Source organism: Fulvivirga ligni (assembly GCF_021389935.1).
GTDB lineage: Bacteria > Bacteroidota > Bacteroidia > Cytophagales > Cyclobacteriaceae > Fulvivirga > Fulvivirga ligni.
The window spans coordinates 5,026,385-5,084,055 of sequence record NZ_CP089979.1; the positions used below are offsets into that span (position 1 = coordinate 5,026,385).

Here is a 57,671-nt window from a genome sequence, read left to right on the forward strand (position 1 = left end):
TTCGGGGTGTTATCACCTATGTATACAATCTTTCCATTCTTAATCTGCACATTGGTTTTCTTACCATGAAAAGGTGAACCCTCATTGATAATTTGTGCTGATTTAATAAGTATGTTTTTCATTCTTTAAAATCTATAATGAGCTTATGGCATGAATCTCACCAATAAAACCTCTATAAAAAGGAAAATCAAGGCCAATATTACGGCATATTTCCATAATGGCTGTCCTATATATTTACTTTCTAGTTCCGCCCTGAACTGATCTTTATTACTCACATCCAGGATGGCACTATTCCCACCAAAAACACTGGTTAAATTAGCGGCATCAAACTGTCTGAGATCTGATTCCGATGGACTGTTATTAAAAGCCAAAGTCCCCATTTTTTCACCTCTATAGGTGAGATCGTAGAAGCCAGAGCTCAAAACAAATTTTGGCACATCCATATAAACATTGTTTCCGCTAATTCTTTGCAAAGGTATAATTTCTTCGTCGTCTCTTACCAGTTTAAACACATCATCAAGGTTATTAAGCGTATCGGCTTTGAAAATAATGGAAGGTTCATCTATAAAATGATACAATTGATTCTCTGTAGATGCACTGGATACAGCTATTCTGTACATAACTGGCACAAACAAGGCATGAGCCTGAAACGAAGAATAAGCATCTGACAGCGGTGAGGCAAATACATAAACACCACCCTGACTTCCAAATTTTGATAAAAACGGCTGCCCGTTTCTAAACTGTAATAATGCAGTACGATCAGCACCCCATTTCAAAACCGGGCTGGCTTCGGGCATAGCAAAGTTGGGGTTCTTCTCTTCAAACACATTTTCGTAAAACGGGTCCGCAAAATTAGGGGCGGCCAATGTCATTTTAGCTAATGAATCTGACTTAGTTACCCTGTTCATATTGAGCAGCTGGCGGTAATCATCTACATTTCCTGAAGAGGAAGGGATAAAGACCACATTACCATAATTATTTAAAAACTGGTTAAGCGCACCAATCAATGAGGCATCTATTTGATCTAAGCCATTTACCACCACCAAATCAGATTCTGGTATAAGGTTATAATCAAGGTTAGCGTAGCTCGAGCTTTTAAAATTGAATATCGTTTCATTCCCGAAAACCCTTTGGATACGACTCACCTTTTGATCAGCCTTGATTTCCAGAATATTTATTTTCTGGCTTCCGTTTATGGTGAAATAAAAGTCATTATCAAAAGTTACCGGAAAATCTTCAAAGCTGATTCTGCATTTGTTTTCTCCTTCTAAGTTAAACGCAAGATCAAAAGTGGCGGTCTCCTTTCCATTTGGAGATAGGTTAACGCTGGCTGTAGCTGCTTGCACGTCATCCACAAACACCTTAACAATTAAATCATTGGCCTCTTTTGTACCTATATTTCTTAGCACCACATTGAGCTTCAGCTTTTCATCTCCAATCAGAAAAGGATTATCTAAATAGAGGGAGTCTACATATACGTTACTTATAGATTGAAACTGAAGAGGGATCAGATTGATATTGAAGTTACTATCCAACTGTTGAAGCGCCTCTGTGCCGGCAGTTGAGCTTTGGAAATCTGATAACCAGAATACTTCATAGTCCTTTCCTTTCTCAGTATCTATTTTTAATCGGTTAGCTACTTCCTCAATGGTTCGAGTAATACCATTCATTTTTACCTCGGTGGTGAAGTCATCAATATCTGTTTTGCTCTTAAATCCACTTGAATTAGCATTGAAATCATTAGTCAGCACCTTATACTCATGAGTAGCAGGGTAAATATCCGTGAGTGTATTTACATAAGACAAAGCTTCCTCAAATGCGGATATATTCTCAGTGATTTCATTACTCATACTCAGAGAGTTATCTAAATAAATGAGTGTTTGAGAAGAAGCACTGACCTCATCATCTGAAGGCACAAAAGGTTGTGCAAAGGCGATAACCAAAAAGAAAATAAAGAATAAACGACTGGCCAGAATCAGGTAATGCTTCAGTTTTCGCTTGGCACTGCTGGCATCCTTTACTTTTTTCAGAAACTGAGTATTGGAGAAATATACCTTTTTAGTTCTTCTAAAATTGAATAAATGAATGATTATAGGAATGGCCAATGCAAAAAGGCCGTAGAGGAACTGTGGGTATAAAAAATTCATCAGTTGCAAAAGTAGAAAAAAATAAGGAATGAATAAGCCATTTCCGGCTGTGACTTTAATTCTTTAAACGATTATAACTATAAAAAAAGTTATAATATGAAATAAGCTTTCACTTTATACCTTGTTAACTATAGCATCCGGAAAGGAATAAAGGACATCGCCAATTTCATATTACAGTTAAAAAACAAATTTTACTGATATGAAATCTATGATCCATAAAACAACTAATGCTCCTAACGCGGGGTCTATGGCAGACATTGCCTTCTTACTACTTATCTTTTTCATGATTACTACTACCATAGTGAGTGACAAAGGACTAATGATACAACTGCCACAGCACACTGATGAGTCGACAACCTTTCATTTAAATGAACGAAACATTTTCAAAATTCTGGTTAACTCTAAAGATGAACTGATGGTGGAAGGAAAGCAACGTGAAGGTGCCCAAGATTTAAGAACAGAGATAAAGGCCTTTGTTTTAAACCATGGTAAAGACAATACCAGTAGTGACTCACCAAAAGATGCTGTGGTTTCTATAAAAACAGCCCGAGGCACCAGTCAGGCATCTTTTATACAAGTACTGGATGAAGCTAAAGCTGCTTACTATGAAATTTATGCAGAACGCGCAGGCATCACCACCGATGAATATAGAAAGCTTGGTAATTCTCCTGCTGATTTAAAGATTATTAGAAAAGCCAGCGAAGAAATACCCATGAATATTTCCATAGCTGAACCTGATTAATCGTTAAGAGAGGCAGTAACATGTAGTTGATGCTACTGCCTCTTAAACCTTATCATTTCTTGTTTTTTAACATTAAAATTTCGTTGACATTGATCTCCGTCACGTACTTTTTCTCGCCTTTAGCATTTTCATAAGATCGGTGGATAAGTTTCCCTTCGATAGCTACTTCGTTTCCTTTCTTTAGAAATTGAGAAGCGATGTCAGCAGTTTTACCCCATGCCACCAGGTTATGCCATTGTGTTTCTTCTACCCGCTCACCTGCAGCATTCTTATAACTATCAGTAGTGGCTAGTGAAAATGTGGCTAAAGATGAACCACTTGCCAAACTTCTCATTTCAGGATCTTTACCTAATCTACCAATAAGCTGAACACTGTTTCTTAAATTTTTCATAATAAAATATTTTAGTAAAATGACTATATCCGATCTCATATCGAATTTGATGAAGGCAAAGTAAGTATGAGATTAAGGGAGTATTCGTATGATAAATGTTTGCATTCGCTTAACTTACATTTATAAGCGTTTACAAACGTTTATAAACGGATATAATACTCATAACCAAACACTTATAATATGGAAGAAAAAGAATGTTTGGAATGCGGCACCAAGATATTTGGCCGCGCAGATAAGAAATTCTGTTCAGATTTATGTAGAAATGCCTACAACAATAAGCTTAACAGCGATAGTAATAATTACATTCGCTCAGTTAATGCTACACTGAAAAAGAACAGGAAAATTCTTAATCAACTAAACCCTAATGGAAAGAGTAAAACTCATCGGGATCGATTAGTAGAAAAAGGCTTTGATTTTAATTACTACACTAATACCTACACTACTAAGGCAGGTGCCATCTATTACTTTTGTTATGAATACGGCTACCTTCCTTTAGACAATAATTTCTTCGCTTTGGTAAAAAGAGATTCATAAGAAAAGAGCCATTTAAAATTTTAAATGGCTCTTTTTGATGTATATAGTTTTAACTATTATTTCTTTAACACGGTGAACTCAACCCTACGATTGACTGCTCTGCCCTCGTCAGTATCATTAGTTTCCAGCGGCACTGTTTCACCATAACCTTTAGCCACCAGCCTGAAATCATCTATTCCCTGCTCTACTAAATATGCTACTACAGCCTCTGCCCTACCTTGAGAAAGTGTAAGGTTATAATCATCAGATCCTTTACTATCCGTATGACCCGCAATTTCGATTTCAACTGAAGAGTTGTTGTTTAAAAACTCCACCACCTTATTAAGCTCTACAAAAGATTCAGACTTCAATGTAGTTTTATCAAAGTCAAAGAAAATATTCTTCAGACGTACTGTAGCTCCTACTTCGATAGGTAGAAGGTATAGATCTTTGGTTAACAAGCTTCCTGATTCATTTAGATTTTGAATACTGTCACTGGCATTTAAAAAACCTTCAGCTGAGGCGGTAAGCATATACCAACCTTTGTCTTTCAGCTCTTTCTCAAAATATCCATCCGGCAACTCTTTGTTAACCCAATCTGACTTAGCCTTTTTCATTCTAACAGTAAGGTTAGACTTGATCGGCTCATTAGTCTTGGCATTATAAACATTTACCGTAAGCATAGGATTCTGTTTCACAGGTTTCAATGCAAAGTCTTTAATCACAGTGGTATCTCGGAACACATCTTTGATTTCTAAGCTTCCTTTTGCTGGATGATATCCTTCAGCAGTTATGGAGAAATTATAACTACCTTCTCCTTTTAGCTTGGTTTTGTATCCATTTAGATTATCTACGCTAACAGTATCTTTTTCTCCCTCATGACTGATAATAAGCTGAGCATTGATACCATTTTTAGCCTTCTCATCTAGCACCATCCCTTTTAATGAAATATTGATTTCCTTTTCAATCAGTTGAAAAATATCGAGATTACCTCCGTCAATAGTTCTACCAGATTGAGCGGTAAATACATGACCTGAAGCATCTATAGACATATAAGAATCAAAGGCGGCGGTATTTAAAGGTCGGCCAACGTTTACAGGGTCTGACCATTTAGTCCAGCTATTATCCAGACGTACTGTTTTATAGATATCAGCACTTCCAATACCCATATCCTTTCTATTGCTAGAAAAGTACATGGTTTTATCATCGGGAGCCATGTATGGTGCAAACTCATCCCTTGCTGTATTCAGGTTATTTGGCAATTTCACGGGTCTTGACCATTTTCCATCAGCTAAAACCTTGCTCATATAAAGGTCACTAAAAGTACTGTTCTCCTTTTCACTTAAATATAGAATCATGAATTTGCCATCAGAAGACATGGTAGCTCCATAGAATTTCCCATTATTCATATTCTTGAAATCTTCTACATCTATCTCATCAGGCTTAGACCATTCACTTCCGACTTTTCTAGTAAAAGAAAAACCCTTTGAGTTCTTAGAATCACCTCCTCTAATAAAAAGAGTGCCGTCTGGCAAAACCGTAAACACCTGATTAGAATGATGCTCATTGAGTGGTTTAGACATGTGTTTTGCCTCTCCCCACGTACCGTCAGATTGAAGTTCAGTAAACCAAATATCCTGGCTCCCCTCCTTCCCGTAGGTATTTTCAGGTGAATTATGAACGAAGAAATATAATGTTTTACCATCAAGAGAAATTACAGGTGCTCCTTCATGGTAGGCTTTATTCACCTTTCTCCCAAGGTTCTTTAATTCATAGCGTTCATTATACTCTTGGGAAAAACCAATAATACTATAGACAAAAAATAAGGTTAGTGTGAAGGTTTTTTTCATTAAAAAATTGCTTTAGCCGGTTGAAATATAAAAAAATATAGCTGTTGTTTAGAACGTTTATACCAGAAGTAGCCATAATGTAATAATTAATGTATCTTTTTATTTATATTCACGTTATATGAACATGCCTAAAACACTCTTTACCGCACTTATATTAACGTTTTTTGGAGTTGCAGCTTTTGCTCAGGAAGCTGAAATAGAAATTACAGGACGAATTATAGATTCTGAAACCAACGAACCTGTGCCTTATGTGCATGTCATTAATAAAACAGTAAACAAGGGAGTAGTAAGTAATACAGAAGGTAGATTTTGGGTTACTATGGATAAATCTGACACTTTGGTGTTTTCATCCATTGGATTTGAGTCATATGCTTACACTATAAAGGAGGATGTAGCTACCGACAAAATAGATATTACCATTGCACTCAATATGTCTACTATGGAGCTTCAGCCTGTAAAAGTATTTGCTTTCAGGGATGAAAAAGCATTAAAACAGGCTATACTCAACATGCAGGTGCCAATTGGAGCCGGAGATGATAAAGAGCCTGTAATTGCCACTGGTTTTGTGAGACCAAAATGGACAAGCGCTGAGGGAGGTATTTCAATGGGAGGACCTTTTTCTGCCATCTACAACAAGGTGAGTAAAGAAGCAAAAGAAAAGAAAAAATTACAGCAGTTTCAGCGAAGCTATGATAGGCAGCTTTTAGCCAAGTCAAAATACAATGAAAAGGTAGTGATAGAACTTACCGGATTACCTGAAGATAAGGTGGAAGACTTTATGCAATATTGTAAGCTGGAAGAAAGCTTTATTATGAACTCTACGGAATACGAAATAGCCGTAGCTGTAAACCAGTGCCTTACTAAATTTATAAAATTAGAGGAAGACGACACTGATCAATAGCCCTTGCAGAAATCCACGTATTTAAAAGACAATAAAAAAACAGCCACCTTTTTAGATGGCTGTTTTTGCAAGCAAAGAGGTTAAACATTTTTTAGTTACATCAATAAAGATAATCGGAATTTGCTAAAAATCCATTCTAGTTGATGACTAATTTTCATAAAAAGTACAATCAATTTTAAAAACTTTAGTGAAACGGAAAAGCTCATAATAAGCACCCATAATATGATAGCTTTTCGTATTTTCGCGGCTTTAATGAAAGCTCTTAAGAAAATAGCATCTATACTTTATCGCATTTGGGTAATACTGATCTTCTCAGTATTCATGATCATACTGTTGCCTCTTATTGTTTTACCCATTCTTCTAGGCCCTAAATATGGTAGCCTTACCTATTTCGGTTTGCGCCTTTGGTCGTTGATATTTAGCTTTTTTACATTCATCAGATATTCGGTGGTAGATAAGCAGAAAGTAGATAAAAGCAAATCATACATTTATGCTTGTAATCACACTTCCTTTTTAGATCTCCCTGGCCTGGTGCAAGGTGTGCCCACTCAGTTTAGACCCTTGGCAAAAAAGGAATTGTTGAAGATTCCGGTATTTGGTTTAATTGTGCGGGTTGTAACCATTATTGTAGATCGTTCTAGTGCGGAAAGCAGAAGAGACAGCATTTTAAAGCTAAAGAGAGTATTGGAAGAAGGTATTTCTATCTTGATATTTCCTGAAGGAACACAAAACAGAACGGAACTACCACTTCAACCCTTTTATGATGGTGCTTTTAGAATAGCCATTGAGACTAAGGCCACCATTATGCCTACAGTAATTACTAATGCAGGCAGACTTATGCCTCCTAGTACTTTGAACCTGAAGCCAGGAAGAGTGAAAGTAATTTTCGGTGATGAGATAGATGCCTCTGAATACAGCTTGAAGGAATTGCCTTTCCTAAAAGAGAAGGTATTTAATCATATGATAGATATTATAAAAAAGCATGATATAAAAAGCTAAGGCTCAGATAGAACCTTAGCTTATAATTATCATTAGCCTCTGCTACTCATAGGTACTTCTATTAGAAGTATATCTGCATTTTCAGTGGCCTTTATATCTAGTTTATCTATTTCATAAATACCCAGACCGTCTCGCTTGCCCAACTGCTCACCTGCTACTTCAACACTGCCTGATAAGGTAAAAACATACACTCCATGATTAGGTGATTTCAAATCATAGGTTAGATCTGTACCTGCCTCTAAATTACCAAGGCTGAAGTAAGCATCCTGATTAATCCATAATGCCTCACCTTCTTTATCTGGGCTAACTACGGTTTGTATCTGGTTTACCCTACCTGCAGGATCAAATGTTTTCTGTCCATACCTAGGCTCAATATTTCTTTCTTTAGGAAAAACCCAGATCTGAAGAAAATTAACCGCTTCGTTATGGTTAGGGTTAAACTCTGAATGCATGATTCCAGTGCCCGCTGACATAATTTGTACGTCATCAGTTTTAATTACTGAAGCATTTCCCATACTATCCTCATGCTTTAAACTGCCTGACAATGGTATGGACACAATCTCCATATTATCATGCGGGTGCTTTCCAAAACCTGCTCCACCGGTAACGATGTCGTCGTTAAGTACTCTAAGCATTCCAAAGTTAGTTCTGGTAGGATCATAATAACTTCCAAAACTAAATGTGTGATGCGTATTTAACCAGCCATGGTCTGCATGGCCTCTTGTATTAGCTCTGTGAATTATCTTTTTCATCTTTGTTTGGTGTTTTATCAAGTTATGAATCCTGCAATTAAGTCAACGATTCATGACTCAAATATAATCAATGTTTAAACATTAATACGAAGACAAGTTGAATAATGTTTCCAATATTCAACTTAAAATTTATTCGAACTCTACTACCAGATCGTCTTGCTCCAGCATTTCTCCTGCTGCTAAGTGTACCTTCTTCACCTTTCCACTTACTGGAGAATTTATGGTAGACTCCATTTTCATAGCTTCTATAGAGAATAATGGCGCATTTTCTTTCACCTCATCACCTTCTTTCACTTTCACTTCAGCTAATTTACCTTGCAGTGGAGAGCCTACGTGTTTGTCGGTGGTTGCTTTTAGATGTGATGCTTTCTCAGCCTTTACATTTTCATCCTTCACTTCCATGATCCTGGTTTGGCCATTCATTTCGAAGTAAACTCTGCAAATGCCTTTCTCATCCGGAGCTGATTTGTATAGCTTTTTAATGATAATGGCTTTACCATGACCTATTTCAACAAATATTTCCTGGTTATCTTTAAGACCGTAAAGGAAAGCCTGTGTTGGGAGCCTCCAAACTTCACCATATTCCTGCCAGTGATCATAAAAGTCTTTGAACACCTTGGGATATAACTTGTAAGAGAGAAAGTCGAGCTCATCGCAATATTCATCGAATTCGGTTTGAAAATCTTTGAATTCGGCCTCAAAGTCAACAGGTTCCAGGTGTGCATTAGGTCTGTCTGTAAACGGCTTCTCCCCTTTCAATATAATCTTGGAAAGATCTTCAGGGAAGCCACCATATGGCTGGCCCAGCTCTCCTTTGAAGAGGCTTACCACTGATTCTGGAAATGATAAGGTGTGTCCTCTCTCATAGATATCTTCGGGTGTCAGGTCGTTAGAAGTCATGAATAAGGCCATATCCCCTACCACCTTAGAGGATGGTGTAACCTTCACTAACTCACCAAACATTTTATTGACCACTGCATAATTCTCTTTCACTTTGGCGAACTTATCCTCCAAGCCCAAGCCTCTGGCCTGCGGCCTTAAATTAGAATACTGACCTCCAGGGATCTCATGCTCGTACACCTCAGCTGTGCCTGCTTTCAACTCAGATTCGAATGGATAATAATATTCCCTCACATCTTCCCAATAGTTGGAATATTTATTCAATGAATGGATATCAAACTTATTCTCCCTTTCATGACCCTCAAGCGCAGCCAGCATAGAATTAAAGTTTGGCTGGGAAGTAAGCCCAGACATGGAACTTATGGCAACATCTACCACGTCTACTCCGGCATTAATGGCCTTCCAGTAAGTAGTACTTTGTATGCTGGAAGTATCGTGCGTATGCAAATGAATAGGTAGATCAACTGCCTTTTTCAATTCAGTAATCAACACCTCAGCACTTTTTGGTTTTAATAATCCTGCCATGTCTTTGATAGCCAGGATATGAGCGCCTTCATCTTCCAGCTTTCTGGCCAAATCCAGATAATACTGCAAGTCATACTTGGTATTTTCTTTAAAAATATCGCCGGTATAGCATAAACAAGCCTCGGCCAGCGAATCTGTTCTTTCTCTGACAGTTTTTATACTCACTTTCATAGCTTCCACCCAGTTTAAAGAATCGAATATTCTGAAAACATCAATACCTGTTTCTGCCGATTTCTCTATAAATTTTTCTATTAAATTATCTGGATAGGCCTTGTAACCTACTCCATTAGAGCCTCTTAGCAACATTTGAAGTAAAATATTGGGCATAGCTTCTCTGAAAAGGCTTAACCTGTCCCACGGATTTTCATTTAAAAATCTCATGCAGACATCAAAAGTAGCTCCGCCCCAAACCTCCATAGAAAAAGTATTAGGATGATTCTTGGCGTATCCTTCGGCCACCTTGAGCATGTCAATAGTCCGTACTCTGGTGGCTAGCAATGACTGATGTGCATCTCTAAAAGTAGTGTCAGTAAATTGTATTTGTTTCTCATCCTTTAGCCATTTCACAAACCCTTCGCGCCCTAATTGCTTTAGTTTATCTTTAGTACCCTCAGGGTAGCCTCCTAAACGATCAAATTCAGGTACTTTAGGATCTCTGAAAACTTTGGTGGTATCTATTTTCTTTACATTCGGATTTCCATTTACCGATAAATTGGCCAGATAATTTAAAAATTTAGTTCCTCTATTGAGCCTTCTTGGCATATCAAAAAGCTCCGGGTGGTCTTGTATGAAGTTTACGGTGGCTTCACCTTTATAGAAAACCGGGTTGGTGATTACATTAGCCAGAAAACCGATATTGGTTTCTACTCCTCTTATCCTAAATTCGCTTAGGGCACGCTCTAACCTTTCTGCAGCTCCTTTTAATGTTCTTCCCCAGCTCGATACCTTCACCAAAAGAGAATCAAAGAAGGGCGATATATTAACGCCTGCATAGCAATTACCAGCATCTAGTCTAATACCAAAGCCACTAGCGCTGCGATAGGCTATGATGGTTCCATAATCTGGCTGGAAGTTATTGGCGGGATCTTCGGTGGTAATTCTACACTGGATAGCGTATCCGTTACATTTTACATCGGCCTGTTCCTTAATAAATATCCTTCTATCTGCCAGATCAAACCCTCTCGCTATAAGTATTTGAGACCTCACAATATCGATCCCTGTAACCTCTTCTGTAATGGTGTGTTCTACCTGAACTCTGGGGTTTACTTCAATGAAATATATGTCCTCATCTCTATCAACCAGAAACTCTACTGTACCTACATTATTATAGTTTACCTGCTTAGCGATAGATAAGGCATAATGATATAATTTATCTTTAGTTTCCTGTGAGATGGTCATACAAGGAGCCACTTCCACTACTTTTTGAAACCTACGCTGTACTGAGCAGTCTCTTTCAAACAGGTGAACAATGTTACCATAGTTATCACCCATGATTTGCACCTCTATATGCTTGGGCTGATCTATGAATTTCTCCAGAAAGATAGTATCATCACCAAAAGCATTTCCCGCCTCCTTCTTTGCATCTACAAAAGCGGATTTTAGCTGGTTATCATCTCTCACCACCCTCATACCTCTACCTCCACCACCAGCAGCGGCCTTCACCATAATCGGGTAGCCTATTCTAGAAGCTTCCTTAAGCGCTACCTCCTCAGAAGTGAGGCTTTCATTGCTATCTTCAATAACTGGGACATTAGCTTTAACAGCTATTTTCTTAGCCTCCACTTTATCGCCCAATTGGTCCATCACCTCAGGCTCTGGTCCAATGAAAATAAGCCCCTCTTCTCTACAGCGTCTTGCAAAATTTACGTTTTCAGACAGAAAACCATAACCAGGATGAATGGCATCAACTCCGTTTCTTTTGGCTACAGCAATGATCTCTTCAATATCCAAATAAGGCTTTAAAGGATCATCATCAGCACCAATCTGATAGGCTTCATCTGCCTTATATCTATGAAGAGAATACCGGTCTTCATATGTGTAAATGGTTACTGATCTGATCTTTAACTCGCTTGTGGCTCTAAGAATTCTAATGGCAATTTCACCTCGGTTAGCCACCATTAGCTTTTTGATTTCCCTCAATTGAATATTCATGGATTAGGTATAATAGGTTATAGTTAGATGATTTAGTATTGAAAAGTTAAAACATTCACGTCGGTTTGGCAAAGACTGATGTTTTCTGTTTATTAATTTTTATATTCACAACATTGATAATTGTAATCTTTCTACAAATGTTTAAGTATATCATCCTAGTACTCGTTGCAGCGTTCATCATCATTCAGTTTTTCAGAATTGATAAAACCAACCCTACTTACAATGAATCTGAAGACTTCATAACTATCACTAAGCCATCAGATGAGGTTAAAAACATTCTCGTTACAGCTTGTTATGATTGTCATTCTTATAAGACAGAGTATCCGTGGTATTCTAATGTAGCTCCTGCCAGCTGGTTTCTTGCAGAACATATTGAAGATGGAAGAAGACATTTGAATTTCTCTATCTGGGGAACATACCCTGCCGATAAAGCAGCTCATAAGCTGGAAGAGGTAGCGGATGAAGTGGAAGAGGGCGAAATGCCGCTTTCAAGTTATACTATCATGCATGGTGATGCCAAGCTCACTGACGCTCAAAAAGAAGCTTTAGTATCATGGGTGAAAAGCCTTTAATAATCAGGTAATAACTCCCTTTTAGCAAAAGCTTTCCAGATGCAGAATAACGAACCGTATATAGAAATACCCAGCATTTTTCATTCTTATGATTCCAAGCAACCTTTTGAAAGGTGTATTGATTGTGATAAGTATCTTCTTGAGGATGATAGTGAGTATTTCATAGAAAAGGCCATTAAAAATTATAAAGGCTATAAAGCTCAGGATGTGATCTTTGAATATGCTATCTGTGCCTCATGTGCAGAAAAGATGCGCAAGAAGATCTCAAAAGAATCTATGGAGCATATAGAAGAGTTTTTTGCGCACCATGTAGATATTAGTAAGCGCATGGAAGTAATGCAAAATAACCCTGGCAATCCTGTAGCCTGGATGGAGCAATGCCTGATTAATGGATCCATGAAAAATGAATTGGATGAGTTTCAGCTATATGCACATTGCAAAGGCAAGCGATTGGAACTTAGCAACATGCCATACATGATCAGTGGTACAGCGCTAGATGAAATTGCTCACATTCTAAGTGACCAGACTAAAGATGAACTTGATAATTTCCTGAATCAACATTTTGGTCCTCCGCCAGAGCTGGAAGAACTACTACCAGGAAAAAGACGATTTATGCTGGTTTAGAGATCGTGATCGAAGAGGTCATAATCTCTCCTCTCCAGTTTCTCTTTAATGTCTTTGATTACATCATCCAGGTGAGTGGTAGCATCATGCAGAAAATTAACAATTTTCTCTTCATCTTCTCGCAGCTCACAGTTTTTCAGAAGGTTTACCAGGCCTAAGACCGTGGCTACAGGAGCCCTAAGTTCATGAGCATTGATGTATGCATATTCAGCTAGCACTTTATTCTGTTCCTTTAAAAGGCTGGTTCTTTCTCTAATTTTCTCCTCCAGGGTGCCATTGAGATTTTCAAGGTTCTGATTAAGATATTTCATCTTTTCAGATTGAGCATGCAGCTCTTCCGATTGTAACTGTATCTGATCATTCTTTTCTTTTAAAAGATTGATCACATTTTTCTGAGCTAAGCGTTGCTTATACATAATATATGCAATGGCCACTACCGCCAAAAGAAGAATTACTATGATGGTGATTATAGCATTTCTTTGCTTCAATTCCAGCAGTGCATTTTCATTCTCTTGCTTTAATAACTCCGTTTGATGAGAGTTTTGAATACTCGCAATCTGGCGGCTCTTCTGCTCACTAAAAATGCTATCTTTTAGTAGCGCATAAGCAGTATAGTCTTCTAAAGCCTTTTCGAAATCATTTTTACCCTTGAAGAGCTTCGACCTGTTATCATAAATCTCCATCCGTAAATCCCGAGCGCCGGAGATGTGAGAATAAGTTAAAGCACTATCATAATATTGTTCTGCCAGATCGTAATGCTCAAGACGGGTGTGAATATTGCCCAGCTTATTATAAGAATTTGAGATGCTCCTTATTTCATTTATTTCCTTTCTGATGGCCAGGGCACGTTCATTAAAGTATATGGCAGATTCATATTCTCTGGTAGCATTGGCCACATTGGCCAGACCATTGTAGGCATAAGCCTTTTCACGCTCAGTGATGGAAGAATTATTCAATCCCTCCATAAAATAAAAGGTTGCGGAATCGTAATCTGACTTCGCTTCGAAGACCTCACCGATGTTTACCGAAATAAGGGCTCTTTTTTCTCCATACTCTTCAATATTAAGCTCTTGAGCCATGAATAGATATTGGAGACCTTTATCTCCTTCTCCTATCTTTTTATAGAGCTCCGCTATATTATTATAGGTAACGAGAACACCTGTTTTATCCTTGAGCTTCTTGAACAGCTCTAATGCCTTGAAATAGTTCTTTAATGATTCTGTATAGTCACTCTGGCTCCAGGCTATGGTTCCAGTTACGTTATAGGCATTGGCTAGCCCCCTATCGTAGTTGATTTTTTGAGATAATTCAAAGGCCACTTTAACATCATCCTTTGCCACCTCCACATTAGTGTAATATAAACTATAGGCCTGATCATTAAGTGCATCGATACTTTTCTTTATAGAATCCGTTGACGAGTATGCCACAGTATCTTGTGCCTGGCTCATTTCCACACAGCCGCTGTTCAACAATATTCCTATAAAGAAGTGATAAATCGATTTCCTCATATTACCGCACGATATTCTCTTTGCAAAGCAACCAAATACTCAATGATGAAATAGCCAATTGAGTAAATAATTACTCAATTTATCAAAAATTCTACAATTATTCATCACTTCAGAAAATTAATTATTTATATAAAACATTGATAATCAGCATTTTATAAATTTTATTGATTTTGGCCAAATTATTTCATTACACATATCAAAACCAAAAAATTTTCAATTATGCTTAAATGGACAGTAATATTTTTGATAGTAGCACTAGTAGCAGCCCTTTTCGGATTCGGAGGTATAGCAGCAGGTGCAGCAGGAATCGCTAAGATTTTATTCTTTGTATTCTTAGTGTTATTTGTGATCTCATTGATTTCAGGTGCAGTCAGACGCTGATACTGAAATAAGATATAACTTTAAAACCCAAAGAGGATCTTAACATCAAAGTTAAGGTCCTTTTTTTATGCTCTAGATTTCTGGCTATCCCGAAATGTGTATAAAAAAAGAAAGGCCTCACTGAAAGTGAGACCTTTTCCCAAAACTTACTTACATTAACATGTTATCAACCTTGCTAAACTAGTTGCAAGGACTATGCCAAACTAGTTTGAGATAGCGGCCAATAAATCATGTTGAGTAATAATATGCACTTCATCTGCAGCATCTCTTACTAATACTGCTTTGTTATCTTTATTAATCATGGAAGACAGTACATCCAAGGTATTGTTCATGGCTACGAATGGCATAGGGTCATCCATAATCTCAGAAACAGGCTTCTCACGAAGGTTTGGATCTTCTATAAGCTTTTCTAATAATTTGGTTGTGGAAACGCTACCCACAAACTCATTGTTCTCAACCACAGGCACTTGGTCAATGCCTTCCTTATTTAAGACCTGCATTACCTCACCTACCGAACGACTCTTATCAATAGTATAAAGCTTACCTGAACCATTCTTTTTCGTTACAATATCTTTAGCCGTGGCAAACTCTCTAGCCTCTAAGAATCCATGGTTTTTCATCCAATTGTCATTATACACCTTGGCCAGGTATCTTGTACCATGATCTGGTAGTATAATCACCATAGTATCACCTTCTTGTAGGTTTTCTTTGGCATATTCCAGAGCACCATGAACAGCAGATCCACAAGACCAGCCTACGAATAGACCTTCTTCTCTGGCTAATCTTCTAGTCATGATAGCACCGTCTTTATCGGTTACTTTCACGAAGTGGTCAATGAGACTAAAATCCACATTTTTGGGTAAAATGTCCTCACCTATACCCTCGGTCATGTAAGGGTAGATTTCGTTCTTATCGAACTCTCCAGTCTCTTTATATTTTTTGAATACTGATCCATAACTGTCTATACCAACAGATATAACATCCGCATTTTGCTCTTTCAAATATTTAGAAGTACCACACATTGATCCACCAGTTCCTACACCTGCAGCATAGTGCGTTATTTTCCCCTCAGTTTGTTCCCATATCTCAGGTCCGGTTGTCTCATAGTGCGCTGCCGCATTTGAAACGTTATCGTACTGGTTAGGGTAAAATGAGTTAGGGATATCTTTATTTAGCTTTTTAGCCACAGAATAGTAAGATCTGGGATCTTCCGGCTCTACGTTAGTAGGACATACTATAACTTCAGCACCCATAGCACGAAGAATATCTATTTTCTCCTGAGACTGCTTATCAGAAAGCGTGAAGATACACTTGTAGCCTTTAGCTATGGCTACCAGGGCTAGTCCCATACCAGTATTACCAGATGTACCTTCTATGATAGTGCCTCCAGGCTTTAGAATACCCTCTTTTTCAGCATCTTCTATCATTTTTAAGGCCATTCTATCCTTCATAGAATTACCCGGATTAAAATACTCTACCTTAGCCAGGACAGTTCCTTTAATACCTTTACTAACGCTGTTCAGCTTCACCAATGGTGTATTTCCTATGGCTTCAATAATGGAATTATAGTACATATTTTTTTCAATTTTACTCAAAACTACCAAGATCTATAATGAAATAATAAGAATGACTTTCTTATTTAACACAGATAGAAACAACTTAGTGTCTACTCCGTTTATTTCTCTGAAGAAACCTGGCAATCATGCAATTAATAAGACTATATTTTTTACCCTTCCTCATCACCGTTTTATTTTCCAACCTTAGCTATTCTCAAGAAAAACTTAAAGTAACTGTGGTGAATGCTGAAGACCTTACCCCAGTACCTTTCGCTACCATTTCATTTCCTGAACTTAAATATGGTTTTAGTGCCAATGGCAATGGTCAGTTTATACTTCCTTTAGATAAGACCTATGAGAATCAAATGCTGGCTGTAACTAATATAGGATTTGAAACCTTCCAGAAGCGAACCAAAGATCTTATAAATACTGATACCATCTTTCTTCAACCCAAAGTGACAGTACTAAGCGAGATTGTGGTAAGAGCTAAGAAAGAAAACCCTGAAGATTTAGTAAAAAATGTGGAGAAGGAATTAGGCAACTTCCTACGCAAAGATTCTTACTATCTCTATGGCTTCTATACCGAAACCATTCAAAAAAATGAGAAATATGAAGGATATACTGAAGCCTACGGCGTATTCAACATATCAGGCTACCAACCAGGCTATAATAGAAAAAATCCGCTTTTTAGCTATGATATTGCGCAATGGAAAAACATGCGCAGATCTAACTACTCGCTTAGTTCAGAGTGCGACACCCAACGCCAGAGAACTCTGGAGATAGACAAATTATCAAAGGCCAAAAGTGAGTATTTATACAATGGCCCTTTTAATAAAATCAATAAAAACGAATTTCGATATACGATAGACAGCCTCACCACCTATGACAGCACTGATGTCTTCGTGATAGGCTTTACTTCACTGGACACCAAAGAGCATGACTACAGCGGAAGAGCTTACATAAAAGCAGATGACTATGCCCTATTGGAAATGGAGATCTATGATGAAAACGCCAATGAGGTACTCTATGATGATTGTAAAATATCGAAAATAAAACTTCGCTTTGATCTATCGTTTACCAAAATAGCAGACAAGTATTATCTAAGAAAGGCAGATCTCACAACAGAATATTTTATTAACACTGATGCCCTAACAGAACGCATTACGTTAATAGGTGGTGAGTTTAAAGACAATTCGGTGGCAGACCTTAATTATGACCAGCGAATGATCATGTATAATGAAATGATCAATCCTGTAATATTCTACACACCAGATTTCTGGGAACAACAGAACCGACCGATCGATGAAAGCATTGCTGAGGATTTAAATGATGAAAAAACTCTTTACGAGCAATTCAAATTTAATAATGGAAAAAGAGTAATCCCTCTGCCTGATGAATACTCTAATTATGAGCAGATGTACAAAGAGAGGGATATCTTCAGAATGTTTCTCAATGCGAACTACTAATGGAGAAATTGACTTTACCGACTCCAGAATTACCTGTTCGAGCATCAAAGGCATAAACGGTAATTTCGTATGATCCATCTTCAGCAAATTTATAGTCAGCAAGGAAGGTATTGTTCTTTTCTTTTACCTGCAGCTCCACTGTGTCTATCATTTTACCGTCTTTCTTAACGATGGCTTTTACTTCCATTTTCTCAGCATCCCAAAGGCCACCATTTGATAGTGGGCAGCCGCACATCATCACAACATTAGCTGTTATAGTGGCCTTAGCTGACTGCACTGACTCATGGGTTTGAGGGCTTAACACATTGATAATGAAGCCCGGAATTTCGAGCACCACGCCATCACCATCAATATCTTTTCCAGGGATTAACCACACTTGCGTAGATGCATGCACAGCAGATTGAGGCTGGTTGAAGGGGGCAATCACCTCCACGGTAAGGAACACAGGTTCATCTATATTGATAGTGGCTTCAAACTTAGCGGTTTCAGCATCAGAAATATTTTTATAGCGTTCATGCGGTTCCTTCATAATGAGAGAAGTGTTACCTGTACTACCAGCGGTCTTTCCGCTAGCCATGATCTCAGCCGTAGCAGCATTTCTTATGATCACTTGTGCCCCACCGATGGAGCTGCCGATAAACTTAGCATCCTTAGCTTTAGCACGTACCAGAATTTTGGTAGGTGTGGCATATGAAGCGAAGAAAATGATAGAGAATAGTATGGTTAGTATGTTTTTCATATTTATAGATTAAAGGGTACAAATTTGAAATTGCTCTTTGAATTCCTGTAAATCTACTTGAATAAGATTTTTTACCCCTAATAATTCCAAATCTACTAACGCAAATCATTACATCTTATTAAATTATATAGAAGGGGCTGCCCTAAAATTAATTGCATTTTGCAACTAAATATAGTTACTTTGAGTTATGTCTAAGAAACAAAAACTTATAGATAGATTTCTAGGCATGCCATCTGATTTTCATTATGATGAGATGGTTCAGCTACTAAGCTATTTCGGATATAGCGAGGTTAAGAAAGGAAAAACCTCAGGATCTCGAGTTAAGTTTAGAAATGATGCTGGCATCAACATATTACTTCATAAACCACACCCAAGTGGAATCATGAAAAAATATCAGATGAAACAAATAAAGGAAACATTAGGAATATGAAATACCTGAAATATAAAGGCTACACAGGAAGTATTGAATATAGCCCTGAAGACAATTTAATGTATGGAAAAGTACTAGGAATAAAAGGTCTCATATCTTATGAGGGTCAAACTGGGAAGCAGCTCGAAGAAGATTTTAAAGAGGCTGTAGATACTTATCTTGAGGATTGCAAAGAGGAAAATTCAAAGCCTGAGAAACCCTTTAAAGGAAGTTTTAATGTGCGGATTCCTTCAAGCCTCCATCAGCAGGCAGCTCTTTTGGCTATGGAAACCCAAACTTCGCTGAACAGTTTAGTCACAGAAGCCATCCGATTTCGTATTTCAAAAGAGGTTTAGCCTTAACCTACCCCCTGGCACAAATATTATTATAGGCACAGAATTTACACTTTTGTTCATCATCAGTTTGGTCAAACGGCACTTCTTTATCAAATAGCTCCACCAAAAGTTTCTTAAGTTCTTCGGTGTATTCAGGCAGATAAAACTCAGCGTTTCTTACGCTACCAAATTTTCTATGTGAGAGCAGTACATCTTCTCCCAGGAAGAGTGCGTCTTTATTAAATACAGCAGGAACCATGGTTTCTTCTGGCATCTTTTCTCTCTCATAGAGCAAAGCATAATACATGGTCTGAAAGGCCACCTTATTCTTCTTTTTTCTATCAAAAAGACTTTCTATGTCTTCGAAATTGTGCTTATCCTGACCAGTTTTGTAATCAATCAGGCGGACGTTATTATCCTTTCTGTCTAGTCTATCGATGGTGCCTCTAAGGCCTACAACCTTCTCAGAATCAGCCAACTCCACAGGGATATTGAGCTCATACTTTTTCTCCAGGCCTATGATATCAAAGGGAGCATACTGCTCATCCAGCTTTAATATGCTGTTCATGAAATCCTTTATAATCTCCTTAGCAATAATGTTTTTACCCTCAAAATAGAAAACACGATCCTCGCTTACTGAAAACTGTTCCCGAAAAGCTTTGACTGCCGCCCTTTCAAGCCTTAAACGGATGCTCTTAAAATCCTCTTTTCTAATGGTTACACCTGAGTTTCGTTCATCGAGATAATCTTTATAAAGCACCTCCATGGCGTAGTGAAGCACATTACCTAAAGAACGAGCATCCACATCTTCATCTATATCATCCTTTTCATAAAGATCGGCCACGTATCTATAGTAGAATCTAAGTCTACAATCTAAATAAGTGCTTAACGCAGATGGAGACAGCCTTTTATAACTATGCTCACCTCCTACCAAATACCTTTCTAAACTTTTCAGAACAGCTTCATCCTTCGGCACTGAGATCACTCTGCTTTCCTCCAGTTCGGCGTAGTTAGCTAACACTTTTTGTTGTATTGCAAAGCCTGATTCATGGATCAATTGCTGCAAAAATCGGCTCATTTCTTCACCTCCAAGGTCATTACCTTCAGTATTATAGTACATCTCTATATTACTGGCCCGCTGCAATAGCCTGTAAAAAAGATAAGCATAGATGGCATCTTGCTGATCAAAATTGGGCAGACCGTAAGCCTTTCGTAGATTATATGGTATAAAAGAATGCTTACCACCTTGCGATGGAAAGAAATCTTCATTCATTGAAAGGACAAATACATGCTCAAAATCCAGATTTCTGGTTTCCAGCACCCCCATGATTTGAAGTCCCTTGAGTGGTTCTCCTGAAAATGGAAGACGCTCAGTGCGAATGAGCTGCTTGAACAATCTACTGAAAGAAGCCAGATCAGTCTTTCTATCTGAGGTGGCAAGTACCTCAGCATATCGGTTAAGAATCTGATAAAAATGATGGATATACTCCACCTCAATGCCAGAGGCCTCTGATCCATTGTGTAAGGAAAGTAAAATATCAGAAATATAGGTCACAAGATCATCCTGAGCAGGCCTGAAAATGGTTTTTATCAGAGGCAGGTCAACCAAATCTCCCTCCATAAGAAACACCTTGTTATCCTTTTCAATAGATTCTGCCAGCGCTTCAATATTCTCCAGGTCAAAAGGTAACACCAACGGATGTCTTAAAATGGCCAATACCGGTTTGAAACTGTAAAGCACATTGTCATCAGGATCTTTACGGATAGTACGTTGTAAATCCAGAATATGCTCAATAAGGCTATTAATCGGTGCATACGCCAGAGGAAAACCCATGGTTACATTTATGGCACCTATGCCATCAGGCAATGAATGGAGCAATGGAAACAATAAAGCCTCATCGGCCAGTACCACTGCAATTTTTCTCAGATCCAGATCAGGATCAGCTTCCAGAAGCTCTCCCAAACGCTGACCTACCACCTTAGCCTGCCCCACATACTGCGGCACACCTATGATCTCAATATTTTTTTCTTCTTTAAAAAACTGAGGATTCTCCGCAGGGAAGGAGGACGCGAATATATTTTTGCCTTTGTATTCCCTAAGAAAATTACCTGCTTCCTGATTTTTATCTTCTACATAATAAGCATCAAGATCCCAGATAATTTCGGCATTCTTATTTTCTATGAAGTAGCTGATTATCCTTTCCTCGGCCAGATTCAAAGCATTGAACCCACCGAAAATCACCGGACCATCGGCTTTCTTAAATTGTATACGACTCAGATTATCAGCCACATAGCGATATTGCATTCCTTCATAGGCCAAATTCTGATCTTTAAGCGTCTTCTGAAAGGTAGTGTAAACTTTAAACAACCTGTCCCACACAAACTCAAAACGCTCCTTTTGCTCAGATTTAGTTTGATCAAAGCCCTGCCAGAATTTCTGGATGATCTCCTTCTGCTCGGGCATTAGAAAATCAAAGGTGAGATCGAGCTGCTTTTGTTTGCTTAGGTTAGTATACAAATTCTCGGTGTTCACCAGATATTTATCTACATCATCAAAGTCTTTAAGCAACATTTGCCCCCAATAATAAAATCTGTCAAACCCTTCTCCTGTTTTCATCACCTTGGAGTAAACTTCAAAAAGCTGATGGGTAAGAAAAAGCTTGTCTGCCGTTTGAGTTGGAGATTGTAGCGATATAAAATCCTGAAAAGAAAGCACATTCGGAGACCATGTAGGTTTGGTTACGGCTTCGCGAAGACTCTCCCTCAAAAACAATCCGGCCCTACGGTTAGGAAATATTACAGTGACATCAGCGAGGTGATCACCATGCTCCTGGAGAATTTTCTCCGCTATTTCCTGAATAAATTTTTTCATTGGTCTCTTAATCTTTTCTCAGCGGCTCATTTGGCTATGACAACTCAAGTTTACAACCATTTTCATATAAAAGAAAAGATGTCTTAAGAAGCTTTGAATCAAGTACTTTAAGACATCTTCTAAATGCTGTAACTGGTTATTACTGCAAATGTACCAAGCAATATGGAGGTAACTAACTTTTACGGCAGTGAATGAAATGATTCACGCTAATCCATGTTGGTTTTATTTAATGATCTATTGATAGCGTAAGCAGCACTGATAAGCCCCAAGTGCGTAAATGCCTGTGGGAAATTACCCAACTGCTCTCCTCGAAGGCCTATTTGCTCTGCGTAAAGCCCAAGGTGATTACCATAAGAAAGCATTTTTTCAAAAAATAAACGTGCTTTTTCAAGTTCACCACCACGACATAGACATTCCACATACCAGAAAGAACACACTGAGAAAGTTCCCTCCTCAGACTCCAGTCCATCCACGTTATCACTAGTATCGTATCTGTAAACCAAAGAATCTGTAGCCAGCTTTTCTTCTATGGCCTTCATCGTAGATTGCCACTTAGGATCATAAGGACTGATGAATCTTACCAATGGCATTAAAAGCGCAGATGCATCCAGCACCTCGGCTCCTTTGTACTGAACGAAGGCCTGCATGTCTTCATTCCAGAATTCTTCGTATACATTTTCAAAAATCTCGTCACGGATTTTTCTCCATCTCTCAAATGGATATGGGAATGAGCGTTTTTCGGCTAACCTTACACCTCTATCTAACGCCACCCAGCACATTACTCTAGAATAAAGAAATTCCTTTTCTTCAGATCTAATTTCCCAAATACCATGATCAGCCTTGTTCCAGTTATCACACACATATTCAATCTGCTTGGAGAGTGACTTCCAAAAATCATAGGTAACAGGCTCTCCGTATTTATCATAGAGATAGATACTATCCATTAACTCACCGTAAATATCGAGCTGTAGCTGGCTGTAAGCTTCATTACCAATACGTACTGGTCTGGAATTTTTGTACCCTTCCAGGTGATTGAGCTCTTCTTCATGCAGATCTGCTTTTCCATCTACGCCATACATCAGCTGAAGCTCATGTTTATCATCCAGGTTTTTATCGAACTGCTGGCGTATCCAGTCCATGAAATGACCGGCCTCTTTGGTATAACCAAGTCTAATGAAAGCATACATGGTAAAGGCGGCATCTCGCACCCAGGTGAATCTATAATCCCAATTTCTCTTGCCTCCTATGTGCTCTGGCAAACCGAAAGTGGCAGCAGCCACAGGTGCTCCGAACTTATGTGAGGTAAGCAACTTCAATGTGAGCGCTGATCTGTTTACCATATCCAACCACTGGCCTTTGTAATTCGACTGGCTGATCCAGTCTTTCCAATAGTTTACGGTTTCGGTAAACAGTTCATGAATTTTTTCATTCAGGTTGCTGAAATTCTGTGATTCATCTTCCTCAGAATTGACAGCCTCCAGCACGAAGCTAGCTGTTTGCTTTTCTTCCAGCACAAACTCAGCGGTAGCATCAGTGTCATTGATCTCCAAATCCATATCAGAAATAAGCCTGATAAATTTAGCCTGATCGCCATCTTTAAAATAAACATGGTTTTTGTTCTTCTGCGTTACAGTGCCTTTCGCCCGCGCATAATCAAAGCGGGGCTGGCAATTCATTTTGAAGGATACCTTCCCACGGATTACAGTCACCTTTCTGATCAGTTCACAGTTTTCTTCCAATGATTTTACAGGCATAAAGTCTGTAACCTCCACCATTCCCTCATAAGCTAAAAATCTGGTTACCAGAACATTAGTATCAGGAAGATATTGCTGTTTGTAATCTACCTCCTTCAAATCTGGAATGATTTGAAAGCGGCCACCCTTGTCCTTGTCCAGAATGGAAGCAAAAATAGATGGTGAATCGAACCGTGGAAAGCACATAAAGTCGATGGAGCTATCCATGCCTACCAGTGCTATTGTGTTTTGATTTCCTATTACGCCGTAATTGGCTATAGGATTATAGTCATTATCTTTTACTTCCATATCTTTAATTTAACCATTATCACTGAAACCTGGATACAATGTCATGCCACCATCTACATAAATAGTTTGACCTTGCACATAATCAGAATCATCTGAAGCCAGCCACACAGCAGCTTTGCCAATGTCTTCTGGTTCACCAATACGCTGGTAAGGAATTAATTCCAATAGCTTTTCTCTGGATTCTTCATCCTTCCAGACCTCTTCGTTTATTTTAGTTTTGATAGCACCAGGACTTAGCGCATTAACACGAATTTTATGCTTACCTAGCTCCTGAGCCAATGTTTTCACAAACATGAGTATACCTGCTTTGGATGTAGCATAGTTAATATGCCCTCCCCAGGGAATGATATCATGTACTGAGCTCATACAGATGATTTTACCAGCTGCCTTAGAGCGCTCCTCCACAATTCCCCTTCTTAAAAATTCTTTGGCTGCTTCTTTAGCACAGATGAACTGGCCATTTAAGTTGATATCTATAAGGCTCTTCCAATCATCGATTGACATATCCAGGAAAGAGGCATCTTTCTGCACCCCAGCATTGCTGACCACGATATCCACAGTGCCAAATGCTTTGATAGTCTGCTCAAACATATTGCTCACCTCTTTAGGTTTGCTGGTGTCTGCCTGAACAATGATGGATTTACCACCCACCTTTTCTATTTCTTCCTGAGTTTCCTCAGCTCCTTCTTCACTACTAAGATAATTAATACAAATGTTAGCTCCTTCTTTAGCCATTTCAATAGCTATGCCCTGACCTATGCCTGAGCTGGAACCAGTTATTATTGCGGTTTGATTTTCTAATTTCTTCATGGTTTTCTTTTGATTAAAAGACATAGTTATAATGTCTCTCCATGAAGAATTGTTAGATAAAAAGGCCTTTTTAGTTTGAGTATTATAAAACTTCTACCACATCATCTTCGGCCAGGTACCATAAGAAGCCCTGTACCTTTTCATAGCCCATTTCTGAAAGTAATGTTTTGTAGTTCAGCATCTGCTGCTGATCATTCTTTTTGGGCAAACCGGTTTTATAATCGATGATAATAGCTTCCTTATCTTTTATGACAACCCTATCCAGTCGGTACTCTGCTTCTGGCGAAATTATTGGCATTTCATTATATACTTTCCAGCCCTGATCATACCAGGCTTTTGCCTTTTGATTCGCTAAAAGCTTATTAAGAAGCGTCTCAATCTCCTGCTTTTGTTCCTGATTCAGGCCTTCTTCGTAATACAATGCTTCTAAAGCCTTATCCTTATCTTCCAGAACCTGAATCTTAGATAAAAGCTTATGTATCAGGATTCCATAGTTGATTTTCACCCTTCTTTCATCCTCTTCTGTGAACTCATTACCTGATTGTTTTACAGTGATCTTGGTTCTCCAGTCAAAATGTTGGTATGACTTTAAAGTTACGGCTGGGGAAGGTTTCTCCTCCTCTACCTCAAACTTAAATTCTCTATTACCATACTCAAATACATTTTTTTGAACATCCCATGATTCTTTAAGTTCAAAGTTTCCATGGTCCAGGGTTTCTCCCAGTACTTTGGCAATGTTCTTTTTGTTATCCGGCGCCATAACCCACAAATTATGAGCAGCTCTCGTAAAAGCTACATAAAGCACATTCAGGTTATCCAGGTGGGCTTTTATCTTCTCCTCGTCATAATCTTGCTGGTAAAAGGTGTTTGCTAGATCCTTTTTATACTTGAGAGGAAGGTGGCCAATATTAAACGGCTCCTTGTCTGTAGCTGTCCAGATAATCGGCGATCTCTGATGATCGATCTCCCAATCACAGAAAGGCACAATTACCGATGTATATTCAAGTCCTTTTGATTTATGGATAGTCAATATTCTGATGGCATCTAAATCATCAGCCACCTTAATACTTTCCTTAGAAGCCCGTTCATCCCACCATTCCAGAAATGAAAACACATCTCCTTTTTCATTCTGAGAGAACTTCAGCATCAAATCCTGAAAAGTCTGGAGGTAAGCAAACTGACCAGGGATCTTATTCACCTCAAAGATATTGATGAGGTTTTCCACCAGTTCATAAAAAGGCAAATGAAGCAGATAGGTCCTTTGACTAAAGAATAACGCTGGCAACCACTTTTCAAATTCTCCCCTGCTCACAGACTGAAAGAGATGGCTTAATGATTCTTCAGAATTTTTAATGGCCTTTTGATACTCATATACCAGCTGAGCCTTCACCACTTTATCCTTTTGATCATGCATGTACCGTAAGGCAGAAATCACGACTCTCACTGCCGGCGATGCTGAAAGAAATAAAGATTCATTGGAGACCACATCGTATCTATAACCTGCCTTGGCCAACCCAGATTGCTCATAATCAGACAGATAATCAGCCACATCTTTTCCTTCGCTATTTCTTCTCACCAAAATAGCGGTTTCCTTAAGCGGAACACCCTTATCCTGCAACTCTTCAATGATAGCGGGCAGCTGGCGACTTACTTTCTCCTTCCACTTGTCATCTTCTTCATCTTTATGAAAAGTGATATTTACATAACCTTGCGGATTACCTGACTTGTGGGACGGTATGTTCTGATAAGTATCTTCATATACTTTATCCAGCACCTGCCAGGCCGGATCTTCGTCACTTCCGCCCGCCTGCATGAGCACTTTAGGTATTAGCTTAAAAAGGCTATTATTAAACTGGATTACATTAGCAGCACTACGAAAGTTAGTATCAAGTACTCTGTTATCTGTGCGGTTACTGCCAATATCATTTTCTATTTTGCTAAGCAACAGCTCCCAGTCGCCACCGCGCCAGCGATAAATGGACTGCTTGATGTCTCCTACTACCAGGTTTTTATAACCCTGAGCCAAACTATCATCTACCAATGGCTTAAAGCTATCCCACTGAAAACCAGAAGTATCCTGAAATTCATCTATTAGATAATGCCTGTAGAAAGATCCTACTTTCTCATATACAAATGGTGTGTCCGCATCTTGCACCAGTTCCTTCAAAAAACGGGTGGCATCAGAAATGAGCATAACATCATTTTCCTTTTTATACTCCTGCAGTTTACGGGTAAGATCTGACAGTAAACCATATCCGTACAAGAACTTCTTGATCTGTAAGGCCGTGCTATAGGCAGCAAACTGCTTCTCATAATAAGTCACAGACTGATTGAGAACATCTTCCAGCCCCATGGCCAAAACCGATTCGATAAGATCTCCCTTTTTAGAAGTTTTCTTGTACCAGCCTCCACTTTCAAGAGCGCTAGTCAATCGCTTACCCGGCTCGTAGTTTTTATTTTGCTTGCAGATTTTACTGAGGTGCCCCATTGCACCACTTTTCCCATAAGAGAAATCTGTTATATCCAATCCGTTTTTCTCCAGCATGTCCAGCCCCTCACATCCTAAAGCATGCATTTTATTTTCAAAAACAGCAATTATCTCATCAACAGAAGCTTTTAACTTTTTAATCAATGAACGATCATGACCCGCTATTTCATCTTCTATCCTCTTGAAATTTTCATTGAAAAGCTCCTTGGCGAGATCTTTAATATTCTTCCTAACGTCCCAGTTATTACCTTCCTGAAGATTTTCACGAGCAAAGCGAATGATCCATTCTCTAATCTGCTTATTCTCTGTAACTTCCAGTAGCAGGTCATCCACTATCTGAATGAGGATAAGCTCAAAATCAAGTTCCAGGCGATAACTTCCTGCCAGCCCGAGCTCTTTGGCAAAGCTTCTAATTACTTTTTGAAAAAAGGCATCAATAGTGCTTATTGAGAAGTGAGAATAACCATGTAGAATGCCTACCAAAATAGCTCTGCATCTGAGCTGAAAAGCATTTTCATCCAGACCGCTATGCTGCATGAGCTCTTCCGCCATGCCATCCATCTGGCCTTCAGAAAATTCATGGAGCTTTTGAATTATACGATTTTTCATCTCTTGCATCGCCTTATTGGTAAAGGTCACAGCAAGAATGTATTTGTAATAATAGGTATTTTTAAGAGCCAGCTTCAGGTATTCCTTAGTAAGCGTGTAGGTTTTACCAGAACCGGCTGATGATCTATAAATGATGAAATTTTCTGCAGACATGTAGCTGTAAAATTATGAAATAGCCACCTGAAAAGAGGTATTTACGAACATATTCCTTCTACTTAGCTATAAAACCTACATAATGTTCAATTAAACATTAAATCTCTTTTTAATTATTAAAAAAGTAATAATTTCAGCCCTGTAACAAAACCAACATACTAGAATGAAATCGAACCTATTTTTTGCAGCTATAGCGGCTTGCTTTTTACTTTTTGCATGTGGTGATGATGAGGGAAATGATCCCGGAGCCACCGTTGAAATTGATGCGCGAGAAACCTTCCACTTAAAAATGGATGATGTAACTGCTTTCGGGCCTACATTAACCTTTGACTTAAGTGACGAGTTAAGCGGCCATTCTGATCCGGAATTCAATATCAATCAGATATACTTTGGTGTAAATAACTACACTGGACAGGCTTCTAATATTACAGTAAAGCTGCAGGTGGTAGGAAATAGTGCCACTGTAACTAGTGCCAGCCAGGTAATTGCTAATATCAATAATGATCCTTCAGGGGTTAATATCTCATTATCTGATAATTCCTTCTTCAACATCATTAACAGTGATCTGGAAGACGACAATAAAGTGCGAATCACAATTTCCGGCTCCCTAGATGCCAAGCCCTCAGAATTTGATTTAGTTGTAAGACTTAAAGGAACAGCCAAGTAGCTATCCCTTAATAGAGTAAGTAAGCACAGGCCGTTTGGTGTGGTTCACCACATCTTCGGCTATGCTTCCTGCCAGCAGGTGCGATAAGCCCGTTCTTCCATGCGTAGCCATAGCTATCATATCAGCCCCTACCTCTTCAGCATAATATATAATGCCTTCTTCTTCAGAAGTCTCATTGAAAATTCTCTCCTCGTAATTCTGAACACCCAGTTGCTCAGCAAAAGCCTTTAGTTCCTTCACTGCTATGCGGTCTGACTGGAAATTATTAGGTGTATTGATCTTGACAATATAAAGCTTAGCCCCGAACATCTCCTGAAAAGCTTTGACTACACCAAATGATTTCACCTCATCTGGATCTAAAGCAGTGGCATACACCATATTCTTAAAATCAAGATTAGCTACTTTTTCATGAATAGTGAGCACAGGACACTTAGCATGACGCACTACCTTTTCGGCATTAGACCCAATAAGAAACTCTTCCAAACCGGAGCTGCCTTTAGTACCCATCACTACCAGGTCTACCTTATGCTCGCTTACAATATCCTTTATATTATGATAAGGACTACCAATTCTAAGCTCTTGCTCCACCACTACATCTGCATAGGTGGGATCAGCGGCCAGAGTTTCAAGGTCTTTCTTACCTTTTTCTATCATCTTCATCATAAAAAGACGATCCTCCATCTCGGGCAGTTCTACCTCTCCGGTATAATGAATGGAAGTAACATTGGTATCTTCAATAACATGTATGATCATTATAGCGGCACTCATCTTTTTGGCTATCTGATGAGCAGCCTCTAAGGCATAATTAGCCTGATCAGAGAAATCGGTGGGAACAAGTATTCGTTTCATGAGTCAAGTATTTATGATGAATACCTAAAGTTAGCATAGATTAGCTGAAGTGTGGGTAACGTAAGTCACCTAAAAGGTATGATTAATATCATGAAAAGATGCATTATAAACTTGTTAAAGATATTTCAAAACATATATAAACTTAAACCCTGCTGCCAGATCAGGGCTCACTTCTGTACCTTCCTCCGTATTATAATGATCCTCGAAAAGATACCTGGAATCTTCATCATCAAATTCTATCCAAACAGGGTCTACATTAGTAAAAGCATTCTTTCTCACACGAAACCCTAATCCAGTATACATGTGAATGCCTATTTTATCAGAAAGTAAAAATTGAAAAGAGTTTTTTAGAAGTAGTCCCATTTTCTGCCTTCTGAAGTCGGCATGATTAAAGGCTAAAGTATAGTCATCATCGACATTATATAATTTAGAAGCGTAATAAACATCCGTGTGATGTATATAGAAAACTTCTATGCCCAGAAAATAACGATAACGCTTATATCTATAGGCCTGATATTGCCATTCGTTTCTTAATTCATATAATCTATATCTACTTCCAACCTCACTACCTGGAAAAGCAAATTTTTGATGACCATATCCCAGAGTTATTGATGCATCCCATCTCGGGGTAATGTTTTTATTAAAGCCAATCTTAATTTTTGGAGTTTGAAAATTAATGATACTCAAAGGCTCAATTGTAAGGTAATCTGTCCGTAGGAAGGCGTGGTTAGCACCTTTTTGGGCCCATAGCAACTGGGGCACAACCACCATTAATATGAGCAAAGCTTTTTTCATAGACTATCAAGCATTAAATATAACTAAACTTTGAATATTTATTATTTACTAAGTTATAATTAAAGAATCCTTAACTTTCAGCTGATGTTTAATTCCAGAAAGAAAGAAGAAGCCAGGTTACTAGAGTCCTTCGGAAAGCTAAAGGACGAATCATTCTACTTTGATAAAATAGACCGATACTTTAGGAAAAACATTCCATCCGGCACGCTCCAGACCATCGATGACAAAACCTGGAATGATCTGGATATGGACGAGATTTTCATGTTTTTGGATAGAACCCAGTCACAAATTGGGCAACAATACCTTTACCATACGCTAAGATCAATCCCAAATAGTGGTCAGTTGGCAGATCAACGGGAAAAACTCATTCAGCAATTACAGCAGCACCCTAACTTAAAGAAAAACCTACTTTATCATCTTTCTCGCCTCTACGGACACGACACTTACTTTATAAATATGCTCTTTCAGCATAACCATATGACCCGCCCCGGCTGGTTTTGGTTGGTACCTGTTCTTTCTTTTCTCTCTGTAGCAAGCATTGTAGGTGTGTTTTTCATGCCTCCGTTCTTACTGCTGATTGTATTATTATTAGCCGTAAACCTGGGTATACATTATTGGAATAAAAAGAATCTATACCATTACTCTGGGGCTATCATCCAGTTTATTAAGCTGAAACAAGTGGTTAAAGAAATCCTCAAAAACCCTGAATTAAAGACTGATAATGAAAGGCTTAGATCAAGTGTACAACAGGTAGATCATATCAGTAAAAAGTTTTGGTTATTCAAACTGGAAAGCAAAGTACAAAGTGATGCCGGCCAGGTGGCCGAATTCATTTTAGAACTCATCAAAGGCTTTTTCCTTTTGGAACCCTTGTTACTATTCAGTGCCATTCATGATATCGATAGCAAAAGAGATGCTGTAGAATGTTTATATCAATTTATAGGTGAATTAGATGTGGCCCTTTCGGTATTGGCCATAAGGGAGAATTCCGAAAATTATTGCCTCCCACAATTTGATGAAGGCAAGCGAATAAACGCTAAGGAAATGTATCACCCGCTGGTAGTTAACTGCGTAACAAACCATATCGACACGTCGGGACTGTCAATCCTCCTTACAGGCTCTAATATGTCTGGCAAAACCACCTTTATCCGGACATTGGCATCAATTGCATTCTGGCCCAAACCATCAACCTGTGCTTTGCCAAAAGTTTCACTCTACAACGGACCAGAGTACTCTCTGCCATTCGCATATCCGATGATCTTATGAGCGAGAAAAGTTATTATTTTGAAGAGGTGAATACTATAAAAGCCATGCTGGAGCAAAGTAAAACAGAAGCTCCTTGTTTATTTCTGCTAGATGAAATGTTTAAAGGTACTAACACCATTGAACGAATATCTGCTGGTAAATCAGTGCTGAGTTATCTAAATCAGGGCAACAACATGGTAATCATATCCACTCATGATATTGAATTAGCCCATTTACTAGCCGACAGTTACAGCTTATACCACTTTGCCGAAAATGTAGAGGGCGATGAGATTTTATTTGATTATAAAATAAAAGAGGGCCATTTAAAAACTACCAATGCCATTAGAATACTAGAAATCAACGGATACCCAATCTCAGTGGTAGATGAAGCAAAAGCTATCTCCGAGACCTTAAGAAAATAACTAGAGATTATACACTTTTTGCCAAAGCTCAAATGCAGGCCTTAAGTTGCCATTCTCGTCGAGAAGCCCCGTATCTCTCCATATTTTACCCAAGTCTTTGGCTTCCTCTGGAAATGTTTCCCACAGTTTATCAAAATCTCTGTGCGCCCACCAGATGGTAAATAAATAGTTATGATCTGTGGCATTTTTGAGCAAGGTTTTCAAATACTGATATTGCTCGCATTCATCGGCCAGTATAGTTAGATTATAACTTTCAATCTCTAATGTTTCAGCCAAATATGCCGTTTCAGAGATGGCCACTGGCACTGAGGTATGATCATGCAAAAAATCAAATGCTTGCTGAAATTCAGCTTCTTCATGTAAACCTTTCATAAAAGCATAAAAACTGATGGCCGCAAAGTCAAAACCATTCACAAATGACTCTACGTCAGCCACGTATGTAGCTTTATCAGACACATCGTCTGGTAAATACCAGTTGTGCAAGGTGATGGAAACTGAAATCGGTAAATTAGGAAAATCCATTTTCAGGTTGGAATACACGGCCTGGAGCATCTGCTTGCTATCATTCCACATGGCTGGTGCACTTTCATCGTATAGTTCATTGAGTTCCATAGCCATCACCAGATAATCAGGACCAAACTCATCTATTACATATTTAAGATGCTTATAATAGGCAGACTCCAAATCATTAACAGACTCATAATCAGGCACAAGCCCATCATAATCTTCTATCACATCTGTTCTATCTGCATTAAGCAGGCTTACAGCAAGCATCAGCTTTTTACCGGAGGGCTTATGACTGACTTTATACGATACTAGATCCGTAAATTCTTTAGGCAAAGCGGTATCATTTCTCCAGGCATTCCACGGAATGCGATAATCTAATTGCTCTACATAGATATCACCATGGTTTTCTATGAAGTCATAGGTATTTTCCACCTCTGCTTCATCAGGCCCGTAGCTCCAGGAGGTAAACCCCATATCGAAGTTGCGCGCGGTAATAGCAAGTGGTGCTTGGTCATTACAGATCTCATCATCAGGTAGGTTTTCGTCCTCACAACCAGAGAGTAATATTACTATAAACGACCAGAAAAATAGATTTATATACCTAAGCATGGCTACGATATGAGTTTTTTTAGTAAAATTTGTTATTCTGTAAAAACAGCACAATATATTAAATCAATTATTTAAAACCACCTATGAAAATCAAACATCTGTTACTCGTGGCTTTAATGATACCCACACTTAATGCCTGGGCTCAAAAAGCTAAAATAGAACTAAATCTTACAAAAGGAGAAACGTACTCTCAGTCTCAGAAAAGCACCGCCAAAGTAAGCCAGCAACTAGGAGGTCAAAGCATGGACATTGATATGATCATTACCGGATCTACCGACTACACTGTAACTGCCATAGAGGGTGATGTTTTTAGTATGGATGTAAAATATACATCGCTAAGCATGAGCATGAATAGCCCTCAAGGAAAAGTTGAATTTAGCTCTGAAAATAATGGTAAGGATATGATGTCTCAGGTATTCGCTGGCATGAAAAATAAAGTATTTCAAATTAAAATGAATAAAATGGGCCATGTTACCAGCTTAAGCGGATTAGATAACCTTTGGAGCGTTATTGATGACTTTGAAGGTGCAAATGATGCTCAGAAAGAAGCTGTAAAGGCACAATTAATGCAAAGCTATGGTGAAGAAGCCTTTAAGTCTAGCATAGAATTAATATTTGCAGTATATCCAAAAGAAAAAGTGGCCCCAGGAAGTAAATGGGAGGTAGAAAACAAGATACGTAACAGCATGACGGCGGATTTGAATGGAACTTACAAGTACGTAGAAGCTACCAATGATAGTTATATTATTCATGGTGAATCTGAGGTAGCTACCGATCCTTCAAAAACAATGACAACTAATGGAATGGAAATTAGCTATGATCTTCAAGGCAACATGATCGCTGATATTAAAATAGATAAAAAGTCAGGATGGATCACTGAAGCTACGCAAAAACAAACCATGTCTGGTAAAGCAATGACAGGTGGAATGGAAATACCAATGTCAATAAATACTGAGAGCGAATTCTCTAATTAAAAAGCTTGATTTAAATCACTGGCAGCTTAAACTGTTTCTGCCGCCAGTGATTTACTTAATAACCATTCTTTAGCTTCCTCCTCTGTTTCAGTAATCTTAATTTGCCTTTTCGTAAACAGCACGATAGAATTAACCATTAGCTTGGTTAGTGCACTTAATCCAAAAACAGCTGTAGCTACATTATAAGGATTATTCTTTTTCACCACCTCTTTTACTTTCTGCAGTAGCTCCTCATTAAACCTCAATCCTTTGGCATTCACCAAAGAGTAGACGGATTTTTCCGGTCTGGTCCGAATAATTTCATGACTTCTATCAAACACCGCCATGGCTTCTGGAGCCGTAGCATCCTGAACATTTACATATACCACCTCTAAATTTGCGTAGCGAATTATTTTGCACTCTTTCATACTTCTCTTGTTTATTTTTCGGAAGGCTATAATAGCAATATTCCCACTGGCACGCCGTGGAGTATTTCCTATATGATTACTGCTGTAAGATTGGGTTAATATTGTTTGGTTTTTACCTCATCCCAGCCCTTTCTCTTGCGAGGAGAAGGGAGATAAGCTTATCCATATTTGTAAGGAGGATTTGTATAGGTAAGTATTTGTAATGCCACTTCTTATTTACAATTGACGGAGGCACAAGTGGACACTTGCGCCAGTTTCTTAGTAACTTGGATCTGTAGAGATAGGTATCTGCAATGCTTTTAGCTTTAAACAATATTATCCTGAACCCAGTTAAGGAACTGCTGCTTGTAAAACCTGCCGATGGGAATTTCTTTGTTTTTTACATGCAAAGAGGTTTGAGAGAAGCTGGAGATGTGGTTGAGGGATACTATAAACGATCGATGCACACGCATGAAGGTGTTTTTTGATAGTTTATCTTCCATACTGGATATTCCCATAAGGGTGATATAGGTATCTGTAGTAGAAACCAGCTTGATATGATTTTTAATACTTTCTACATACAGCAGGTCCTTCAGCAAGATTTTCACATATTCACGCTCTGATTTTACGTAAATAAATGGTTCTGAAAAAGGACTGGATCCTACCAGCTCTTGATTTAATATGGGTGAAAGTGGGTATTCATTTTTCTTAAATACTTTGGAAATAGCTCTGGTAAAGCGGTCAAGCGAAATGGGCTTGAGCAGATAATCCGTAATTTCAAGCTCATAACCTTCTATGGCAAATTCTCTATAGGCAGTAGTTAATATTACAGCCGGTCTTTGCTTTAAGGAGTGCAAAAGCTGTATTCCCGATATCTTCGGGAGCTGAATATCTAAAAACAGAATATCCACCTGCTCTTTTTGCAGTGCCATCAGTGCATCCATGGCGCTGTGGTGAATGCTGGATATCTGCAAATCTTTAAAATGCCCAATGTGGTTTTCTAAGATTTTTACTGCCGGCAGCTCATCTTCTACTATCATGCATTTCATAGCTGTATATTCAGATTGATTAAAAACGAATCCTCTTGATGAATGGCTAACCTATGACGATCAGGGTAGAGCAACTGCAATCTTTTCTTTACATTTTCCAGACCCACACCACTTTTAAAGGATTTAACCTGTTCCGGATTTTCCGGTAGTTTATTCTCCACCAACAGTGACAAATCATCGTCTTTGATTACCAAATCTACTCTTACCCATGAGCAATCTGCCGTTTGTGACACGCCGTGTTTGAAGGCATTTTCAACAAACGGAATCAGTAAAAGAGGTGCTATTACTTTCCCGGTTTCATCACCATTGATCTCCATGGAAAGCTCTACCCTATCTCCGTACCTGATTTTTTCCAGTTGCACATAATCTTTGATCATCGCAATTTCCTTTGAAAGGCTAGACATATCTGCATTACATTCATACAGCATATAACTCATAATACCAGAAAGCATAAGCACACAGTCGCCCGCTCTCTTGTCAGTTTGTATCACCAGGCTGTATATATTGTTCAAGGTGTTAAACAAAAAATGTGGCTGCAGCTGATTCTTGAGAATTTGCAATTCTGCATGCATTTTTTCTTCCATGAGCTGCGTGTTGGTTTGTTTTTGCTGATAATATTGCTGCACCATCTTTATCACCACCACCAGGCTGGCCATGTAGATCAAATCTAGGGCCTGGTAAAAAGTTTTACCGGAAAAGAATTGCACAGGTTGCCCTACTACGTTTAACGGAAGATTTCTATTCATTACCACTATGATTGAGATGCTGATAAAAGCAAAAACAATAATGGCTAAGGTGAGCGTAATGTATTTCTTCTGAGGCAGCAGCGTAGGAAACAAATAATAGGCTATAAAGTACGCATAAGGAATTTTCACAGTCATGATGCACAGCTCCAGTAAAAACCAGTCGGCATAATGATAGTCTACCAAAGTTCCATTCAATACACCATAGAAGGTAAGCCAGAACAACCAGTAGATAACATGGCGGCGAATGCGCTCCCATGACCATTCCGTATAGGTTTTATCCAGACTTAATATTTGAACGAATCGATTCACACTCCATATTAGCTCTTTTTATTTAAAATTTTATTCACAAAGTACAAAAAGCATTTTTTCTTATACCAACTACCTTAAGAGCATGACCAAAGCACTTTCCTTATTTCAATCGTCTATCTGAATACGCAAACAGGACCTCCATCCCTTTTGCCAGCGCACAAAAACTATTCTGGCTAGCTTAAACTATCAATTTTAACCGCAAGCACCATGAATCATCTTTACCTAACCATGATTATGCTTTTCGCAGGCACCACCTGCCTGGCTCAGAACTTTATCTCAGGTAGTGTTTCAGCAAACGATGACACGCCGCTGGTAAGTGCCAACGTGCTTCTTTACCAAAAATCTGACTCTTCTTTCATACAAGGAGATGTTACTTCTGAAGACGGTTCATTTAGAATGCAGCTACCCAGCACCAATGAGCCACTGACCTTAGTCATCACCTTTATTGGCTATAATCCTTACTCGCAGGATGTTAACCCAAACCGATCTGCCAACCTGGGGAAACTGGTGCTTAGTGAAAACACAGCACTACTGGCCGATGTGGAAGTATCTGCTCGCAAGCCACTGCTTGAACAGAAGATAGATCGCACCATTGTTAATATAGAAAACAATGCCACTACAGCCGGGGGCAATGTGCTGGAAGTATTAGGTCAGCTCCCTTCTGTGATAGTGAACCAAACCCTCAATGAAATAAGCATGATGGGCAAGCAGGGCGTATCTATTATGGTTAATGACCGCTTAATAAGATTACAGGAAACCGACCTACTCAACTATCTGCAGAATCTACCCGCTGAAAATGTCAGTTCTATAGAATTAATTACCTCTCCACCAGCTGGTTATGATGCTCAAGGCAATGCAGGAATCATTAACATCAAAACTAAACAAGCAGAGGCAGAGGGAGTTACCGGAAGTATTACCAGTCATCTGGCCTATGGAGATCGTGGCAAGTATGGTGTGTCTGCATTGATTAACCTGAAAAAGAAAAAAGTAGCGGCATACTGGAATTTGTCGACTGATTTCAACCATTCTCTGGCCAAGGGTTATCTCTATACTGACTATACTTTTGATGATACCCGAATTGTATCTAACATGGACGTATTGCGAAAGCCTTATATGGGACTCTATGGCTTAGAAACTGGCGTAGATTATAACTTATCTCCAAAAACCTCTATAGGCAGTGTCATTAACTTTAACAGTACTGACTGGAAAATGAATGCCAAGTCATCTACCGACATGCGAGGAAATCCTGACAATCTGGTCTACGAGATGTCAGAAAACTACGAAGAGAATTTATCTTTCAGAACCTTACTAAATGCCCATATTAACCATCAACTCACTGAAAAATCATCATTCAAAATAGATTATGATTATGTGTTTTTCACCCGAAAGAATCCTACTACTTATAACCTCTTCCACACCTATGCTGATGGTAGCAGTAAGCAGAAGAAAACAAGATCTAATTCTGAAACACCGCTGAGCATCCATGTGGTAAAGGGAGATTTCACCAGCCGCCTTGACAAAATCAAAATAGAAGCCGGCATGAAGGCAGCTTTCTCCAGTTTCGAAAACGATGTGCATGTATCTGAGATTAAGGAAGGTACCGTGCTTGAAGACCCTGACTACACAGACTTCTATGCCATGAATGAAAATATACTGGCGGCCTATACTTCGGTTAACTGGCCAATAGTAGAGAAGCTGACTTTACAAGCCGGACTAAGATTTGAGCACTACAGCATGGAGCTTTCATCCTTAAAACAAGGAAACATTATTGATCGCCAGGCCTCTAATCTTTTTCCAAGTGCCTATCTGGATTATAGATTAAATGACGATAACGACTGGCAGCTATCCTATGTAAGAAGAATAGACAGACCTGGATTTTTGAATCTGGCCCCATACTTCTATTTCTTTAACTCCAGCTCACTTTTTACAGGAAATAGCAATCTGATACCAGCCTTTACTAACCAAATAAGCCTGAACTACAGACACAAGCTACTCCATCTGATATTTCAATATGCGCATACCAACCTGCCAATTTTCGAAGTACATCCTGATAAAGATCAAGAAAGAAATATTGCCATTTTCAGACCGAAACAGGGAAAGCTTAGAGAAACTTATTCTATCACCTTAAACTATCCTCTTTATATTAATAAATGGTGGGAAATGAACTTTAACACTGCTGGGTACCGACTTATACAAGTACCGATTTTTGAAACTAAAGAAATTACCTTTAAGCACTATAGCGCCTCCCTGAGTGTATCTCAAAACTTTAAGCTGCCTAAAAACTTTAGTGTAGACCTTTCGGGCAATTTTTATACTACTACTTATCAGGGGCTCACCATCACTCCATCGTTATGGGATCTTAACCTGGGCATAAGGAAAGAATTTACCGCAGGCAGCATCTTAAGCCTGAGTGTGTATGACTTGCTAGACACTGGCTCCCGATGGCCAATACACACTGAGGATGTGCTACCCAACACCTATTATAATTTTGAGCTGGACATAGAAGGTCCTGTGGTTAGACTAACCCTGACCATACCATTTGGCACTGACCAAATAAAGAAAAACACCAATAGAAAAACTGGTTCAGAAGAGGAGCTTAACCGACTAAATTAGCATTAGGGGTCCGCATACCCTGGCCCTTCTCCCTGTGAGAAGGGCAGATGCTAATCTTTAGGCGCAAAGTGATCATTCACATTTTTTAAGAGAATTCTAATAGCCGACACACCTAATCCTCGTTTATAACGAGGATTTGTAGAGATATGCATTTGTAATACCAGTTGGAGATTTTCAATGTAAGAAGGCACAAGTGGACACTTGCGCCAGCGGGGGCTAGATCAATCAAATCTTTTATAAACCATATTCTGCTTGGGATAATCAATAGAAACATAATCCTTACCAATTGTTCGAAATTTAGTTCTTGTATAATTAGGTGTATCAGGATATTCAAAACTTAAAGAAAGGCTATTTTTATAAAGCAAACCTATTAATATTAATCCAGAGGATTTGTCTCTAATAAAACATCGGTATTTGCAAACTCGGTTACAAACCTTCTCTAAATCTGATGCGAGAACTCCTCCGTTATCTTTAATCCAAGCCATTGCTGATGTACTATCTACACCAATTAAATGAATTGTTTTAGACATAATTACCTCATAATTAGGTAAATATGAATAAATTATATTAACTCCATTCTCAAATTTGTGAAGTTCCCTTAATGAGTCGTTATCTACATAACCATACTCTTTTAGAAGATCATAAGAAACTGTTAGGTCTATATTTATTTCACTTCGGCTCTCAGTTTTTTCAGTGGAGCTACAGGCAAGATTGATGAATAATACTAGTAGGATAAATATATACTTTTTCATTTTGTTTTATTTTAATCATAACGCCCGTTCCCGCCATGCTTAGCATGGCAGTACTGCTTTAGATCATTAAACTAATAGTCGGCCTCCTGCCATCATTATAGTCGATTATAATGTACACCTAATCCTCGTTTATATTGAGGATTTGTAGAGATGGGCATTTGTAATGCCATTTGGTTGTTGATAATTAACGAAACTACAAGTGGACACTTGCGCCAGTTTTGACAACCTGAATTACTCACTTACTGTAATAAACCAATCTTCAACCCTATTTTCAGAGTCAAATACAATGAAAAAATTATACTTCTCATATATGAAACCTTCCTGCGGACCAACGCAAGAAATTTGAACATAGGATCTATTATCACGTATAATCGACTTGCATACAGATATATAGAAGCTCTTTGGTAAATTCAACTCGTTGAATTTGTAATAGGAATCAATTTTTGATATTGGATATAGCAAATCAACTTGTTTTTTTAAACTATCTTCATTCTCTCTAACCGCTTCACCAAATGGCAGATTAGCTTCGTCAATGTCCGAATAATAATAGCTAATGGAATCAGGATGGATTGGCAACTTTGTAAAGTTAAATACCTCTCCTGACGAATAAAATCTAAACCCTTTCAGTATGTTAGTTTTCGTAAAATAATCTGGTAAATGCGGAATAACCTCAAGGCCATCCTCATATACATAATAATGACTAGTAGAGTCTTTTCCATTGATTAATTCTATAGGATCAATCAATGACTCTGAGTTGTAAATCTTTTCTATAAAATAACTTAAAGCACGCTCTTCTAATGATTCCTTCTCTCCGACGCTGTTGCAAGAAAAAAGAAATCCCAGTGCCAGACAAAACAATATAATCGAACGACAATGAAAATATGGAGATTTCAACATTGGTCTTAATTTAATATGGTAAATAACAATATTCTTCACAACTAGTCCTCGTTTATAACTAGAATTTGTAGAGCTTAGCATTTGCCATGCCAGTTGGAGATTTTCAATGTAAGAAGGCACAAGTGGACACTTGCGCCTTCAAAACCATGCAAATCACTTACTATTCCCAAAACTCGAATGCACCTGAAACGCCACCTGTTAAACTCTTGCCTCCATATAAATCAAGGTCAAAAGTTATTAGGTAGCTATCTTCATCTCCAGCCACAGTAATAGTTCCTCCAGTAACCACCATGTCAATATCATTCTCATCGATGTAATCACCATCTCCGTTATTATCAAGCAAAAAAGATGCATCATTGAAATAAAAATCATCCTCTTTTACATCACTGTTGATTTTAAATGCAAAAGTACCGGGAGTAAAATGCTCAGCACCAGGTGATAACAATAAAAAGTCTAGAAACAGATTGTTTCTATTAGTTACTAAAAAACCAAGTTCATTATGCGTATTATTTTCACTGCCAGCACCTGCTATGCCTTGCGTAATGCTATATTCTTTACCATCAAAAATTATACTACCTAATACAGCAGAAGGCTCATCATCTGAATCGCATGAAAAAAGTAAAAATAAAAAACCCAGGACGAAATATTTTTTCATAAAATTTTACAGTTTTTGATTTTAGGCAGCAAGTTATTTGAAATTAGGATAATGGCCAAATTGAAGGCCATAAGTGCATAATCTCTAATCCTCTTTTTTTACGAGGATTTGTAGAGCTTGGCATTTGCAATGCCAGTTGGAGGATTTTACTGCAAGAAGGCACAAGTGGACACTTGCGCTAGCGAGGGTGACGGAAAGGAGGTAGAAGCTGCGGAAAATCTCGCTGGAACATTCTCCTATTGTAGGACAAGACACACGTTCGGGCGCGTTTAGCGAAAGCGTAACGCGTCCGTTTTTACCTTCCTCATATGTAATTATTAGTAAAAATACCAATACTTTCAATATCAGGAAAATCAATTAATATTTCTAACTTCTGAACATGTCAGAGAAATATCCTGTGGCTGCAGAATTTGTAGATGAGGCAGAATATTATTGGTATAGTTCTGCCAGAGATTTTTGTGACATGAGGGCTGGTTGGAGGTGGAGTTAATAGGTTAGTCAGCAGTGGTTAGGCACGCGTTAAGCTATCGCTAAACGCGCGCTAACGGGGCGCAGGCTCTCGATGACAAAGACCGTGAAGCCATTAAAGCCATGTTAAAGGCTTTTATCTTTCAAAAGGATATGCAAAAACAACTCTCGCAATAAAAAAGCCTCACATCTCTGCAAGGCTTTCGATTATTTAGAATTTAAAAATCACATTTAAATTTTGATTCAGACGTGAAATATATATCGTATTCTTCCTTTGAGAAAGAATGGTAACTATTAAAATCCAATACTTCATTTAAAAGATTGCTATCAATTGAACCTGTCGAAATCCATATACATATTTGTTCACGTCCAATCATTTTTACCAACTTGCTAATATGAGAGCTATGATCAAGCATAAGCCCTCCATCAACTGAATAACCTATTAAATTTCTAAACGATAAAGAATCTCCTGCTAACGACTTATTTAGCAAGCTACAATATTCTTGTTCATCTATTTCCGCTTTAAATGCATCGTGCACTTTTATAGCATTGGGACAATTACAATCTGTCATACAAGAAACTAATCCTAAACTAAGTATGGTTACTAAAGTATATAATTTTATATTTTTCACTATTTAACTTTTACCGTTCCATATCTTGTTACACTCGTATTAGTTAAGCCCAAACGATTTTTTAAACCCATCCGATCTCTTACTTGCCTTGTACTTGTATTTTCTAATATTTTAGAAAATACATTATACCCCTTGACTGCATTTTCATTATTCCTATCAAAAGTGATGCATCCCCAACTTAACCCACCAATGTGAGCTCTAAAATTCCTTCTTGTATCACCATTCTTATTTTTAACGCTACTATCATCATAAATATCATTCCTTAGGTTATTGTCAATTGCATCAACTCTATACCAACCTTGATGACCTGGGCTATCACTATTATAGTCCAAAATCTCGTATCTCCCTTCAGGAATTGGAAGCTGATTTTCATCATTCCCATAGGTAATCCCATCTTGTTCAGATTTCCCTCCTGTAAATACTCCCTCGATCACCAGAATCTGATTAACGGCAAGATTTCCCTCTTCATCATAAATACCATCAATCTCCGTTCGGGCGCGTTTAGCGAAAGCGTAACGCGTCCGTTTTACCTTTCCTAATATGTAATTATTAGTGAAAATACTCATGCTCTCAATATCAGGAAAATCAATTAATATTTCTAACTTCTAAACATGTCAGAGAAATATAAATTTGATGATCCGGAAGGAATGTATTTTGTCACACTTTCTATAGTTCATTGGATAGACCTTTTTACCAGAAAAGAATTTAAGCATCTTATCATAGATTCCTTAAAATATTGCCAGCACAGCAAAGGTTTGGTCATCAATGCATGGTGTTTGATGCCAAGCCATTTACATATGATCATAAGAACAAATCAGGAACTGCTTAGTCCTATCTGCCTCGCTACGCTCGCTAGATGGAAAGACCTAGCTGGAAACTGGCAGAACAGCTAATGTATATTATCTGCTTTTCCCTTGAAAAACACCAGTATAATCGGGAATATCAAGAAGCAAACCCATATTATACCGAACCTAATTAAAGTCATACTAACATCATTAATGTTAAAATATGATCTAAATATAAACAGATCAATTAAAGCAATGAACAGTAACGGAAAAATCAATAAAAACAGTTTTTCGTAAAATAATATTCTTAATAATATTGAAGAAATAATTCCTACCACTAAAAAATCCAACAAAGTGAAGGGTAAAACATAGAAAATACTACTAACTAAAAACCCAAAAAAATTTACCCGTCCTGTTTCTCCAAATTTTACACTAAATAGAAATACAGATATGGCATTAAACAGATAAAAGCATAAACCATAAATAAAGGTTATTTTGTTTAGGTATTTTTTCATTTCGGTTAACTTAATGGCCCCTGCTGATAGTTAATACTTCATCACCATCTTTATTTCTAACATTTTTCATTATCTGTTCAATCCTCAGTATTCTGATCACTGGCCTTTACAACAGCATCAACACTTAAAAGTATCTTTTTTAAATTGGTAGGACCATAAGCACTGGTAATATTAACATTTTTAACAGTATCAGTATTGTTTAAAAAAAAGAAGGACGCATATCTAGAATGAGAATCTGTTATTATATTAAATTGATCAACACCATTCAAAGAAGCTAAATCCATTTCACTCACTTTTCTATACACATATTCCTTTAAAAATTCATCCTCAAACTTTCTGGCCACACCGTTATTAATACGAATATAAGAAGGAGCAGACAAGTTAATTTCAAGGTTATAATCCGGACAATATGCCTGACCATCTTGAACATTAATTATTATTCGGTTAACCTTATTTTTATACAGTTTTGGATGGTATCTGCTATAATAACTACGTCCGTTTTGGCTTTTGATTACTAACGAATCTGACGTTGATAATACTATTTCCAGAGTGTCAACAAGATTTCGGTCTGCATTATAAACTTCTAGTAAATTTCCTATTTGGCTATATGGCCATTCATAGTTCATAGATAAGTTAAAATCTTCATGATATATAACCCCCAGATCATCCTGAATGGTTGAGTCATTGATGTGAATGATAAACGGGTTTTCTGTTCTATCAAAATCAACACAACCTACTCCGTAGTATAGTTCATAATCCCCTTTTATCCATTGCCAGGAACCTTGGATCTCAAAGTCTTCCTGATCCATTTGATCACAGGAAAAAGTAAATATGATCAACCATATCAATAGCATTACTTTCCATCTAAACATTTACTAATATATTAATTACAATTCTTCATGAGGTGAGCTAAGATAGCTAGTGGCTATAAAACAAAAAAACCACCCTTACAGGTGGTTCCAAACTCCTTTTCCAAAAACCCTACTCATACTTTAAAGACCTCACAGGATCTACCCTGGCGGCTTTGAGGGATTGGTAGCTCACGGTGAGCCAGGAGATGAGCAGTGCTGCCAGGCCGCCGAGGAGGAATACCCAGAAGGTGATCTCGGTTTTGTTGGCGAAGCCTTCCAGCCATCGATCCATGACGTAGTAGGCGGGGTAGACGGCCAGTACAAAGGCTATGATTACCAGCTTGGTAAACTCAGCAGACATCAGCGAAGTGATGCTCCAGACGCTGGCACCCAGTACTTTTCTGATGCCTATTTCTTTGGTGCGCTGCTCTGCCGTGAAGGCTGCCAGGCCGAATAAGCCCAAACAGGCAATAAAAATGGCTAGTACTGTGAAGACTGTAAACACCTGACCTAACCTTTGTTCTGCTCTAAACAGGGCATCATAATCTTCATCCAAAAATGAGTAAGATAATGGATCACCGGTCATGTATTTATCCCAGGTATCAGTGATGCTGGCAACCATGTTGGCTGGGTCTTCACCGGCAAATCGTACATAAAGGATGTTACCTGTATTGGTAAAGCGAAGCACCAATGGCCTTACATTAAACTTTAAACTCTCGAAATTGAAGTCTTTCACCACACCTACCACATTTCTGTATATAGCTGAATCTGAATTAAAGTCAATCAATTTTTCGCTTAAAGGATCTGTCCAGCCCAGCTCTTTTACTGCCGCTTCGTTGATCACCACGGCATTAGAATCTGAAGGGAAGTTAAGATCGAAGAATCGGCCTTCTTTCATTTCTAAATCAAGGGTTTTCAGATGTTCATAATCCACATAATAGGTAGCCATAATATGGTCAGCCTCATCTCCTGCCGCACGGAAAATGGTAGTATTGTTCACTCCGGGAACGGTGTTATTAGAATAACTGGCTCCGGCTATGGCGGTGTTACTCATCAATTCGTTTTTGAAAGAAACCTGATTTTTATCCAGTCTGCTGGCGTCCTCAATCATGAGAATATGTTCTTTATCAAATCCCAGGTTCTGGTTCTGCACATATTTCAGCTGCTGATAAACAATAGCAGTACAGATGATCAGTACAATGGAAATCCAAAATTGGAATGTCACCAGAAAACTTCTAATGCCTCCACTCTTCATCCCGGCCTTTAATTTGCCTTTTAAAACCTCTGTTATTTTAAATGAGGTGAGGTACAAAGCAGGATAGCTGCCTGCCAGTAAGCCTACAAAAACGATAATGGCAAGTAAAATACCCAGCAGGCTTAAATTCAATAAATCACTAATAACCAACTGCTTACCAGATATTTCATTAAAAAGCGGCATCAGAAAATAAGCTACTACTACAGCTAGTAGCGCTGCAATCACGGCATAAGCCACTGATTCAGTTAGAAACTGACCTATTAAGGTACTTCTTAGTGAACCGAGGGTTTTCCTCAGCCCTACTTCTTTAGCACGACCTGCTGATTTAGCGGTGGTCAGGTTCATGAAGTTGATACAGGCTATTACCATGATAAACACACCAATAATACTCATGATCCAGATGTAGCTCATGCTGCCCGGCGGCTCTGGTTCATCTTGCAAAGAGGATTTCAAGTGTATATCATATAATGGAAGGCTCCAATAATTATAAATACCACCTTCACTTCTAAACTCTTCTAATGACTTGCCCAGAAACTCTACAAAGGCAGGAGTGACATTTTTCTCTAAAATAGGATCCATTTTACGATCCACATCGGCAGGATCGGCACCTTCGCTGATCACGTAATAAGTCCAGAGGCTATTGCTAAGCCATTGATTATCATTCATCCAGCTAAAAGTACTTGATGAAAGTAATGCGTTGAATTTCAAGTGTGAATTACTTGGCACGTCAGCAAATACACCAGTAACCTTGTAGTTTGACTTATCATTACCGATAGACATGGTCTTATCCAGCGGGTTATCTTCTCCAAAATATTTGGTGGCTAAAGAAGCTGAAATCACCATGCTATTGGGTTCCATTAAAGCTGTTTTTGGATTTCCCTTTAGCAACTCATAGCTGAAAATATTAAAGAAGTTTGAGTCAGCTGTCATCACTTTCTCTTCCTTAAAAGCCTTGTCTTCGTATCTGAATATCCATTCGCCCATATCATTCACCCGGGTGGCTTGCTCTACTTCCGGAATCTCCTCCACCATGGCCTTATAAAGCGGATAGCAAGTGCTGGTGGTATGTATATCTTGCCCAGCCAGCTTCCCATGTAGGTTTACGCGGTAAATTCTATCACCTTTTTCGTTGAAATGATCATAACCGAGCTCATCCTGAATGTACATGATGATAAATAGTGTGCCGGCTATACCTATGGTGAGCCCCAGGATATTGATAACGGAAAACAGTTTATGTTTCCTCATGTTGCGTAAAGCAACTTTAAGATAGTTAGTAAGCATGTTGTGTTGTTGTTTGAGTTTTTGACCTTACTGGTTAGACTACATAAGTTTCAATATGTTACAGCCGTTTGAAAAATTATTCATCTCGCAGCGTATCCACCGGATTCATGGAAGCTGCATTAAACACTTTTGACCCTATTGTGAGAGATGAAACAATTAATATCAGCACAATGCCAATGAGAAAAGTAAGCACATTGGTATGCTGATAAAACTTCCAGATGCTCGCCATTAAAGAATCTATAAAATAAAAGCTGGCCAATGACCCTAAAATGGCTGCTATAAATAGAATAATGTAAAACTGGAAATTAAGATTATAAGCTATGTTAGACACCGAGGCTCCCAACACTTTCCTCACCCCTATCTCTTTCATTTTCTTGATAATATTTAAGGATACCATGCTGAACAAGCCGCTGGCCGAAAGCAAAGTAGCTACCAGACCAAGAAAAATGAATAGCTTTAGGATGTTGTCATTCACATTGCTGGCCTCTTTACTATCGCTGTCCATGAATACTGCATTATACATGCGGTTAGGAAATAACTCCTTCCACTCCGCAGCCATAAATTCATTTACCTCTTTCAGGTCAGAAACTTTTGCCTTTACAATGATGCGGCTTATTTCCTCTTCTTTATTTAAACGTAATATGGTGGGATCGATCTCTTCCCAAAGGCCGCTGGAGTAATAATCTTTCACAACGCCCACCACATAAAGCGGCACGGTATCAGCCCATACCAGCTTGGCTCCCAGGGGCTCATCTAAACCCAATTCGGCAGCCAGGGTTTCGTTAATGATGACTGATTCCTTTCTATCAGTTTCAGAGTCTTTATTGAACTTCCTTCCTTCAACCAGCGTCATGCCCATGATGTCCATATAGTCATAATCCACCTCCATGATGTCAGTTTCAAATTCAAGGGAATTATATTTGACAGGGTCATTCGCTATTGACGAAAAAATATGATGCTTGGTGCCTCCTATGGCTGTAATCTGCTCATTCTTAGATAATTGATTTTTGTAAGCTTCGAACTCTTGTTTACCATTAATGAAGGTGTAAATGATACCATCCTTTTCAAATCCAAAATCGAACTCTTTCTGATAATTAGCATTTTGAATGAACGCCACAGCTGCAATAAGTGCAATAAGAGAGATGCTAAACTGCATACACAAAAGCGCCTTAGTTAGCCAGTTAGTACCTCCAAATTTGAAAGTCCCCTTCAAAATACTGGTTGCCTCGAACTTGCTGATATAAAAAGCAGGGTAGCTACCGGCCAGAATACCTGTCAGGATCAATAGACCAAACATGAAGAGCAAGAACCTGGCGTTAGTGAGATAATTAAGATCAAGATCCACAAAATCCCACATTTGGCTGTAAGCCGGAGCCAGAACTTCGGCCATGATTAAGGCTACAATAGCAGATAGCAAACACAGGGTAACATTCTCCAATAAAAACTGAGCGATTACCTGTCCCTTACGGCTTCCCATCACCTTTCTAATTCCTATCTCCTTCAACCTTCTGCTTGAAATAGCTATGGAAGTATTGGTAAAATTGGAAATAGCTATCAGCAAAATGAGAAAAGACATGATCATAGGTGCAAACACGGCAGGAGTAGGCAAACTATTCCTAAACCAATGATTACGCATATCATCTCGCTCTGCCCGTACAGCCATTCCTTCGAAAGGCTCCAGATAGAAAGACGTCACCTTAAAGTCTTCGCGGGCTTTATTTTGGATGGGCACATATTTTTGCAGCTGATTTTCGATAGCCGGAATATCCCCTTTATCAGGCACCTGCAAGAACATAACATTCCATCGGGTCCAGTCTTCTAGAGGTTTGCGCTGCACAGTGGTGGCATAGTTATCCATTAGAGTAACTGCATCGAACTGAAAGCTGGAGTTAGAAGGCATTTTTTCAAATACCCCAGCCACCACATATTCTTGAGTTCCACTATCCAGAATGTGAGTGATTTGCTTTCCCAGAGCTTCCCCATCTCCAAAATACTTCTCCGCCACCTTGTCACTTATAAAGATTTTCGACTTATCTGAAAGATCGGTCTTTACCCCACTTATCAGTGGAAAGGTAAAAGTGTTTAGAAACCCTTCGTCAGCATAAAGGATATCTGTAGCGAAAAGGTCGTCATTGATTCTAATGTTGGCATAAACTGGCAAGCAGCTCACCACCTCCTCCACTCCAGTCAGTTCATCTCTCACCGAATTCGCTAACGGCTGAGGAGCAATACCATTATTTGTGATATTGCCCTGAAAATCTCTAACAAAATCCACCCTATAAATTTCGCTGGCATTTACATGCTGCTTATCAAAATCAGTATTGAATGTATAATTAAGGTAGGCTACAATACAGCAAGCCATGGAAACACCCATACCCAAAACATTAATGAGTACGAATACTTTACTTTTCCAAAGGCTACGAAAGGTGATTTTAAGGTAGTTTTTTAACATGTCGGTAAGATTTAGGAGTGTGGAATTAAACCAAAGACTAAAGACTAAGCCTGAAGGTTGCTTGAACGGAAGAAATTATTTTGTATAGTACCTTGCATTACCAAGTAAGACCATAAAAAGAAAGAGAATCCCTTACCCGAGCTTATGGTTAAGCCTTGTTAAAAAATTCTCTTTATCTTTTTAAATATGAAATTGCTCTTTGATATTTTCAGTTACCACTTTACCATCGAATAAGTTGATGATTCGGTGCGCATAATTAGCATCATAAGGAGAGTGAGTCACCATGATGATTGTTGTACCCTCTTCATTCAACTCAGCTAAAAGCTTCATTACTTCTTCACCGTTAGCAGAATCAAGGTTACCAGTAGGCTCATCCGCCAGAATTACACTTGGTTTAGCCACTATAGCTCTGGCAATAGCCACACGCTGCTGCTGACCACCAGAAAGCTGCTGAGGGAAATGATTTCTTCTATGCATGATATTCATTCTCTCTAAAACCTCTTCTACTCTTTGTTTACGCTCAGCAGATGGCACTTTTAAATAAAGAAGTGGAAGCTCTACGTTTTCAAATACAGTAAGCTCATCTATCAGGTTAAAGCTTTGGAATACGAACCCGATAGATCCTTTTCTCAACTGTGCTCTCTGTCTTTCAGAGTAATCAGAAACCTCATGCTCTCCAAAGTGATATTCACCATCGCTAGGGTTATCTAATAAACCTAAAATATTTAGAAGGGTTGATTTACCACAACCAGAAGGCCCCATAATGGCAACGAATTCACCTTCTTTAATTTCTATGTTTATACTGTTCAGAGCAGTAGTTTCTACCTCATCTGTAGTATAAACCTTTTGGAGATTTTTAATTTTTATCATGGACATAGGTTTAAATTTAAATTTTGAGTTTTTGACCTTTTATATCTTTAATTTAACACAAGTACTTCATTATCACCGAAGTTATCATAGCTGGAGGTAATTACCTTTTCACCCGGCTTTAAGCCTTCCAGCACTTCGAAGTTCTCAGGGTTTTTACGCCCAAGTCTTATTTTTCTACGTTCCGCAGAAGAACCATCTTCACTTACTACAAACACCCAGTTACCACCAGTATCTTTGTAAAAGCCACCTACAGGTAATAGTAATTCTTCTGAAGACTGACCTAATTCAATTCTTAATCTTAAGGATTGACCTCTTCTTATTCCTTCCGGAGAATCACCTTCAAACTCCATATCTACTTCAAATCTACCGTTAGTAATAGTCGGGTATATGTAAGTGATCACCAGTTTGTAATCCTTATTAGCAAAAGTGGTAGTAGCATTTAAGCCGGTAGAAATTCTAGGTAGGTAAAGTTCATCTATAGGAACTCTCACCTTATAACTTCCAATCTTATCTACCTGACCAAGCCTCTGCCCCTGACTCACCGCCTGACCTTCAAACAAAGGAGGTGTTGAAAGCTGACCGTTTATTGGTGACTTAATGGTAAGGTTATCCAAGATCTGACCAACGCCTTCTAAACTCTGAGTCATTCTTCTTTCAGAACGGTTCAGCTGAGTAAGCTGTCTCACACGAGATAATGAATCATTCTTATAGCTGGTATAAGTAATCTTTCTACGCTTAAGGTTATAGTTATAATCTGCTTCTGTCTGCTCAAACTCCTGCTTGCTGATCAGCTTCTTACCATATAACATTTTCTGTCTGTCATACTGAGGCTTTAGCTTAGCGAGCTCGTTATCTATCTGAGCCAGAGTTTGTTGCTGCTGCAAGTCATTCTGTTCCAGAGAAAGTCTGGTCTGGCGAACACGGTTGATACTTTCGTTCAAACCTGCTTCTTGAGAAAGTACGCTCAGCTCTCTGTTAAGGTTAGATAGCTCCACTATGACATCGCCTTTTTCAAGCATTGCTCCACTTTCTTTGTATACCTTCTTGATGTTACCACCTTCAATGGCATCAAGGTAGAAGGTAACGCTCGGTTCTACGGTTCCGGTCTGAGGTATCCTTTCCTGAAATATTCCCCTTTTCACTGATGATATAGTGATTTTATCTTTCTCTACTTTCAGTTTGGATCTTCTATCAGCAAATACCAAAAGATAGAATATAAAGCCTACTACTACAGCGGCTCCACCGATCGTGGCTAACTTTTTAAGTGTCCACTTCTTTTTCTTGATTTTCCGGTCCATTCAGACTTATTTATTTGAGTTCGAAATCTCATTTGCCAACAAGTGTGCCAAATACCCCTAACCCCTCTCAGGGCATATTTATGACCGGTCGCCTAGTCCGCCTACGTTCATTCATGAACGTGATCGTCCGCCACCGAACAATAAAGTGAACGATAATATTGTGAGCTGATTAAAATTTAATTAACATAATGCCTCAATAAGCTGAATAACAAGGCATTCTTTAATTATGAGTCATTGTGAACGCCAAAGAGGTATCAACTTTGCCTAGTAATCAGCATATTATAAATTAATTCATGTACACATGGTTGAAAAAAGTGAAAAGATAGGCCGCATACTTATTGTTGATGACAATGAAGACTTATTAAAGGCAGCGAAAATTTTCTTAAAGCGTCATTTTGCGCAGGTAGATCTGGAGAAAAACCCTCAATCCATACCTGCCCTCATCACCAATGATGACTATGATGTGATCTTGCTGGACATGAATTTCACTAAAGATGTAAGTAGTGGTAAGGAAGGATATTATTGGTTGGAGAAGATCCTTGAAATAGATCCGTCTGCAGTAGTGGTGCTAATTACAGCTTATGGTGATGTACAGATGGCCGTAAAAGCCATAAAGGCCGGAGCTACAGACTTCGTTTTAAAACCATGGGAGAATGAAAAATTACTAGCCACTCTTTTCTCTGCTATGAAATTAAGGCAAAGCTTACAACAGGTGGAAGACCTTATGACCAAGCAAAAGGAAATCAACCTGCAGATTAACTCGAAGTATGAGAATATCATAGGTCAAAGCCCGGCCATCAGAAGAGTATTCGAAACTATAGACCGTGTAGCTGCTACGGATGCCAATGTTTTGATTCTAGGAGAGAATGGAACCGGTAAAGAATTGGTTGCCAGAGCTATACATAACAATTCAGGTCGTAAAGATCAGGTTTTCGTTAATGTAGATTTAGGTTCAGTTAGCGAAACACTATTTGAAAGTGAGCTTTTTGGGCATAAGAAGGGTTCATTTACAGATGCCAAGGAAGATAGAGCCGGTCGTTTTGAAATTGCCAACAATGGAACCTTATTTTTAGATGAAATAGGCAACCTGTCCCTGCCACTTCAAGCCAAGCTGCTCACTGCCATTCAGAACCGAAGGGTAAGCCGTGTAGGATCAAACAAAGAAGTAAATATTGATATCCGCTTAGTCTGCGCCACTAACATGCCGCTGTATGATATGGTGAAAGACAATAAGTTCAGGCAAGATTTACTTTACCGCATCAACACCATTGAAATAGAACTACCTCCACTACGAGATAGACTGGAAGATATACCGCTATTGGCAGAACATTTTCTAAAACAATACTCACAGAAATATGGCAAACCAGCACTGAAGATTAGTGATGGAGCCACCAGCAGAATGCAGAAGCACAGCTGGCCGGGAAACATTAGAGAATTACAACATGCCATAGAACGTGCCGTAATTATGAGCGGATCTCAGGTACTTCAGCCAGAAGATTTTAACTTTAACGCGCAGCCGCAAAACAGCATGGAAGGTGAAAATGTAATGCTGGATCAATTTAAACTGGAAGACGTAGAAAAAATCCTGATAAGAAAAGTGCTTAAGAAATACAACGGAAATATTACCCAGGCGGCTTCAGAGCTAGGCCTAACCAGATCATCACTCTATAGAAGATTAGAAAAGTATGGTCTATAAGGATTTTAGATTTAAAGTAGCTCTTAGAGTTATCCTTTTGGGTATCACTATGGCTATTTTCACTTATTGCATTCAGTCTTCCACACTCTTTATTACAGGTCTCATCATTGGTATCATTGTGTTGCTAGAGCTGATTGAGATCTTTCACTTTATTTCTAACACTAACCGGAAGCTCACCAGATTTCTGGAATCTGTAAAGTATTCAGATTTCGCCTCTGGCTTCTCGTCTGATAACAAATTAGGCCAAAGTTTTAAAGACCTTAATCAGGCGTTTAACGAGGTACTGGAGGCCTTCAGAAAAGCTCGCTCTGAAAAAGAAGAGCACCTTCAATATCTGCATACGGTTGTAGAGCATGTAAGTACTGGACTTATGTCTTTTGATGATCATGGCAAAGTAGAGTTAATGAATGCTACAGCCAAGCGCTTTCTAAAAGTAGATCAGCTCCGCAACATTGAAGAGCTCATTGCCAAGCAGTCTCGCCTTTATAAAGTTTTGTTTGACTTGCCCACCGGCAAAAGCACCTTATTCCGCAGTGAAGGAGATGTACAACTCGCCGTGCATGCAACCGAACTTATTCTGCGAGGCAAAAAGATTAAGCTGGTTGCGCTACAAAACATTCAACCAGAACTTCAAAAGAAAGAACTAGAAGCCTGGCAAAACTTAACGCGCGTGCTCAGACATGAGATCATGAATAGCATTACCCCAATTGCGTCACTCACCTCCACCATGAAAGACATTCTTATGGAGGACTTAACCAAGCAGGAGGATCATTATACATTGATTGAAGAAACGGTAGAAGACCTACAGGACGGTCTGGGTACCATAGAAGGCAGAAGCCAGGGCCTGATAAAGTTCATTGATGCCTACCGAGATTACACGTCCATTCCTTTGCCTCAGGTGAAGGTTATAAAAGTGAGCCACCTGTTGGAGCACATTTCACAGTTGATGAAAGTAGAGATTAAAAAGGCCAATGTTCATTACTCCTGCGAAGTGAACGATGAAAGTCTGGAGCTTAATATAGATGAAGAGTTAATAGAGCAAGTGCTTATCAATCTCATAAAAAATGCCATTGAAGCGCTGGAGGAAACGGAAAAACCAACAGTAGCCGTATCTGCTTATACAGATTCAAATAGCAACATTATTATTTCAGTAAGAGACAATGGCCCAGGTATAATAAGAGAAGCTTTAGATCAGATTTTCATACCGTTCTATTCCACTAAGAAGCGTGGCTCCGGCATTGGACTGAGTCTTTCGCGGCAGATCATGCAGCTACATAATGGATCACTGAGTGTAGACTCTGAGCCTAACGAATTCACAGAATTCACACTAACATTCTAATATCTAATTGCGCTTCGATTTTAAGAAAGGTATCCATTCGCCACCATGAAATCCGGAGAAATCTCTGAGGAACATGACATAGTTAGGCCTGAATGGAACGATTTTGAGCATTATTCCCACCTCTTCAGGGCTATTATCGCCTTTTCGGGTGTTACATCGCTTACATGCGGTCACCAAATTATTCCAGGTAGACTTACCTCCTTTTGAGCGAGGGATAACATGATCGAGGGTGAGGTCTTTGCGCGTTCCACAATATTGGCAGGCAAAGCCATCTCTCTTGAACACGTTTTGGCGGGTAAGCGCTACCCCCTTATAAGGCACATGTACGTATCTGATTAAGCGAATAACCGAAGGCATTGGAAAACTCTGCGACACAGAATGAAGCTTATGCCCATTGGCAGAAGCCACTAACTCCGTTTTCTTAGTGTAGGTAAGAAGAAAGGCTCGCTGAACTGTACATACCGAAATAGGACTAAAATCCTGGTTTAAAACTAACACCTTACGGTTCATCCTCTTAAGTTAAGCCGTATCCTTTATGAAAGCAAAGGCAGAGGATAATTTAATCTTTAATAATTCGCCTTATTGAAGATAATTGGTGCGAGTATGTATTGGTTTCTTTGTTCAGAATTCCTTGTTCATCAAGGGTGTCTATACGCACCATTCCTGATGCATGAATGATATCTTTTTGGTTAAGAATTAAGCCAACATGGATGATGGTACCCTTGTCATTTTGGAAAAACGCCAGATCTCCTGGCTTAGATTCTTCCACTGAGGCTACGGCACTTCCTGCCTTTACCTGCTGAGACGAATCCCGCGGCAAGGTATATCCGCAAATTCTAAAAATGATTTGAGTAAACCCTGAGCAGTCAATACCAAACGGAGAACGACCACCCCACAAGTAAGGTGCATTAAGATATTTACAGGCTATTTGCTTTAGAAAATCAAATTCTCGCTTCTGACTCAGGCTTTTGCTTTCACCATTAAAAGCCAGCTGCTCCTCCACCTTAAAAATTTCATTGGTAGAGATAGGCAAGATGCTACCCATCACGATAGGCAGCTGATGTTTTTTATATAATATGCTGGAAGACAGCTCTGTACAGATTTTATAATCTACATTATTAATCTGATTAAAATACTCATCTGAAATGCGGGTATGCTGCTTGGCATCTAACCAACCTTCGTATTTATCAAAATGGATTAATATTTTAAGCCACTTTTTATCTTTAGATACTTCAGTTACCGTATAGTGCTCTCCAAAAAGTAATTCAGTAACAATTTCACTCTTGTCACTACCTTCTTTTCTTACCGGAACAACACTAAGCCTGCAAATACCTTTTTCTTCTATTTCCATAGTAGATCAGTATTTTATTTTTTCTAGTTCTCTTTTTACGTCTTTTTCTTTGATGCTGTCCCTCTTATCATGCAGTTTTTTACCCTTAGCCAGCGCTATTTCTAACTTGGCCAAACCACGATCATTAATGAAAAGCCTGCTAGGAATAATAGTTAGACCTTTCTCTGTCATTTTAGTCTCAAGTCTGTCTAACTCTTTTTTCTTTAACAAAAGCTTTCTTTCACGATTAGAATCATGGTTATAGAAAGAACCCTGGGCATATGGCGTAATGTGAATGCCTTTGGCAAACAACTCTCCTTTACTGAAAAAGCAGTATCCATCTAGCAAATTCACTTTACCCTCTCTGATGGATTTTATCTCAGTACCCTTCAACGCCATACCAGCTATAAAAGTATCTATAAACTCATACTCATACCTGGCTTTTCGGTTCTTTATATTAATATTATTAGAAAATCTTGTCTTTTCTTTCGTCATAATCACTCAAAGGTAGAAAAAATCTCTTTTATGCGATCTTTTTTTAAAATCTTTTGACCGGTAATTCCTGTCGCTATTAGCCTATCTCCTACTTTAACCTCATAATCGCATATAAGTTCATTCTTTTGTAATGACTTTATAGTTACGGAGATATCGATTTTCTGTCCAACGAAAGCAGGAGATAAATGTTTAATTTCCAGTTGAGTACCTATTCCCTCCTCATCATCATCCTTCATTTCCAGCACGAACAGTCGTGATGCATATTCTATCTCTCTGGCTAAAGTGAAAGTAGAACACACGTAGTGAACCACTTCACCGTGAAATGAGGCCACATCATCTGGCAATATCTCTTTGCTATACATTTTGATATCGCCAGGCTGAAATATGTTTTTCATGAAATTAAATCTTCATTCTAGCCATAGGGCTAATATCTAACTCACTGAACTGTTTATTAAGATATTTAAAATGTGCCGCAATAGCAATCATACCAGCGT

Annotated in this window: 51 protein-coding genes and 1 pseudogene (2 of these 52 running past the window's edge); 18 read left to right on the forward strand and 34 right to left on the reverse strand. The window is 38.6% G+C overall.

Annotated features, from left to right (window positions below; genetic code table 11):
- A protein-coding gene (locus tag LVD16_RS21105) for a dihydroorotase (RefSeq protein ID WP_233770276.1) crosses the window boundary here: on the reverse strand, nucleotides 1-122 show its beginning. It extends 1,147 nt beyond the left edge of the window; 122 of the gene's 1,269 nt are visible here — the first part of the coding sequence; the start codon lies at nucleotides 120-122; its stop codon lies off the left edge, out of view.
- A 21-nt stretch (nucleotides 123-143) separates the two neighbouring features.
- A complete protein-coding gene (locus LVD16_RS21110; RefSeq protein WP_233770277.1) occupies nucleotides 144-2,147 on the reverse strand; it encodes a BatA domain-containing protein in 2,004 nt (667 codons plus the stop codon).
- Nucleotides 2,148-2,346: 199 nt separating this feature from the next.
- Between LVD16_RS21110 and LVD16_RS21115 the strand changes: the two genes are divergently transcribed.
- Complete coding sequence (locus LVD16_RS21115) at nucleotides 2,347-2,889, forward strand: ExbD/TolR family protein (protein ID WP_233770278.1); 543 nt, start codon at nucleotides 2,347-2,349, stop codon at nucleotides 2,887-2,889.
- A gap of 52 nt (nucleotides 2,890-2,941) precedes the next feature.
- On the opposite strand, the gene LVD16_RS21120 is transcribed toward LVD16_RS21115, so the two are convergent.
- On the reverse strand, nucleotides 2,942-3,280 hold the full coding sequence (locus tag LVD16_RS21120; protein ID WP_233770279.1) for a single-stranded DNA-binding protein: 339 nt from the start codon (nucleotides 3,278-3,280) through the stop codon (nucleotides 2,942-2,944).
- A gap of 180 nt (nucleotides 3,281-3,460) precedes the next feature.
- Here LVD16_RS21120 and LVD16_RS21125 point away from each other — a divergent pair, with 180 nt between their 5' ends.
- Nucleotides 3,461-3,814: a DUF2116 family Zn-ribbon domain-containing protein gene (locus LVD16_RS21125; RefSeq protein ID WP_233770280.1), complete on the forward strand. Its 354-nt coding sequence runs from the start codon at nucleotides 3,461-3,463 to the stop codon at nucleotides 3,812-3,814.
- 56 nt (nucleotides 3,815-3,870) lie between these two features.
- Here LVD16_RS21125 and LVD16_RS21130 read toward each other — a convergent pair whose 3' ends face one another.
- Nucleotides 3,871-5,643: an OmpA family protein gene (locus LVD16_RS21130; RefSeq protein ID WP_233770281.1), complete on the reverse strand. Its 1,773-nt coding sequence runs from the start codon at nucleotides 5,641-5,643 to the stop codon at nucleotides 3,871-3,873.
- A gap of 124 nt (nucleotides 5,644-5,767) precedes the next feature.
- On the opposite strand from LVD16_RS21130, the gene LVD16_RS21135 reads away from it, so the two are divergent.
- Together LVD16_RS21135 and LVD16_RS21140 are read left to right on the forward strand one after the other, a co-directional pair.
- On the forward strand, nucleotides 5,768-6,544 hold the full coding sequence (locus tag LVD16_RS21135; RefSeq protein WP_233770282.1) for a carboxypeptidase-like regulatory domain-containing protein: 777 nt from the start codon (nucleotides 5,768-5,770) through the stop codon (nucleotides 6,542-6,544).
- Nucleotides 6,545-6,766: 222 nt separating this feature from the next.
- Nucleotides 6,767-7,543: a lysophospholipid acyltransferase family protein gene (locus LVD16_RS21140; protein WP_233770283.1), complete on the forward strand. Its 777-nt coding sequence runs from the start codon at nucleotides 6,767-6,769 to the stop codon at nucleotides 7,541-7,543.
- 32 nt (nucleotides 7,544-7,575) lie between these two features.
- Here LVD16_RS21140 and LVD16_RS21145 read toward each other — a convergent pair whose 3' ends face one another.
- Both LVD16_RS21145 and LVD16_RS21150 read right to left on the reverse strand, forming a co-directional pair.
- Nucleotides 7,576-8,295: a pirin family protein gene (locus tag LVD16_RS21145; RefSeq protein ID WP_233770284.1), complete on the reverse strand. Its 720-nt coding sequence runs from the start codon at nucleotides 8,293-8,295 to the stop codon at nucleotides 7,576-7,578.
- A gap of 129 nt (nucleotides 8,296-8,424) precedes the next feature.
- Nucleotides 8,425-11,871, reverse strand: a complete 3,447-nt coding sequence (locus LVD16_RS21150) for a pyruvate carboxylase (protein ID WP_233770285.1) — start codon at nucleotides 11,869-11,871, stop codon at nucleotides 8,425-8,427.
- A gap of 137 nt (nucleotides 11,872-12,008) precedes the next feature.
- Between LVD16_RS21150 and LVD16_RS21155 the strand changes: the two genes are divergently transcribed.
- Both LVD16_RS21155 and LVD16_RS21160 read left to right on the forward strand, forming a co-directional pair.
- Nucleotides 12,009-12,443 (forward strand): heme-binding domain-containing protein, encoded by a 435-nt coding sequence (locus tag LVD16_RS21155; RefSeq protein ID WP_233770286.1) that lies wholly within the window; start codon nucleotides 12,009-12,011, stop codon nucleotides 12,441-12,443.
- A 39-nt stretch (nucleotides 12,444-12,482) separates the two neighbouring features.
- Nucleotides 12,483-13,067 carry a hypothetical protein gene (locus LVD16_RS21160; protein ID WP_233770287.1) on the forward strand — a complete coding sequence of 195 codons (585 nt, stop codon included), beginning with the start codon at nucleotides 12,483-12,485 and terminating at the stop codon, nucleotides 13,065-13,067.
- Here the strand turns inward: LVD16_RS21160 and LVD16_RS21165 are convergent.
- Nucleotides 13,064-14,575 carry a tetratricopeptide repeat protein gene (locus tag LVD16_RS21165; protein ID WP_233770288.1) on the reverse strand — a complete coding sequence of 504 codons (1,512 nt, stop codon included), beginning with the start codon at nucleotides 14,573-14,575 and terminating at the stop codon, nucleotides 13,064-13,066. The genes LVD16_RS21160 and LVD16_RS21165 overlap by 4 nt on opposite strands.
- Before the next feature lie 219 nt (nucleotides 14,576-14,794).
- Between LVD16_RS21165 and LVD16_RS21170 the strand changes: the two genes are divergently transcribed.
- Complete coding sequence (locus LVD16_RS21170) at nucleotides 14,795-14,956, forward strand: DUF1328 family protein (protein WP_202245868.1); 162 nt, start codon at nucleotides 14,795-14,797, stop codon at nucleotides 14,954-14,956.
- A 203-nt stretch (nucleotides 14,957-15,159) separates the two neighbouring features.
- On the opposite strand, the gene LVD16_RS21175 is transcribed toward LVD16_RS21170, so the two are convergent.
- On the reverse strand, nucleotides 15,160-16,530 hold the full coding sequence (locus LVD16_RS21175) for a cystathionine beta-synthase (protein ID WP_233770289.1): 1,371 nt from the start codon (nucleotides 16,528-16,530) through the stop codon (nucleotides 15,160-15,162).
- A gap of 128 nt (nucleotides 16,531-16,658) precedes the next feature.
- Here LVD16_RS21175 and LVD16_RS21180 point away from each other — a divergent pair, with 128 nt between their 5' ends.
- A complete protein-coding gene (locus tag LVD16_RS21180) occupies nucleotides 16,659-17,978 on the forward strand; it encodes a peptidase associated/transthyretin-like domain-containing protein (RefSeq protein ID WP_233770290.1) in 1,320 nt (439 codons plus the stop codon).
- Here the strand turns inward: LVD16_RS21180 and LVD16_RS21185 are convergent.
- Complete coding sequence (locus LVD16_RS21185) at nucleotides 17,962-18,717, reverse strand: hypothetical protein (RefSeq protein WP_233770291.1); 756 nt, start codon at nucleotides 18,715-18,717, stop codon at nucleotides 17,962-17,964. The two genes, LVD16_RS21180 and LVD16_RS21185, sit on opposite strands and share 17 nt — an antisense overlap.
- A gap of 187 nt (nucleotides 18,718-18,904) precedes the next feature.
- Between LVD16_RS21185 and LVD16_RS21190 the strand changes: the two genes are divergently transcribed.
- Entirely contained in the window at nucleotides 18,905-19,147 is a 243-nt protein-coding gene (locus LVD16_RS21190; RefSeq protein ID WP_233770292.1) for a type II toxin-antitoxin system HicA family toxin, read from the forward strand.
- On the forward strand, nucleotides 19,144-19,482 hold the full coding sequence (locus tag LVD16_RS21195) for a type II toxin-antitoxin system HicB family antitoxin (protein ID WP_233770293.1): 339 nt from the start codon (nucleotides 19,144-19,146) through the stop codon (nucleotides 19,480-19,482). The genes LVD16_RS21190 and LVD16_RS21195 overlap by 4 nt, the downstream gene beginning before the upstream one ends.
- Nucleotides 19,483-19,489: 7 nt before the next feature.
- Here LVD16_RS21195 and LVD16_RS21200 read toward each other — a convergent pair whose 3' ends face one another.
- The 4 genes from LVD16_RS21200 to LVD16_RS21215 all read right to left on the reverse strand — a co-directional run bounded on the left by LVD16_RS21200 (nucleotide 19,490) and on the right by LVD16_RS21215 (nucleotide 28,435).
- Nucleotides 19,490-22,333 carry a PD-(D/E)XK nuclease family protein gene (locus LVD16_RS21200; protein ID WP_233770294.1) on the reverse strand — a complete coding sequence of 948 codons (2,844 nt, stop codon included), beginning with the start codon at nucleotides 22,331-22,333 and terminating at the stop codon, nucleotides 19,490-19,492.
- A 206-nt stretch (nucleotides 22,334-22,539) separates the two neighbouring features.
- Complete coding sequence (locus LVD16_RS21205) at nucleotides 22,540-24,375, reverse strand: glycoside hydrolase family 15 protein (RefSeq protein ID WP_233770295.1); 1,836 nt, start codon at nucleotides 24,373-24,375, stop codon at nucleotides 22,540-22,542.
- A 9-nt stretch (nucleotides 24,376-24,384) separates the two neighbouring features.
- Nucleotides 24,385-25,185: a glucose 1-dehydrogenase gene (locus LVD16_RS21210; RefSeq protein WP_233770296.1), complete on the reverse strand. Its 801-nt coding sequence runs from the start codon at nucleotides 25,183-25,185 to the stop codon at nucleotides 24,385-24,387.
- An 82-nt stretch (nucleotides 25,186-25,267) separates the two neighbouring features.
- Nucleotides 25,268-28,435, reverse strand: coding sequence for a UvrD-helicase domain-containing protein (locus tag LVD16_RS21215; RefSeq protein ID WP_233770297.1), 3,168 nt, complete (start codon nucleotides 28,433-28,435; stop codon nucleotides 25,268-25,270).
- A 163-nt stretch (nucleotides 28,436-28,598) separates the two neighbouring features.
- Between LVD16_RS21215 and LVD16_RS21220 the strand changes: the two genes are divergently transcribed.
- Nucleotides 28,599-29,102, forward strand: a complete 504-nt coding sequence (locus LVD16_RS21220; protein ID WP_233770298.1) for a hypothetical protein — start codon at nucleotides 28,599-28,601, stop codon at nucleotides 29,100-29,102.
- Here LVD16_RS21220 and LVD16_RS21225 read toward each other — a convergent pair whose 3' ends face one another.
- Complete coding sequence (locus LVD16_RS21225; protein WP_233770299.1) at nucleotides 29,103-29,951, reverse strand: universal stress protein; 849 nt, start codon at nucleotides 29,949-29,951, stop codon at nucleotides 29,103-29,105.
- Between the two features lie 114 nt (nucleotides 29,952-30,065).
- On the reverse strand, nucleotides 30,066-30,746 hold the full coding sequence (locus tag LVD16_RS21230) for a hypothetical protein (protein ID WP_233770300.1): 681 nt from the start codon (nucleotides 30,744-30,746) through the stop codon (nucleotides 30,066-30,068).
- A gap of 84 nt (nucleotides 30,747-30,830) precedes the next feature.
- Here LVD16_RS21230 and LVD16_RS21235 point away from each other — a divergent pair, with 84 nt between their 5' ends.
- Complete coding sequence (locus LVD16_RS21235) at nucleotides 30,831-32,012, forward strand: hypothetical protein (RefSeq protein ID WP_233770301.1); 1,182 nt, start codon at nucleotides 30,831-30,833, stop codon at nucleotides 32,010-32,012.
- The gene (locus LVD16_RS21240; RefSeq protein ID WP_233774613.1) at nucleotides 31,937-32,413 is read left to right on the forward strand and encodes a MutS-related protein; all 477 of its coding nucleotides are present in this window, start codon (nucleotides 31,937-31,939) and stop codon (nucleotides 32,411-32,413) included. Before LVD16_RS21235 ends, LVD16_RS21240 begins: the two co-directional genes overlap by 76 nt.
- On the opposite strand, the gene LVD16_RS21245 is transcribed toward LVD16_RS21240, so the two are convergent.
- Nucleotides 32,414-33,529 carry a hypothetical protein gene (locus LVD16_RS21245; RefSeq protein WP_233770302.1) on the reverse strand — a complete coding sequence of 372 codons (1,116 nt, stop codon included), beginning with the start codon at nucleotides 33,527-33,529 and terminating at the stop codon, nucleotides 32,414-32,416.
- 83 nt (nucleotides 33,530-33,612) lie between these two features.
- On the opposite strand from LVD16_RS21245, the gene LVD16_RS21250 reads away from it, so the two are divergent.
- On the forward strand, nucleotides 33,613-34,503 hold the full coding sequence (locus tag LVD16_RS21250) for a DUF6263 family protein (RefSeq protein ID WP_233770303.1): 891 nt from the start codon (nucleotides 33,613-33,615) through the stop codon (nucleotides 34,501-34,503).
- A gap of 26 nt (nucleotides 34,504-34,529) precedes the next feature.
- Here the strand turns inward: LVD16_RS21250 and LVD16_RS21255 are convergent, their stop codons facing one another.
- The 3 genes from LVD16_RS21255 to LVD16_RS21265 all read right to left on the reverse strand — a co-directional run bounded on the left by LVD16_RS21255 (nucleotide 34,530) and on the right by LVD16_RS21265 (nucleotide 36,993).
- Nucleotides 34,530-34,910 carry a hypothetical protein gene (locus LVD16_RS21255; RefSeq protein WP_233770304.1) on the reverse strand — a complete coding sequence of 127 codons (381 nt, stop codon included), beginning with the start codon at nucleotides 34,908-34,910 and terminating at the stop codon, nucleotides 34,530-34,532.
- A 305-nt stretch (nucleotides 34,911-35,215) separates the two neighbouring features.
- Complete coding sequence (locus LVD16_RS21260; RefSeq protein WP_233770305.1) at nucleotides 35,216-35,938, reverse strand: LytR/AlgR family response regulator transcription factor; 723 nt, start codon at nucleotides 35,936-35,938, stop codon at nucleotides 35,216-35,218.
- Nucleotides 35,935-36,993: a sensor histidine kinase gene (locus LVD16_RS21265; protein WP_233770306.1), complete on the reverse strand. Its 1,059-nt coding sequence runs from the start codon at nucleotides 36,991-36,993 to the stop codon at nucleotides 35,935-35,937. Before LVD16_RS21265 ends, LVD16_RS21260 begins: the two co-directional genes overlap by 4 nt.
- Nucleotides 36,994-37,227: 234 nt before the next feature.
- Between LVD16_RS21265 and LVD16_RS21270 the strand changes: the two are divergent.
- Nucleotides 37,228-39,441: pseudogene (locus LVD16_RS21270) on the forward strand (TonB-dependent receptor); the annotation flags it as partial.
- Nucleotides 39,442-39,827: 386 nt separating this feature from the next.
- On the opposite strand, the gene LVD16_RS21275 reads toward LVD16_RS21270, so the two are convergent.
- From LVD16_RS21275 to LVD16_RS21295, 5 genes are all read right to left on the reverse strand, one after another.
- Nucleotides 39,828-40,358: a hypothetical protein gene (locus LVD16_RS21275; protein WP_233770308.1), complete on the reverse strand. Its 531-nt coding sequence runs from the start codon at nucleotides 40,356-40,358 to the stop codon at nucleotides 39,828-39,830.
- Between the two features lie 231 nt (nucleotides 40,359-40,589).
- A complete protein-coding gene (locus LVD16_RS21280; RefSeq protein ID WP_233770309.1) occupies nucleotides 40,590-41,255 on the reverse strand; it encodes a hypothetical protein in 666 nt (221 codons plus the stop codon).
- A 160-nt stretch (nucleotides 41,256-41,415) separates the two neighbouring features.
- Complete coding sequence (locus LVD16_RS21285) at nucleotides 41,416-41,910, reverse strand: hypothetical protein (protein WP_233770310.1); 495 nt, start codon at nucleotides 41,908-41,910, stop codon at nucleotides 41,416-41,418.
- A 686-nt stretch (nucleotides 41,911-42,596) separates the two neighbouring features.
- On the reverse strand, nucleotides 42,597-43,010 hold the full coding sequence (locus tag LVD16_RS21290) for a hypothetical protein (RefSeq protein ID WP_233770311.1): 414 nt from the start codon (nucleotides 43,008-43,010) through the stop codon (nucleotides 42,597-42,599).
- Nucleotides 43,010-43,576, reverse strand: coding sequence for a tlde1 domain-containing protein (locus LVD16_RS21295; protein WP_233770312.1), 567 nt, complete (start codon nucleotides 43,574-43,576; stop codon nucleotides 43,010-43,012). Before LVD16_RS21295 ends, LVD16_RS21290 begins: the two co-directional genes overlap by 1 nt.
- Before the next feature lie 45 nt (nucleotides 43,577-43,621).
- Here LVD16_RS21295 and LVD16_RS21300 point away from each other — a divergent pair, with 45 nt between their 5' ends.
- Nucleotides 43,622-43,903, forward strand: coding sequence for a hypothetical protein (locus tag LVD16_RS21300; protein ID WP_233770313.1), 282 nt, complete (start codon nucleotides 43,622-43,624; stop codon nucleotides 43,901-43,903).
- 484 nt (nucleotides 43,904-44,387) lie between these two features.
- Here the strand turns inward: LVD16_RS21300 and LVD16_RS21305 are convergent, their stop codons facing one another.
- The 5 genes from LVD16_RS21305 to LVD16_RS21325 form a co-directional block, all read right to left on the reverse strand.
- Nucleotides 44,388-45,182 carry a hypothetical protein gene (locus tag LVD16_RS21305; protein ID WP_233770314.1) on the reverse strand — a complete coding sequence of 265 codons (795 nt, stop codon included), beginning with the start codon at nucleotides 45,180-45,182 and terminating at the stop codon, nucleotides 44,388-44,390.
- Nucleotides 45,183-45,291: 109 nt separating this feature from the next.
- Nucleotides 45,292-47,661, reverse strand: a complete 2,370-nt coding sequence (locus LVD16_RS21310; protein WP_233770315.1) for an ABC transporter permease — start codon at nucleotides 47,659-47,661, stop codon at nucleotides 45,292-45,294.
- Between the two features lie 112 nt (nucleotides 47,662-47,773).
- On the reverse strand, nucleotides 47,774-50,149 hold the full coding sequence (locus tag LVD16_RS21315; RefSeq protein WP_233770316.1) for an ABC transporter permease: 2,376 nt from the start codon (nucleotides 50,147-50,149) through the stop codon (nucleotides 47,774-47,776).
- Nucleotides 50,150-50,329: 180 nt separating this feature from the next.
- Nucleotides 50,330-51,019, reverse strand: a complete 690-nt coding sequence (locus LVD16_RS21320) for an ABC transporter ATP-binding protein (RefSeq protein ID WP_233770317.1) — start codon at nucleotides 51,017-51,019, stop codon at nucleotides 50,330-50,332.
- A 47-nt stretch (nucleotides 51,020-51,066) separates the two neighbouring features.
- Nucleotides 51,067-52,317 (reverse strand): efflux RND transporter periplasmic adaptor subunit, encoded by a 1,251-nt coding sequence (locus tag LVD16_RS21325; protein ID WP_233770318.1) that lies wholly within the window; start codon nucleotides 52,315-52,317, stop codon nucleotides 51,067-51,069.
- Nucleotides 52,318-52,618: 301 nt separating this feature from the next.
- Here LVD16_RS21325 and LVD16_RS21330 point away from each other — a divergent pair, with 301 nt between their 5' ends.
- Nucleotides 52,619-54,013, forward strand: a complete 1,395-nt coding sequence (locus tag LVD16_RS21330; protein ID WP_233770319.1) for a sigma-54-dependent transcriptional regulator — start codon at nucleotides 52,619-52,621, stop codon at nucleotides 54,011-54,013.
- On the forward strand, nucleotides 54,003-55,352 hold the full coding sequence (locus LVD16_RS21335) for a sensor histidine kinase (protein WP_233770320.1): 1,350 nt from the start codon (nucleotides 54,003-54,005) through the stop codon (nucleotides 55,350-55,352). The genes LVD16_RS21330 and LVD16_RS21335 overlap by 11 nt, the downstream gene beginning before the upstream one ends.
- Before the next feature lie 3 nt (nucleotides 55,353-55,355).
- On the opposite strand, the gene LVD16_RS21340 is transcribed toward LVD16_RS21335, so the two are convergent.
- The 5 genes in view from LVD16_RS21340 to tsaD are tightly spaced (at most 49 nt apart) and all read right to left on the reverse strand, a layout consistent with a single transcriptional unit that may run on beyond the window.
- Nucleotides 55,356-55,862 (reverse strand): HNH endonuclease, encoded by a 507-nt coding sequence (locus tag LVD16_RS21340; RefSeq protein WP_233770321.1) that lies wholly within the window; start codon nucleotides 55,860-55,862, stop codon nucleotides 55,356-55,358.
- Between the two features lie 49 nt (nucleotides 55,863-55,911).
- Nucleotides 55,912-56,703 carry a C40 family peptidase gene (locus LVD16_RS21345; protein ID WP_233770322.1) on the reverse strand — a complete coding sequence of 264 codons (792 nt, stop codon included), beginning with the start codon at nucleotides 56,701-56,703 and terminating at the stop codon, nucleotides 55,912-55,914.
- 6 nt (nucleotides 56,704-56,709) lie between these two features.
- The gene (smpB, locus tag LVD16_RS21350) at nucleotides 56,710-57,177 is read right to left on the reverse strand and encodes an SsrA-binding protein SmpB (protein ID WP_233770323.1); all 468 of its coding nucleotides are present in this window, start codon (nucleotides 57,175-57,177) and stop codon (nucleotides 56,710-56,712) included.
- A gap of 2 nt (nucleotides 57,178-57,179) precedes the next feature.
- A complete protein-coding gene (locus tag LVD16_RS21355; RefSeq protein WP_233770324.1) occupies nucleotides 57,180-57,572 on the reverse strand; it encodes a thioesterase family protein in 393 nt (130 codons plus the stop codon).
- Between the two features lie 4 nt (nucleotides 57,573-57,576).
- Nucleotides 57,577-57,671: the end of a tRNA (adenosine(37)-N6)-threonylcarbamoyltransferase complex transferase subunit TsaD gene (gene tsaD, locus LVD16_RS21360; RefSeq protein ID WP_233770325.1), read on the reverse strand. The gene runs 910 nt beyond the window's last position; only the last 95 of its 1,005 coding nucleotides appear in the window; the start codon falls outside the window, past its right edge; it ends in the stop codon at nucleotides 57,577-57,579.

Bases quoted from the DNA above. Each gene is read 5' to 3' on its own strand.
- LVD16_RS21110 (WP_233770277.1), bottom strand. From the start codon at position 2,147: ATGAATTTTTTATACCCACAGTTCCTCTACGGCCTTTTTGCATTGGCC.
- LVD16_RS21115 (WP_233770278.1), top strand. From the start codon at position 2,347: ATGAAATCTATGATCCATAAAACAACTAATGCTCCTAACGCGGGGTCT.
- LVD16_RS21120 (WP_233770279.1), bottom strand. From the start codon at position 3,280: ATGAAAAATTTAAGAAACAGTGTTCAGCTTATTGGTAGATTAGGTAAA.
- LVD16_RS21125 (WP_233770280.1), top strand. From the start codon at position 3,461: ATGGAAGAAAAAGAATGTTTGGAATGCGGCACCAAGATATTTGGCCGC.
- LVD16_RS21130 (WP_233770281.1), bottom strand. From the start codon at position 5,643: ATGAAAAAAACCTTCACACTAACCTTATTTTTTGTCTATAGTATTATT.
- LVD16_RS21135 (WP_233770282.1), top strand. From the start codon at position 5,768: ATGCCTAAAACACTCTTTACCGCACTTATATTAACGTTTTTTGGAGTT.
- LVD16_RS21140 (WP_233770283.1), top strand. From the start codon at position 6,767: ATGATAGCTTTTCGTATTTTCGCGGCTTTAATGAAAGCTCTTAAGAAA.
- LVD16_RS21145 (WP_233770284.1), bottom strand. From the start codon at position 8,295: ATGAAAAAGATAATTCACAGAGCTAATACAAGAGGCCATGCAGACCAT.
- LVD16_RS21150 (WP_233770285.1), bottom strand. From the start codon at position 11,871: ATGAATATTCAATTGAGGGAAATCAAAAAGCTAATGGTGGCTAACCGA.
- LVD16_RS21155 (WP_233770286.1), top strand. From the start codon at position 12,009: ATGTTTAAGTATATCATCCTAGTACTCGTTGCAGCGTTCATCATCATT.
- LVD16_RS21160 (WP_233770287.1), top strand. From the start codon at position 12,483: ATGCAGAATAACGAACCGTATATAGAAATACCCAGCATTTTTCATTCT.
- LVD16_RS21165 (WP_233770288.1), bottom strand. From the start codon at position 14,575: ATGAGGAAATCGATTTATCACTTCTTTATAGGAATATTGTTGAACAGC.
- LVD16_RS21170 (WP_202245868.1), top strand. From the start codon at position 14,795: ATGCTTAAATGGACAGTAATATTTTTGATAGTAGCACTAGTAGCAGCC.
- LVD16_RS21175 (WP_233770289.1), bottom strand. From the start codon at position 16,530: ATGTACTATAATTCCATTATTGAAGCCATAGGAAATACACCATTGGTG.
- LVD16_RS21180 (WP_233770290.1), top strand. From the start codon at position 16,659: ATGCAATTAATAAGACTATATTTTTTACCCTTCCTCATCACCGTTTTA.
- LVD16_RS21185 (WP_233770291.1), bottom strand. From the start codon at position 18,717: ATGAAAAACATACTAACCATACTATTCTCTATCATTTTCTTCGCTTCA.
- LVD16_RS21190 (WP_233770292.1), top strand. From the start codon at position 18,905: ATGTCTAAGAAACAAAAACTTATAGATAGATTTCTAGGCATGCCATCT.
- LVD16_RS21195 (WP_233770293.1), top strand. From the start codon at position 19,144: ATGAAATACCTGAAATATAAAGGCTACACAGGAAGTATTGAATATAGC.
- LVD16_RS21200 (WP_233770294.1), bottom strand. From the start codon at position 22,333: ATGAAAAAATTTATTCAGGAAATAGCGGAGAAAATTCTCCAGGAGCAT.
- LVD16_RS21205 (WP_233770295.1), bottom strand. From the start codon at position 24,375: ATGGAAGTAAAAGATAATGACTATAATCCTATAGCCAATTACGGCGTA.
- LVD16_RS21210 (WP_233770296.1), bottom strand. From the start codon at position 25,185: ATGAAGAAATTAGAAAATCAAACCGCAATAATAACTGGTTCCAGCTCA.
- LVD16_RS21215 (WP_233770297.1), bottom strand. From the start codon at position 28,435: ATGTCTGCAGAAAATTTCATCATTTATAGATCATCAGCCGGTTCTGGT.
- LVD16_RS21220 (WP_233770298.1), top strand. From the start codon at position 28,599: ATGAAATCGAACCTATTTTTTGCAGCTATAGCGGCTTGCTTTTTACTT.
- LVD16_RS21225 (WP_233770299.1), bottom strand. From the start codon at position 29,951: ATGAAACGAATACTTGTTCCCACCGATTTCTCTGATCAGGCTAATTAT.
- LVD16_RS21230 (WP_233770300.1), bottom strand. From the start codon at position 30,746: ATGAAAAAAGCTTTGCTCATATTAATGGTGGTTGTGCCCCAGTTGCTA.
- LVD16_RS21235 (WP_233770301.1), top strand. From the start codon at position 30,831: ATGTTTAATTCCAGAAAGAAAGAAGAAGCCAGGTTACTAGAGTCCTTC.
- LVD16_RS21245 (WP_233770302.1), bottom strand. From the start codon at position 33,529: ATGCTTAGGTATATAAATCTATTTTTCTGGTCGTTTATAGTAATATTA.
- LVD16_RS21250 (WP_233770303.1), top strand. From the start codon at position 33,613: ATGAAAATCAAACATCTGTTACTCGTGGCTTTAATGATACCCACACTT.
- LVD16_RS21255 (WP_233770304.1), bottom strand. From the start codon at position 34,910: ATGAAAGAGTGCAAAATAATTCGCTACGCAAATTTAGAGGTGGTATAT.
- LVD16_RS21260 (WP_233770305.1), bottom strand. From the start codon at position 35,938: ATGAAATGCATGATAGTAGAAGATGAGCTGCCGGCAGTAAAAATCTTA.
- LVD16_RS21275 (WP_233770308.1), bottom strand. From the start codon at position 40,358: ATGAAAAAGTATATATTTATCCTACTAGTATTATTCATCAATCTTGCC.
- LVD16_RS21280 (WP_233770309.1), bottom strand. From the start codon at position 41,255: ATGTTGAAATCTCCATATTTTCATTGTCGTTCGATTATATTGTTTTGT.
- LVD16_RS21285 (WP_233770310.1), bottom strand. From the start codon at position 41,910: ATGAAAAAATATTTCGTCCTGGGTTTTTTATTTTTACTTTTTTCATGC.
- LVD16_RS21295 (WP_233770312.1), bottom strand. From the start codon at position 43,576: ATGAGTATTTTCACTAATAATTACATATTAGGAAAGGTAAAACGGACG.
- LVD16_RS21300 (WP_233770313.1), top strand. From the start codon at position 43,622: ATGTCAGAGAAATATAAATTTGATGATCCGGAAGGAATGTATTTTGTC.
- LVD16_RS21305 (WP_233770314.1), bottom strand. From the start codon at position 45,182: ATGTTTAGATGGAAAGTAATGCTATTGATATGGTTGATCATATTTACT.
- LVD16_RS21310 (WP_233770315.1), bottom strand. From the start codon at position 47,661: ATGAGGAAACATAAACTGTTTTCCGTTATCAATATCCTGGGGCTCACC.
- LVD16_RS21315 (WP_233770316.1), bottom strand. From the start codon at position 50,149: ATGTTAAAAAACTACCTTAAAATCACCTTTCGTAGCCTTTGGAAAAGT.
- LVD16_RS21320 (WP_233770317.1), bottom strand. From the start codon at position 51,019: ATGATAAAAATTAAAAATCTCCAAAAGGTTTATACTACAGATGAGGTA.
- LVD16_RS21325 (WP_233770318.1), bottom strand. From the start codon at position 52,317: ATGGACCGGAAAATCAAGAAAAAGAAGTGGACACTTAAAAAGTTAGCC.
- LVD16_RS21330 (WP_233770319.1), top strand. From the start codon at position 52,619: ATGGTTGAAAAAAGTGAAAAGATAGGCCGCATACTTATTGTTGATGAC.
- LVD16_RS21335 (WP_233770320.1), top strand. From the start codon at position 54,003: ATGGTCTATAAGGATTTTAGATTTAAAGTAGCTCTTAGAGTTATCCTT.
- LVD16_RS21340 (WP_233770321.1), bottom strand. From the start codon at position 55,862: ATGAACCGTAAGGTGTTAGTTTTAAACCAGGATTTTAGTCCTATTTCG.
- LVD16_RS21345 (WP_233770322.1), bottom strand. From the start codon at position 56,703: ATGGAAATAGAAGAAAAAGGTATTTGCAGGCTTAGTGTTGTTCCGGTA.
- smpB (WP_233770323.1), bottom strand. From the start codon at position 57,177: ATGACGAAAGAAAAGACAAGATTTTCTAATAATATTAATATAAAGAAC.
- LVD16_RS21355 (WP_233770324.1), bottom strand. From the start codon at position 57,572: ATGAAAAACATATTTCAGCCTGGCGATATCAAAATGTATAGCAAAGAG.